The 51,706-nt window shown below is 53.7% G+C and carries 54 protein-coding genes and 3 pseudogenes; 35 read left to right on the top strand and 22 right to left on the bottom strand.

The window, feature by feature from the left end; genetic code table 11:
- The first annotated feature begins 53 nt into the window (after positions 1-53).
- Positions 54-935, top strand: a complete 882-nt coding sequence (locus CG67_RS03965; protein WP_025901692.1) for an SUMF1/EgtB/PvdO family nonheme iron enzyme — start codon at positions 54-56, stop codon at positions 933-935.
- Positions 936-990: 55 nt separating this feature from the next.
- Here the strand turns inward: CG67_RS03965 and CG67_RS18480 are convergent, their stop codons facing one another.
- Together CG67_RS18480 and CG67_RS18475 are read right to left on the bottom strand one after the other, a co-directional pair.
- On the bottom strand, positions 991-1,179 hold the full coding sequence (locus CG67_RS18480; RefSeq protein WP_235501098.1) for a GNAT family N-acetyltransferase: 189 nt from the start codon (positions 1,177-1,179) through the stop codon (positions 991-993).
- Between the two features lie 26 nt (positions 1,180-1,205).
- Positions 1,206-1,481 carry an acetyltransferase gene (locus tag CG67_RS18475; RefSeq protein ID WP_235501097.1) on the bottom strand — a complete coding sequence of 92 codons (276 nt, stop codon included), beginning with the start codon at positions 1,479-1,481 and terminating at the stop codon, positions 1,206-1,208.
- 619 nt (positions 1,482-2,100) lie between these two features.
- On the opposite strand from CG67_RS18475, the gene CG67_RS03955 reads away from it, so the two are divergent.
- The 13 genes from CG67_RS03955 (at position 2,101) to CG67_RS03895 (ending at position 16,987) form a co-directional block, all read left to right on the top strand.
- Positions 2,101-3,573 carry an aldehyde dehydrogenase gene (locus CG67_RS03955; protein ID WP_025901691.1) on the top strand — a complete coding sequence of 491 codons (1,473 nt, stop codon included), beginning with the start codon at positions 2,101-2,103 and terminating at the stop codon, positions 3,571-3,573.
- A 26-nt stretch (positions 3,574-3,599) separates the two neighbouring features.
- On the top strand, positions 3,600-4,268 hold the full coding sequence (locus CG67_RS03950) for a haloacid dehalogenase type II (RefSeq protein WP_025901690.1): 669 nt from the start codon (positions 3,600-3,602) through the stop codon (positions 4,266-4,268).
- A 15-nt stretch (positions 4,269-4,283) separates the two neighbouring features.
- Positions 4,284-5,561, top strand: coding sequence for an FAD-binding oxidoreductase (locus CG67_RS03945; protein ID WP_025901689.1), 1,278 nt, complete (start codon positions 4,284-4,286; stop codon positions 5,559-5,561).
- Positions 5,562-5,590: 29 nt separating this feature from the next.
- On the top strand, positions 5,591-7,195 hold the full coding sequence (locus CG67_RS03940; RefSeq protein WP_025901688.1) for an ABC transporter substrate-binding protein: 1,605 nt from the start codon (positions 5,591-5,593) through the stop codon (positions 7,193-7,195).
- 17 nt (positions 7,196-7,212) lie between these two features.
- Positions 7,213-8,169 carry an ABC transporter permease gene (locus CG67_RS03935; protein ID WP_025901687.1) on the top strand — a complete coding sequence of 319 codons (957 nt, stop codon included), beginning with the start codon at positions 7,213-7,215 and terminating at the stop codon, positions 8,167-8,169.
- Complete coding sequence (locus tag CG67_RS03930; RefSeq protein ID WP_025901686.1) at positions 8,166-9,023, top strand: ABC transporter permease; 858 nt, start codon at positions 8,166-8,168, stop codon at positions 9,021-9,023. The genes CG67_RS03935 and CG67_RS03930 overlap by 4 nt, the downstream gene beginning before the upstream one ends.
- Complete coding sequence (locus CG67_RS03925) at positions 9,020-10,690, top strand: ABC transporter ATP-binding protein (protein ID WP_025901685.1); 1,671 nt, start codon at positions 9,020-9,022, stop codon at positions 10,688-10,690. Before CG67_RS03930 ends, CG67_RS03925 begins: the two co-directional genes overlap by 4 nt.
- Positions 10,691-10,707: 17 nt before the next feature.
- On the top strand, positions 10,708-12,039 hold the full coding sequence (locus tag CG67_RS03920; RefSeq protein ID WP_025901684.1) for an FAD-binding oxidoreductase: 1,332 nt from the start codon (positions 10,708-10,710) through the stop codon (positions 12,037-12,039).
- Between the two features lie 9 nt (positions 12,040-12,048).
- Entirely contained in the window at positions 12,049-12,894 is an 846-nt protein-coding gene (locus CG67_RS03915) for a GNAT family N-acetyltransferase (RefSeq protein ID WP_025901683.1), read from the top strand.
- Entirely contained in the window at positions 12,894-13,820 is a 927-nt protein-coding gene (locus CG67_RS03910; protein WP_025901682.1) for a glyoxylate/hydroxypyruvate reductase A, read from the top strand. Before CG67_RS03915 ends, CG67_RS03910 begins: the two co-directional genes overlap by 1 nt.
- 4 nt (positions 13,821-13,824) lie before the next feature.
- The gene (locus CG67_RS03905; protein ID WP_025901681.1) at positions 13,825-14,955 is read left to right on the top strand and encodes a M20 aminoacylase family protein; all 1,131 of its coding nucleotides are present in this window, start codon (positions 13,825-13,827) and stop codon (positions 14,953-14,955) included.
- Positions 14,956-15,067: 112 nt separating this feature from the next.
- Positions 15,068-16,363: an aspartate aminotransferase family protein gene (locus CG67_RS03900; protein ID WP_025901680.1), complete on the top strand. Its 1,296-nt coding sequence runs from the start codon at positions 15,068-15,070 to the stop codon at positions 16,361-16,363.
- A 96-nt stretch (positions 16,364-16,459) separates the two neighbouring features.
- Positions 16,460-16,987 carry an Lrp/AsnC family transcriptional regulator gene (locus CG67_RS03895; RefSeq protein ID WP_025901679.1) on the top strand — a complete coding sequence of 176 codons (528 nt, stop codon included), beginning with the start codon at positions 16,460-16,462 and terminating at the stop codon, positions 16,985-16,987.
- Between the two features lie 51 nt (positions 16,988-17,038).
- On the opposite strand, the gene CG67_RS03890 is transcribed toward CG67_RS03895, so the two are convergent.
- From CG67_RS03890 to CG67_RS03875, 4 genes are all read right to left on the bottom strand, one after another.
- Positions 17,039-17,329: a DUF1330 domain-containing protein gene (locus CG67_RS03890; protein ID WP_025901678.1), complete on the bottom strand. Its 291-nt coding sequence runs from the start codon at positions 17,327-17,329 to the stop codon at positions 17,039-17,041.
- 4 nt (positions 17,330-17,333) lie between these two features.
- A complete protein-coding gene (locus tag CG67_RS03885) occupies positions 17,334-18,014 on the bottom strand; it encodes a type 1 glutamine amidotransferase domain-containing protein (protein WP_025901677.1) in 681 nt (226 codons plus the stop codon).
- A gap of 39 nt (positions 18,015-18,053) precedes the next feature.
- Positions 18,054-19,088 carry an NADP-dependent oxidoreductase gene (locus tag CG67_RS03880; RefSeq protein ID WP_025901676.1) on the bottom strand — a complete coding sequence of 345 codons (1,035 nt, stop codon included), beginning with the start codon at positions 19,086-19,088 and terminating at the stop codon, positions 18,054-18,056.
- A 192-nt stretch (positions 19,089-19,280) separates the two neighbouring features.
- Positions 19,281-19,877: a TetR/AcrR family transcriptional regulator gene (locus CG67_RS03875; protein WP_025901675.1), complete on the bottom strand. Its 597-nt coding sequence runs from the start codon at positions 19,875-19,877 to the stop codon at positions 19,281-19,283.
- A 491-nt stretch (positions 19,878-20,368) separates the two neighbouring features.
- On the opposite strand from CG67_RS03875, the gene CG67_RS18690 reads away from it, so the two are divergent.
- From CG67_RS18690 to CG67_RS03830, 10 genes are all read left to right on the top strand, one after another.
- The gene (locus CG67_RS18690; RefSeq protein WP_305809600.1) at positions 20,369-20,647 is read left to right on the top strand and encodes a hypothetical protein; all 279 of its coding nucleotides are present in this window, start codon (positions 20,369-20,371) and stop codon (positions 20,645-20,647) included.
- A gap of 162 nt (positions 20,648-20,809) precedes the next feature.
- A complete protein-coding gene (locus CG67_RS03870; RefSeq protein ID WP_371190666.1) occupies positions 20,810-22,057 on the top strand; it encodes a phospholipase effector Tle1 domain-containing protein in 1,248 nt (415 codons plus the stop codon).
- A 10-nt stretch (positions 22,058-22,067) separates the two neighbouring features.
- Positions 22,068-22,754, top strand: coding sequence for a DUF2931 family protein (locus CG67_RS03865; RefSeq protein WP_038024676.1), 687 nt, complete (start codon positions 22,068-22,070; stop codon positions 22,752-22,754).
- Positions 22,755-22,793: 39 nt separating this feature from the next.
- Positions 22,794-23,498 carry a DUF2931 family protein gene (locus tag CG67_RS03860; RefSeq protein ID WP_025901673.1) on the top strand — a complete coding sequence of 235 codons (705 nt, stop codon included), beginning with the start codon at positions 22,794-22,796 and terminating at the stop codon, positions 23,496-23,498.
- A gap of 38 nt (positions 23,499-23,536) precedes the next feature.
- Positions 23,537-24,238, top strand: a complete 702-nt coding sequence (locus CG67_RS03855; protein ID WP_025901672.1) for a DUF2931 family protein — start codon at positions 23,537-23,539, stop codon at positions 24,236-24,238.
- Between the two features lie 38 nt (positions 24,239-24,276).
- Entirely contained in the window at positions 24,277-24,966 is a 690-nt protein-coding gene (locus CG67_RS03850) for a DUF2931 family protein (RefSeq protein ID WP_038024664.1), read from the top strand.
- Between the two features lie 38 nt (positions 24,967-25,004).
- Positions 25,005-25,694, top strand: a complete 690-nt coding sequence (locus CG67_RS03845) for a DUF2931 family protein (RefSeq protein ID WP_038024661.1) — start codon at positions 25,005-25,007, stop codon at positions 25,692-25,694.
- Between the two features lie 39 nt (positions 25,695-25,733).
- Positions 25,734-26,423 (top strand): DUF2931 family protein, encoded by a 690-nt coding sequence (locus CG67_RS03840; protein ID WP_025901669.1) that lies wholly within the window; start codon positions 25,734-25,736, stop codon positions 26,421-26,423.
- 38 nt (positions 26,424-26,461) lie between these two features.
- Positions 26,462-27,166: a DUF2931 family protein gene (locus tag CG67_RS03835; protein WP_038024660.1), complete on the top strand. Its 705-nt coding sequence runs from the start codon at positions 26,462-26,464 to the stop codon at positions 27,164-27,166.
- Positions 27,167-27,204: 38 nt separating this feature from the next.
- Positions 27,205-27,894 (top strand): DUF2931 family protein, encoded by a 690-nt coding sequence (locus tag CG67_RS03830; RefSeq protein ID WP_025901667.1) that lies wholly within the window; start codon positions 27,205-27,207, stop codon positions 27,892-27,894.
- Between the two features lie 245 nt (positions 27,895-28,139).
- Here CG67_RS03830 and CG67_RS03825 read toward each other — a convergent pair whose 3' ends face one another.
- The 5 genes from CG67_RS03825 to CG67_RS03805 form a co-directional block, all read right to left on the bottom strand.
- On the bottom strand, positions 28,140-29,927 hold the full coding sequence (locus tag CG67_RS03825; RefSeq protein WP_025901666.1) for an ABC transporter permease subunit: 1,788 nt from the start codon (positions 29,925-29,927) through the stop codon (positions 28,140-28,142).
- 15 nt (positions 29,928-29,942) lie between these two features.
- Entirely contained in the window at positions 29,943-31,469 is a 1,527-nt protein-coding gene (locus CG67_RS03820) for an ABC transporter substrate-binding protein (protein WP_025901665.1), read from the bottom strand.
- Entirely contained in the window at positions 31,456-32,364 is a 909-nt protein-coding gene (locus tag CG67_RS03815; protein ID WP_025901664.1) for an ABC transporter ATP-binding protein, read from the bottom strand. The genes CG67_RS03820 and CG67_RS03815 overlap by 14 nt, the downstream gene beginning before the upstream one ends.
- Positions 32,361-33,170 (bottom strand): ABC transporter ATP-binding protein, encoded by an 810-nt coding sequence (locus tag CG67_RS03810; protein WP_084764907.1) that lies wholly within the window; start codon positions 33,168-33,170, stop codon positions 32,361-32,363. The genes CG67_RS03815 and CG67_RS03810 overlap by 4 nt, the downstream gene beginning before the upstream one ends.
- Before the next feature lie 268 nt (positions 33,171-33,438).
- On the bottom strand, positions 33,439-33,831 hold the full coding sequence (locus CG67_RS03805) for a VOC family protein (RefSeq protein WP_025901662.1): 393 nt from the start codon (positions 33,829-33,831) through the stop codon (positions 33,439-33,441).
- Positions 33,832-34,482: 651 nt separating this feature from the next.
- Here CG67_RS03805 and CG67_RS03800 point away from each other — a divergent pair.
- Positions 34,483-35,736: an MFS transporter gene (locus CG67_RS03800; RefSeq protein WP_025901661.1), complete on the top strand. Its 1,254-nt coding sequence runs from the start codon at positions 34,483-34,485 to the stop codon at positions 35,734-35,736.
- 38 nt (positions 35,737-35,774) lie between these two features.
- Here the strand turns inward: CG67_RS03800 and CG67_RS03795 are convergent, their stop codons facing one another.
- Entirely contained in the window at positions 35,775-36,695 is a 921-nt protein-coding gene (locus CG67_RS03795; RefSeq protein WP_025901660.1) for an AraC family transcriptional regulator, read from the bottom strand.
- A gap of 102 nt (positions 36,696-36,797) precedes the next feature.
- Between CG67_RS03795 and CG67_RS03790 the strand changes: the two genes are divergently transcribed.
- From CG67_RS03790 to CG67_RS03775, 4 genes and pseudogenes are all read left to right on the top strand, one after another.
- A complete protein-coding gene (locus CG67_RS03790) occupies positions 36,798-37,628 on the top strand; it encodes an oxidoreductase (RefSeq protein WP_025901659.1) in 831 nt (276 codons plus the stop codon).
- Positions 37,629-37,853: 225 nt separating this feature from the next.
- Positions 37,854-38,003 (top strand): annotated as a pseudogene (locus tag CG67_RS18730) (glutathione transferase); the annotation flags it as partial.
- Positions 38,004-38,125: 122 nt separating this feature from the next.
- Positions 38,126-38,575, top strand: a complete 450-nt coding sequence (locus CG67_RS03780; RefSeq protein WP_025901658.1) for a GNAT family N-acetyltransferase — start codon at positions 38,126-38,128, stop codon at positions 38,573-38,575.
- 110 nt (positions 38,576-38,685) lie between these two features.
- Positions 38,686-39,216, top strand: a pseudogene (locus tag CG67_RS03775) (recombinase family protein); the annotation flags it as partial.
- A gap of 5 nt (positions 39,217-39,221) precedes the next feature.
- Here the strand turns inward: CG67_RS03775 and CG67_RS03770 are convergent.
- The 6 genes from CG67_RS03770 to CG67_RS03745 form a co-directional block, all read right to left on the bottom strand.
- Positions 39,222-39,428 (bottom strand): DUF6500 family protein, encoded by a 207-nt coding sequence (locus CG67_RS03770; RefSeq protein WP_025901656.1) that lies wholly within the window; start codon positions 39,426-39,428, stop codon positions 39,222-39,224.
- 126 nt (positions 39,429-39,554) lie between these two features.
- Entirely contained in the window at positions 39,555-40,442 is an 888-nt protein-coding gene (locus tag CG67_RS03765; protein WP_025901655.1) for a DMT family transporter, read from the bottom strand.
- A complete protein-coding gene (locus CG67_RS03760; RefSeq protein ID WP_025901654.1) occupies positions 40,439-41,311 on the bottom strand; it encodes a DUF6024 family protein in 873 nt (290 codons plus the stop codon). The genes CG67_RS03765 and CG67_RS03760 overlap by 4 nt, the downstream gene beginning before the upstream one ends.
- Complete coding sequence (locus tag CG67_RS03755) at positions 41,308-41,697, bottom strand: NUDIX domain-containing protein (protein WP_025901653.1); 390 nt, start codon at positions 41,695-41,697, stop codon at positions 41,308-41,310. The genes CG67_RS03760 and CG67_RS03755 overlap by 4 nt, the downstream gene beginning before the upstream one ends.
- A gap of 259 nt (positions 41,698-41,956) precedes the next feature.
- On the bottom strand, positions 41,957-42,592 hold the full coding sequence (locus tag CG67_RS03750) for a hypothetical protein (RefSeq protein WP_038024670.1): 636 nt from the start codon (positions 42,590-42,592) through the stop codon (positions 41,957-41,959).
- Entirely contained in the window at positions 42,582-43,184 is a 603-nt protein-coding gene (locus tag CG67_RS03745) for a TIGR00730 family Rossman fold protein (RefSeq protein ID WP_025901652.1), read from the bottom strand. Before CG67_RS03745 ends, CG67_RS03750 begins: the two co-directional genes overlap by 11 nt.
- Positions 43,185-43,284: 100 nt before the next feature.
- Between CG67_RS03745 and CG67_RS03740 the strand changes: the two genes are divergently transcribed.
- Positions 43,285-44,184, top strand: a complete 900-nt coding sequence (locus CG67_RS03740; protein ID WP_025901651.1) for a LysR family transcriptional regulator — start codon at positions 43,285-43,287, stop codon at positions 44,182-44,184.
- 57 nt (positions 44,185-44,241) lie between these two features.
- Positions 44,242-44,418, top strand: a pseudogene (locus CG67_RS18010) (Tn3 family transposase); the annotation flags it as partial.
- Positions 44,419-44,528: 110 nt separating this feature from the next.
- Here CG67_RS18010 and CG67_RS03735 read toward each other — a convergent pair.
- Entirely contained in the window at positions 44,529-45,464 is a 936-nt protein-coding gene (locus tag CG67_RS03735; RefSeq protein ID WP_025901650.1) for a LysR family transcriptional regulator, read from the bottom strand.
- Positions 45,465-45,652: 188 nt separating this feature from the next.
- Between CG67_RS03735 and CG67_RS03730 the strand changes: the two genes are divergently transcribed.
- Both CG67_RS03730 and CG67_RS03725 read left to right on the top strand, forming a co-directional pair.
- Positions 45,653-46,654 (top strand): zinc-binding alcohol dehydrogenase family protein, encoded by a 1,002-nt coding sequence (locus tag CG67_RS03730; protein WP_025901649.1) that lies wholly within the window; start codon positions 45,653-45,655, stop codon positions 46,652-46,654.
- Positions 46,655-47,236: 582 nt separating this feature from the next.
- Positions 47,237-47,851, top strand: coding sequence for an alpha/beta hydrolase (locus CG67_RS03725; protein WP_025901648.1), 615 nt, complete (start codon positions 47,237-47,239; stop codon positions 47,849-47,851).
- A gap of 239 nt (positions 47,852-48,090) precedes the next feature.
- Here CG67_RS03725 and CG67_RS03720 read toward each other — a convergent pair whose 3' ends face one another.
- Entirely contained in the window at positions 48,091-48,735 is a 645-nt protein-coding gene (locus CG67_RS03720; protein WP_025901647.1) for a LysE family translocator, read from the bottom strand.
- A gap of 318 nt (positions 48,736-49,053) precedes the next feature.
- Between CG67_RS03720 and CG67_RS03715 the strand changes: the two genes are divergently transcribed.
- Positions 49,054-49,233 carry a hypothetical protein gene (locus tag CG67_RS03715; protein ID WP_025901646.1) on the top strand — a complete coding sequence of 60 codons (180 nt, stop codon included), beginning with the start codon at positions 49,054-49,056 and terminating at the stop codon, positions 49,231-49,233.
- A 91-nt stretch (positions 49,234-49,324) separates the two neighbouring features.
- Here CG67_RS03715 and CG67_RS03710 read toward each other — a convergent pair whose 3' ends face one another.
- Both CG67_RS03710 and CG67_RS03700 read right to left on the bottom strand, forming a co-directional pair.
- Complete coding sequence (locus CG67_RS03710) at positions 49,325-49,915, bottom strand: malonic semialdehyde reductase (RefSeq protein ID WP_025901645.1); 591 nt, start codon at positions 49,913-49,915, stop codon at positions 49,325-49,327.
- A 338-nt stretch (positions 49,916-50,253) separates the two neighbouring features.
- The gene (locus CG67_RS03700) at positions 50,254-50,850 is read right to left on the bottom strand and encodes a carbonic anhydrase (RefSeq protein ID WP_025901643.1); all 597 of its coding nucleotides are present in this window, start codon (positions 50,848-50,850) and stop codon (positions 50,254-50,256) included.
- Between the two features lie 349 nt (positions 50,851-51,199).
- Between CG67_RS03700 and CG67_RS03695 the strand changes: the two genes are divergently transcribed.
- On the top strand, positions 51,200-51,706 hold a 507-nt coding region (locus CG67_RS03695; protein ID WP_038024667.1), incomplete at its 3' end, for a glutamine amidotransferase.

Raw genomic sequence — 51,706 nt, 5'->3', positions numbered from 1 at the left:
CACTCCTGCACAGCTGTACCACCTACATCATTACCCAACACGGACGATAAACCATGACCGGACAGACTCTTTCACGCCTTAGCCTGACAGCACTGGTTCTGGTCGTCATCACCGGCTGTCGTGATGAACAAAAAAATAAAGCCGACCAGGACGCACTGGTCCGTACTTCACTGGATAATCTGGTGACAGTGAAAGGCGGTGAGTTTCAGATGGGAGATTTTGGCCCTCTGGTGGCTGAAAAACTGCCCTACAACTTCGACCTGGACACTCCCCTTCATCCGGTTACGCTGTCCGACTTTCGTATAGGGAAATATCGCATCACCTGGGGAGAGTTTAACCGCTGGTTATCAATACAGGGACGAGATAAAACAAACTATTACAGATCGATAATGGATCTAAAATCCCGGGATTTTCAGACCGATAAAATTTCTATCAGCAACTCTTATCCAGCAAAGTCTAATTGGCAGGATGCCCGCAACTACTGTCAGTGGCTGGGTAAAATAAGCGGCCGCAATATGGATCTCCCCACCGAAGCACAGTGGGAATATGCAGCACGCAGTCGGGGACAATTTATTATTTACGCGAACAGTGACAACAAATGGCATGATCACTCTGATAAATCCCGAAATTTTGCCGACGACTTTCGTACTGATAACTCATTTAAAAAACCGGTAGGCAGCTATCCCCCAACCCCCCTGGGTTTGTACGACATGATGGGGAATGGCGCTGACTGGATAAAAGATTGGTATGCGAAAGACTACTACCTCCATTCTCCTAAAAAAGACCCACAAGGTCCTGAAAATGGTACGAGAAAAGTAACAAGAGGAGAGAATCGTAACGAAGACAACTCTTACACTATAACTCGTGGAAGTTGGGATCCCGATAATGAGTGGCTTTCCGGTATCCGCTGCGTGGAGAACAGTCCGCTGAAGTGATGCCATTTACCACAACATCCCGACAGTGACCTGACGTGCGCAGCCGGAATGGACTTCAGGAATGTGCGTCCTGAATAGCAAAGGCAGCTAAACGCTGATTATCTAATCGGAAATACTGCTTTTCTTCGACCATAACAGCCCCAAGTGACAAGTAAAAGTCGGCAGCTTTCGGGTTGCTTGTTTCAGCGGTCCAATCAAAACGAGTGCAGCCATGTTCAACTGCGAAAGCCGCAATAAATCGCATGAGTGATTTACCGAACCCTTGGCCCCTCACGCTGCTGATGTGAAGAGATCTTTCATGTATGCCTGCCCGGAACACTTTGGCGCAGGGAACATCAGCGTGAACGTGGCAAATCCGACGAGCGCACCCTCTTTCCATGCTCCCGGAACGTTTACACCTGAATAGGCGGAGAAAACGCTGTTGGTCAGATAAGGCAGCATTTCGTCATAACTGGCAGCTTCATTCCCGAAGTAATAAGATTCCATTTCGACAAAAAGTCTCGCCAGATCTGGAATATCCGAATCCCGGCAGATCTCGATTTTCATACGCATCCTTTATTTTTTGCAGTCAGTACGTCACCCAAATCTTCTGGCTCTGCCACCGCAGAATGCCCCAGCTAACTTTGCAACAGTACCGTTAAAATGCCGCTCAAATTTATTAAGGTTCGTCAGACGCGGAACTCATCGGGGCGCGGGTGAAGGGTCTCAATAAATATGTACAGCGATAGTAAATTCTTATCAGTAAATATTCTTATTATCTGTTTTCTGCGGGAGGAACAATCCGGGCAGGGTGCGATTCGGTGCCCGATAGGAATGGTTTATTACTCCGGAGAGGAAAAGGAAAATACAGATGATTTTCTTATTTATAAATCCCCGGGATCAACGTATTTCTCTGCCGGCAAGCCACACTGCACTCTGCCGGTGCAGTGCTGCACAATGGATAAGCGGAAGAAGATTTTTATAAGCCTATGTAAATCATGAGGTTACAAATAACCAAAAATTTACCGTTAACTGACTTCGGGATTCGGCATTAAATTTTTTTTTGCCCTTCATGAAACGCATTAAATTTTTTAAATATCTGGCACGCCTTCTGCATTAATCACAGGGAAGACAGCGGCGTAATGAATTCTCACTTTCATCTCCTGTTTAAAATAAAGGTAAATATATGCTGAGTTTTGATCCGGATAAAATTGATATCCCTGAAGGGAATTTTATTGGCGGCGAATACCTCAAAATGAAAGAGGGCAGTCTCGCGGTCAATCGTCCTTCAGATGGCAAAACTTATGCCTCACTGTCAGAAGCCGGAATTAATGACGTCGATGATGCGGTGAATATTGCGGAAAACGCCCGTCAGGAAAGTGGCTGGTCTGCCTGTTCTCCGCGTGAACGCGGGGCGGTGATGCGCCGCTGGGCCGATCTGATTGAGCAGGACAGCGACTATTTAGGGCGGCTCGAAGCGGCAGGCTCCACCCGACCGGTGACGGAGGTGATGCAGCATGAAATTCCGTTTACGGCGGCGGCTATCCGTTTCTACGGTGAATGTGCCGACAAATACAGTGGCGACCTGCTGCCGACCGCCAGCCACAGCCTTGGCATGGTGATCCCTGAGCCTTACGGGGTGGTCGGGGCGATCACCCCCTGGAACTTTCCGCTATCAATGGCCTCCTGGAAATGCGGGCCGGCCCTGGCGGCGGGCAACGCCGTGGTACTGAAACCGTCTGAACTGACCCCTTTTTCGACCGCACGCATGGCAGAACTGGCGGTCAGGGCAGGGTTACCGGCCGGGGTGCTGAATATCGTCCAGGGCCGCGGTCAGCTCACCGGCAGTGCACTGGTGAAGCATCCGCTGGTCAGGAAAGTCTCCTTCACCGGGTCAACCGCCACAGGCGCCGGAATAATGAGCGATGCGGCGGTCCATGGTATGAAACCCGTTACCCTCGAACTCGGCGGTAAAAGTCCGCAACTGGTGTTCGATGATGCCGGTGACCCGCAAGCCATCGCCTTACGTATCTTCCGCGGCTTTACCGCCAACGGCGGCCAGGCCTGCGTTGCCGGGACCCGGCTGGTCATTCAGCGCGGCATCGCCCCGGCGGTGACGGAACATCTTATCAGGCTGTGCAGTCAGGTGACGCCGGGCAATACCTGGCTTGAAAGCAGCCGCTACTCCCCGCTAATCGATCACCGTCAGGGCGAAAAAGTCGCCGGGATTGTGGCGCTTGCCCGTGAGCAGGGGGCCGAAGTGTTGACCGGGGGTGAACGTTTTGCAGGTACCGGCGAAGGCTGGTTTTACCGGCCGACGTTGCTCAGCGGGGTCAGTCGCGAGAATTGTGCGGTGCGCGAAGAAATCTTCGGCCCGGTGCTCACTCTCCAGTTATTTGACGATGAAGAAGAGGGGCTTGCGCTGTGCCGGCATGAGACCTATGGCCTCTGTGCCGGAGTACATACCTCAACGCTGGCGGTCGCGCTGCGCGCCATAAAGTCACTGGATGCCGGCACCGTGTGGGTCAATCGCTACGGCCGGAGCGGAGACTTTATTATTCCGACCGGCGGTTTTATGGGGTCAGGGATAGGTAAGGACCTGGGTAAGCAGGCTTTCCAGGCCTGTCAGCGGCAAAAAAGCGTTTTAATCGATTTCTAACTCACTACCTCAAGCAGGAGAATATCATGGGCGTTTTCAAACCTAAATTTATCACGTTTGATTGTTATGGCACGCTGATTAATTTCGATATGGCGGGGGCCGCCTCGCGGCGTTTCGCCGACCGTGTACCCGCGGATGTGATGCCTGCCTTTATCCGCGATTTCTCCTCCTACCGGTTGGATGAAGTTCTCGGGGCGTGGAAGCCCTACTACGACGTGGTCAGCCAGGCCCTGCAGCGTGCCTGCAGGAAGTGGGGAGTCGACTGGCAACCGGCAGATACCGATTACATCTACAGCGACTGTGCTACCTGGGGGCCGCATCCGGATGTGCCGGAAGGGTTGGCTGTACTGGCGAAAGAATTTCCGTTAGTCCTGCTGACCAACTCCATGAAAGACCTGATCCCGCACCATATTCCGCGGCTGGGCGCACCTATCCATATGGCGATCACCGCGGAAGAGACCGGTGCCTATAAGCCGCATATGCAGGGCTTTGAATACATGCTGAATAAACTGGGCTGTGGTCCGGAAGAGATCCTGCATGTCTCCTCCAGCTTACGTTACGACCTGATGACGGCGGATGACCTGGGGATCACCCACAAAGTCTTTGTAAACCGCGGACATGAGCCAGGTAACCCGGGCTACCGTTACACAGAAATCAATGGCATCAACGAACTGCCTGCGGTTGTTGGCATGTAACCCGGGAGCAGACTGATGAAACTGGAATCTTTCTGGCAGGCCAATGCCCCGGTGTTTAAGGGGGCAGCACAAACGCCATTACCTGAACGGGCAGATGTCGTGATCATCGGCGGAGGATTCAGCGGGATCTCTGCGGCCCGCAGTCTGGCTAAGCAGGGGATTGATGTCGTGGTTCTGGAAAAAAACGGCATTATGAGCGAAGCCTCGGCCAGAAACGGGGGCCATTGCAACAGTGGCATTGCCAAAAGCTTCGCCGACCTGGTGGCCAGAAAAGGACTGGAAAAAGCCTCTGAAATGTACCGCGCCTACGATTCTGCGGTGAATTATGTCAGCGGGATCGTCAAAGAGGAAGACATTGCCTGTGACTTCCGGTTCTGCGGAAAACTCAAGCTGGCCAGTAAACCGGCCCATTTCGACGGATTGCGGGCAGCCTGTGAGCTGATGCGTAAAACGGTGGACCCGGAGGTCGAGCTTATCTCCGCGGCAGACATTGGCCGAGAAATTGACAGTCAGGCCTTCCACGGTGGATTACTGCAACAGCGCGGTGCCAGTATGCATATGGGGAAATTCGGGGTCGGTCTGGCAGAGGCCGCGGTACGCCACGGTGCCCGTATTTATGAACATCACGCGGTCACGGCGATGACCCGCCTCTCCGGTCAGCGCCACCGGATATCTACCGCCAAAGGGGACATCATCGCCGATAAAGTCTTACTGGCGACCGGTTGTTCATCTGACGGGCCTTTCCCCTGGGTTCAGCGGCGCATTGTACCGGTGGGTAGTTTTATTATCGTGACCGCACCGCTGGCCCCGGATCTGTTGCACCGGTTACTGCCTCATGACCGAACCTACGTTAACTCAATGAATATCGGTAATTATTTCCGTACCACTGCCGATCACCGGCTGGTATTCGGCGGCCGGGCACGTTTTGCCATCAGCAATCCTGCCTCAGACAGCCGTAGCGGAGAAATACTGCGCAGTGCCATGGGCAAGGTCTTTCCGGCACTGGCCTCTGCACCGGTGGATTACTGCTGGGGAGGGATGGTGGATATGAGTGCCGACAGGCTGCCCCATGCCGGAGAAGAAAATGGCGTGTATTACACCATGGGGTACAGCGGTCACGGTACCCAGATGTCGGTATGGATGGGGAATGTCATGGCAGACCTTATCAGTGGCCGGGCAGACAACAACCCCTGGAATGATAAACCCTGGGCACCGGTGCCTGGCTATTTCGGCAAGCCCTGGTTTCTGCCACTGACCGGGTTGTATTACAAAGCGAAAGATCGCCTGTTCTAACTGAATCGTTCCAATTGCGGAGAGCGTCGATGAGCAAAGATGATAAAGATTTTCCGAACCAGCACACGTTAACCCGTTCCCTGAACCGGGGATCCCTTTCCCGGCGTGACCTGATTAAGCTCCTCTCTGTCGGGGCCGTGATCGGCAGCGGCCTGCCCGGTTTCTCTGCCAGTGTCCTGGCCGCGGAAGTGCCGGTAAAAGGCGGAAAAATGCGGGCGGCTATGTCGAACTCGTCAGCCACCGATACCCTGGACCCGGCAAAAGCCAACAACAGCGCAGACTATACCCGCCAGTATATGTTCTATAACGGGTTAACCGAAATTAACCAGACATTAGTCGCCACCCCAGCACTGGCGACCGCACTGCAGTCGGATGACGGCATCCGCTGGCAGATCACGCTCCGCAAAGGGGTCACCTTCCATAACGGTAAAAGCCTGACGGCTGACGATGTTGTCTGGTCTTTGTCCCGGCATAAGGATCCTTCCGTCGCCTCCAGTGTGTTTAGCCTGGCGCAACAGTTTAAAACGCTGACCGCCGTCAGCCCGCAGCAGGTCGAGATTGTTCTGCAGGGGCCGAATTTTGACCTGCCGCTGATGCTGGCGATGCCTGCGTTCCTGATTGTGCCGGCAGACACCACCGATTTTAACAAAGGGATCGGCACCGGGCCGTTTGTCTGTCAGGCCTTCGTCCCCGGGTTGCATACCCTCGGAAAACGTAACACCGCTTACTGGAAGCCCGGACTGCCTCATCTTGACGACATTGAACTGCTGGGCGTCCCGGATCAGGCCGCCCGCGTTAACGGACTGATGTCCGGTGATTTACATATCTGCTCGGCGATCAGCCCGGATTATGCGCAGCGGTTAAAAAACAGTGGCGGGCAGTTTGGCGTTCTGGAAAGTAAATCGGGAATGTATACCGACCTGATTATCCGCACAGATATCACCCCGGGCAAAAATGAAGATTTCGTGATGGCGATGAAATATCTCCAGCCCCGGGAGATGATGGTCAATACCGCGTTACTGGGCTACGGCACCCCCGGCAATGATACCCCGGTGCCCCCCTGGCATCCGCTGTACAATGCGGATCTCAAACCCCGGCCGATCGATACCGATAAAGCCCGTTTCTATCTGAAGAAAGCAGGGATGAGCGGAGCCAGTGTTGAAGTGGTCACCGCACCGACCCTGGACGCCGCCGAGGAAGGGGCGCTGATGATGCAGAATATTGCCCGTAACGCCGGGCTGAATATTAATGTGCGCCGTGTTCCTTATGAAGGCTACTGGTCGACACACTGGATGAAAGATCCTATCGGGTACGGATCGGTTAATCCACGGCCGACGGTCGACCTGTTGTTTTCTCAGTTCTATCTCTCCACGGCGGCAAACAACGAATCAAAATGGCATAACCCGCAGTTTGATCAGCTGGTGGTGGCCGCGCGCGGCGTTCGTGATGAGGCTAAACGCAAACAGATGTACGGGGACATGCAGACGCTGATCTACAACCATTGCGGCACACTGGTGCCTGTTTTTGTCAGCTCGCTGGATGGTTACAGCCACCGGGTGAAAGGGCTGGCGTCCAGCCCGTCAGGCATGATGATGGGGTACCGTTTCCACGAAAATGTGTGGCTGACCGCCTGATTAACAAGGAGAAGCCCATGAACCGTTTTATGATGTTGCTGATCGCCCGACGGATCGGGTCGGGCATTCTGACGCTGCTCATCGTTTCCATGGTGGTGTTTTTTATCACCAGTTTATTACCCGGTGATGCCGCACAAATGATCCTCGGACAAAATGCGACACCTGAAACGGTGACGGCTTTACGCCACCAGCTGGGGCTGGATCAGCCCTTGCCGGTGCGCTATTACCACTGGTTTACCGGCCTGATACAGGGGAACTTCGGGGTTTCTTACGCCAGCCGGTTACCGGTCTCTGAGCTGATCTCCCCGAGGATCCCGGCCACGCTCGAACTGGCCGCGGTCACGACCCTGGTGTCTGTCCCGCTGGCGCTGTTTATCGGTTTTTCTGCTGCCATGCAGCGTGATAAATGGGTCGATAAGGCTCTGGTGACCTGCACTATGGCTACGGTTGCAGTGCCTGAGTTTCTGATAGCGACCGTCGCGGTAATGGTGTTTGCCGTCAGGCTGCATTGGGTTTCTGCGATGTCATTTGGCAGCCCGAATGTGGATCTGATGAGTTTTATTCAGGCTTACGCACTGCCGGTGCTGACCTTATGTTGTGTACTGACGGCGCAAATGGCCAGAATGACACGTTCGGCGATCATCAGTCAGCTCGACAGCCCCTATGTGGAAATGGCACTGCTCAAAGGCGTGTCACCGGCCCGGGCCGTGCTTCGTCATGCCTTACCCAATGCTGCCGGGGCTATCGCCAATGCCATCTCGCTCAGCCTGTCTTATCTGTTTGGCGGCGTCATCATTATTGAAACGATCTTTAATTACCCCGGACTGGCCAGCCAGTTGGTGGATGCGGTCAGTAACCGGGATCTGCCGGTAGTACAGATTTGCGTCATGCTGTTCGCCGCCTGTTATCTGCTGTTATTGCTGGTCGCGGATATCATCACTATCGCTTTTAACCCGAAGTGGAGGAGCTCATGAGATACCTTTCCACCGCATGGTCTTTTTTTCAGTCGCTCAGGTTTTCCGGAAAGCTGGGGTTACTGATCACGCTGTTCTGGGTAGTGATGGCGATCCTGGGCAGCAAAATCGCCCCGTATCCGGTGAATGATATCGGCAGCGGGCCTCTGTTCAGTGGATTTTCTGCCAGGTTCTGGCTGGGAACCGATTATCTGGGGCGCGATATCCTGACCCGCATCCTGTATGGCAGTCGCTATACGCTCGGGCTTGCCCTGACGGCGGCCGTGCTGGCCAGTGTGGTGGGTACCTTGCTGGCTCTGCTGGCGGCGGTCAGTGGCCGCTGGCTGGAAGAAATTCTCGGGCGAGTCAATGACGCTTTACTGGTTCTGCCCGGCAAAGTCCTGTCACTGATGATTGTCGCCGTTTTTGGTTCGTCGTTGCCGATGCTGATCGTTACGGCGGTATTTACCTACTGGCCCGGTGCCTATCGGATAGCCTTTGCCCTGGCCAGCCAGTTACGGAACATGGACTACGTCAGGGTGTCGCAACTACGCGGAGAAAGCCGGGCCTATATCGCGCTTTTTGAAATTCTGCCGAATATGATCCATCCGATGCTGGCAGATTTTGGCCTCAGATTTATTTATATCGTCCTGCTGCTGAGCGGGCTCAGCTTCCTGGGACTGGGCGTACAGCCCCCCCAGGCTGACTGGGGAACGCTGGTCCGCGAAAACATGCAGGGATTATTTAACGGTTCACCGGCGGTCCTGATGCCGGCGCTGGCGATAGCCAGCCTGACCATCGGGGTTAACCTGTTTATTGACAGTCTGCAAAGTCTGCGTCCGACGACGCTGGCGCTGGCGAAGGAGGAGGTATGACAGTGTCTTTCTATCCTGATAATGCGGTGGTGTCGGTCGATAACCTGCAGGTCTGTGCCATCAATCACGGAGTGGAAACTGAGCTGGTTAGCGGTATCAGTTTCTCGGTCAGAAAAGGGGAAGTGCTGGCATTGATTGGTGAGTCCGGGTCGGGAAAAACGACTATCGCAATGGCGCTGATGGGCTATGCCCGTCAAGGTTGCCGGGTGACCGCGGGGAAAGTCCAGGTCGCCGGCAGCGATGTTAGTGCGCTGTCGCCGGCACAGTTGCGGGCATTTCGCGGGGATAACGTCGCTTATATCGCGCAAAGCGCCGCCGCGTCGTTCAACCCGGGCATGAAAATTATCGATCAGGTCACCGAACCGGTACTGATCCACGGAAAAATGAGTAAAGCACAAGCGCGGGAAAAAGCGATCGGCCTGTTCAAAGAACTGGCCTTGCCGGACCCGGAGACTATCGGTCAGCGCTATCCGCACCAGGTGTCCGGCGGGCAGTTACAGCGTTTAATGACGGCTATGGCTTTGATGGCAGACCCGCAGGTCATTATTCTCGATGAGCCGACCACCGCACTGGACGTGACCACCCAGGTGGAAGTCCTGAAACTGTTTCGTAAGATTGTCTCAACACGCAAAATGACGGCCATTTATGTCAGCCATGACCTCGCGGTTGTCGCGCAGATGGCAGACCAGATTATGGTTTTGCAACGCGGAAAAATCGTCGAATACGGCCCGGCCGCGCAACTGCTCAGCCACGCCCGCCAGCCTTATACGCTCCAGCTCATGGACGCGGCACGCCAGGTGATGCGGCCCGGCGGCTGGAGCAGGGATCATGGAGATGTGCATCCGTTACTGGAAGTGCGTGATTTGTGTGCCGGTTACGGGCCACGTAATAGCGAAGGCATCCCGAAAATCCGCATCAGTGAGAATATTCAGCTCAGGCTGTGGAAAGGTCAGGCCGTGGGGATCATCGGCGAATCCGGGTCCGGTAAAACAACGCTGGCACAGGCCATCGCCGGCATCAATCCGGCCTGGTCGGGGCATTTACTTTTTAATCATCATTATATTTCCCGTGACCTCGGACAGCGCAGTGTCCGGGAATTACAGCAAATACAGTATGTTTTTCAGATGGCGGACACGGCACTGAATCCGGCACACACTGTGGCCGCGATCCTCAGTCGTCCGTTGCAGTACTTTTTTAAGCTGCGCGGAGCCGCGCTGGAACAGCGGATTTCAGAATTACTGGATCTGGTCAGGTTACCGGACACCGTTCGCCATCGTAAACCTGCCTCATTGTCCGGCGGTCAGAAACAACGGGTCAATCTTGCCCGCGCACTGGCCGCCAACCCGGAAATTATCATCTGCGATGAAGTGACGTCAGCGCTGGATACCGTGGTCGCGGCGGCGATCCTGGACCTGATAGCCGACCTCAGACGCCGGTTTAATCTTTCGGTGTTGTTTATCAGCCATGATATGCATGCCATCCGGGCTGTGTGCGATGACATTGTAGTGATGCAGCAAGGGCGGATTGTGACGCAGATTGCACGTGAGGACTACGCAAAACCGTCGAGTGAACTCTACTTTGAACGGTTAAAACGGGCGGTGCCGGAACTGCGCCAGGGCTGGCTGGATGAACATCAGGATGTCGTTAAAACCGGTGTCACTGCTTAACAGAGGATAATTTTTTTATGCCGGCATTGATAAGATATGTACAGGACAGCCCCCATTTCCCGGATGCCGCCGATGTGGTGATTATCGGGGCCGGGCTCTCCGGTTCGGCCGCGGCCTGGGAATTAACCCGCAAGGGACTCAGGGTGGTGATTATCGAAAAAGGGCTGGTCGGTGCGGAACAATCCAGCCGTAACTGGGGCTGGTGTCGCCAGCAGAATCGTGATGAACGGGAATTACCGTTGATTATTCACGCCTTGCAGCGCTGGCAGGAACTGAATGAAGAAACCGGCGAAGAACTCGGCTTTCGCCGATCCGGGCTGGTGTACGCCACCCGCGACCCGGCGGAAATTGCAGCCTGGGAAAACTGGGGGAAAATGGCCCGCCATTATGATGTCCGCAGTCACATCCTCAATGCTGCCGGGGCAAAAGCCCTGACCCCGGGCAGTACCACCGACTGGCTGGGGGGTGTCCATTCACCCGATGATGGCTATGCAGACCCGTCGCAGGCCGCCCCGGGGCTGGTGGCGGCGGCACAGCGGCAGGGCGCTTTGGTGTTTCAGCAATGTGCGGTACGCGGTCTGGATATTTCTGCCGGCAAAGTCAGCGGTGTGATCACCGAGCGGGGACTGATCAAAACCTCCGGGGTGATCTGTGCCGCCGGGGTCTGGACCTCCCTGTTTTGCCGCCGGCATGGTCTCGAATTGCCTCTGGGAAATGTGATCGGCACAGCCTTTCGTACCCATCCCATCGACCAGGTGGTGACCGCGCCGTTTTATACCGGCAGTTTTGCCTGCCGCCCGCAGGCCGATGGTGGTTATACCGTTTCTGTCTCCGGAAAAGGGCGGCTGGAACCGGGCTTCCAGGGGCTGAAATACAGCCGGCATTTTTATCAGACGTTCCGCGCACGTCGTAAAAATTTAACCGTCGCGCCGGGGCTGTCCGCGTTTATCCGTGGCCCGGAAACCCTGGCACGCTGGTCGATGGACGGCGTTTCACCGTTTGAAAAGGTCAGGATCCTGGATCCGCAAGCCGACCACGACATGGTCAGGCAGGGGCTTGCAGCGATGGTAAAAGAATTTCCTGCCTTACAGGGGCTGCGTGTGTCACAGTCCTGGGGCGGGATGATAGACAGTACCCCGGATGCTATCCCGGTGATCTCAACTGTCCGGCAGATCCCGGGGCTGGTACTTTCCGCCGGGTACAGTGGTCACGGGTTCGGGATCGGCCCGGGCGCGGGCCGTCTGGCGGCCGATTTAGTGACCGGGGATACCCCGATTGTTGACCCCGCACCTTATCGCTACGCACGTCTGGTTGATGGCAGTGATCTTGATGCACCTGGAATGATGTAAGGAGAAAGAATGAGCATTGTATTGCGTCAGATGAATGAAAACGATACGGAAACCGGCTACCAACTCAGTCAGCAGGTGAAATGGCCACACCGCCGGGAAGACTGGCTGCAGGCGTACCGGTTGGGGGAAGGGCTGGTGGCCACAGAGGCCGGTAAAACGGTCGGCTGTGCCCTGATCTGGCACTGGGGGGGATCTCATACCCTTGGGCTGGTGATTGTCGACCCTCAGTGTCAGGGACGCGGCATCGGTAAACTATTAATGGAAGGGCTGCTGGAAAAAGCGCCGGAGGGCATGGTCCGGTTACATGCTACCGAAATGGGCAAAGGTCTGTACGAAAAATACGGGTTCAGGCAGCAGTCCCCCATGCATCAGCATCAGTCAGCGTCTCTGCCGCCTTTCCCGGCCGCGGAACCTGCACCCGGTCAGCGGTTACGGGCAGCCACCACCGATGACTTACCCCGTCTGATTGACTATGACTACAGTGCTCACGGATTACGGCGGGCAGCCCTGTATGAAGATTTAGCCGGGTCAGCAGAGTTTATCACCGTGCTGGAGACCGGAGATGAGATCACAGGCTTTGCTGTTGTCAGAAAGTTTGGCCGGGGTTACGTGGTCGGGCCATTACTGGCTCGTGACGAAGCCGCCGCCAGAACCCTGTTCTGTGACTGTGCCGCCAGATTACAGGATGAATTTGTGCGTATCGACACGCAGGGCGAATGGCCGTTCTCCGTCTGGCTGAAAGCTCAGGGTATGCCGGTGGTGGATGCCCCGGTGATGATGGTCCGTGGCACCCCCTGGCAGAAGCGTCCGGAGGCATTTCTCGACTTTGGTCTGTTTTCACAGGCGTTGGGCTAATGAGTATTGTCTATGATTCCGATCAGCATCGCGGCCTGATCTGGCAAGCGTGGCTTGCAGAGCACGCGCCGGATCTGCCGTTTTATCTGTGGCCTGAAACCGGCGACCCGCAACAGGTTAACTATCTGGTGACCTGGTCGGTGCCGGACAACCTGAGCGAGTGTTTCCCGAACCTGAAAGTGATTTTCTCGGTGGGCGCGGGGGCGGATCAGTTTGATTATTCCCGTCTGCCGCCGGGCGTGCGCGTCGTCAGGATGATTGAACCCGGCATTGCACAGAGCATGACGGCGTACATCACTTTTTCGGTACTGGCGCTGCACCGTGAGATACCGATGTATCTCCGCCAGCAGCAAAAAAGAGAATGGAAAAAAGGGCGGATCCTTCCGACAGAAACCCGCCGGGTCGGGATTATGGGGCTGGGGACGCTGGGGGAGGCCGCCGCGCTGCAACTGCTTTCTCTGGGTTTTCGTTGTTCAGGGTGGAGCCGGACGCCGAAGTCGGTCTCCGGGGTGACTTGCTGGTCGGGTGATGAGGAGCTGCAGCCGTTCCTGGCAGAAAGTGACATTCTGGTTTGTCTGTTACCACTGACTTCCCGTACCCGCGGTATTCTGAACCGCGATGTCTTTCAGCAGTTACCCGCGGGGGCCGGCCTTATCCATGCCGGCCGTGGTCAGCAACTAAACCATGACGATTTGCTGACGGCACTGGACAGCGGCCAGCTGAGTCAGGCCATTGTTGATGTGACCGACCCGGAACCCTTACCGGAAGACCACCCTTTCTGGGCGCATCCGTCCCTCTGGTTAACCCCGCATATCGCCAGTGAGACACAGCCGGAAACCTCGGTCAGGGTATTGCTGGAGAATATTCGCTGTCATCAGCGGGGAGCGCCGATAGCAGGTCTGGTGGAACCGGAACGAGGATATTAATGAAATGATCACGGATAAATGGATACAACTGCGGCACAGGCTGCATCAGCACCCTGAAACAGGTTTTAAAGAGTTTCAGACGTCAGAGATTATTGCAGACGAGCTGAACCGCCTGGGGATAGAAGTTCACCGGAATATCGGTAAGACCGGCGTCGTTGGTCTGCTGAAGGGCCGTGACGGGCCGCGGATGATAGGTCTGCGCGCCGATATGGATGCCTTACCAATGAATGACCTGGGGAAACAGCCCTGGGCCAGCCAGCAACCGGGGATTGCCCATGCCTGCGGGCATGACGGTCACACGGTCATGCTGCTGGCCGCCGCGGAAGCCCTGGCGGCGGAACGTGACTTTACCGGTACCGTCTGCTTTATTTTTCAGCCGGCAGAAGAGGGGCTGGCCGGGGCCAGGGCGATGATCGAAGACGCGCTGTTTGAACGATTCCCGTGTGATGCTGTTTACGCTATCCACAACTGGCCGGAATTACCGGCCGGGGAGTTCCGTAGCCGGGCAGGCCCGATCATGGCTGCCGGGGACCGGTTCGATATCACCCTGACCGGGACGGGGGGGCATGCGGCGCAGCCTCATCTGACCCATGATACGTTGCTGGCGGTCAGCGAACTGGTGGTGGCACTGAATACCCTGGTGTCCCGGGCACTGGCACCGTATGAACCGGCGGTATTAACGGTGACCCGCATTCAGGGGGGGCATTCACATAATATGATCCCCTCCGACGCATCCGTCACCGGGACGGTGCGTACTTTCACCCCCGGGGCACAGGACATTATCGAACGGCAGTTACGGCATATGGCGGGTCATATCAGCGCGGCCCACGGGCTGACGGCAGAAGTCAGTTACCACCGGTATTATCCTGCTACCTGCAACAGTGCCCGGGAAACCGGGATTGCTCTGCAGGCCGCTCAGGCCGCGGGCCTGTCCGCACAAACGGCGGAACATCCGGCGCTCACCTCTGAAGACTTCTCCTTTATGCTGCAGCAGAAACCGGGAGCGTATGTCTGGCTGGGTTCCGGCCCCGGTGCGGCCTTACACCAGGCGGAATACGATTTTAATGATGAGGTTATCCCTTACGGCGTGCGCTGGTGGCGTCAGCTGGTCGCACTCGAGCTGGGCGGAGAGTAACGTACCGGCCACGTATTTTCAGGCACAGGGTCTCTGCCGCATGCAGGGCAGCGCAGATTTCTGGGGAGACAGTCTTTTTATCATGTGACTCATCAGTCGCGGGGAAAAGTGTATGAGCGAAGTAATGACGGCCTTTCCGGCCAGTAATGACCACTGGCTTGACGCGCGTAACAGAGAAATCCCCGCCGGACTTGTGACAGTCCATCCGTTGGTTATCGGGAAAGGGCGCGGCGCAGAGGTGTGGGATGTCGAAGGTACCCGTTATCTTGATTTTGCGGGCGGTAGCGGCGGACTGAATATCGGGCATAATCACCCGGCCGTCGTCTCTGCCATCACCCGGCAATTGAACCAATTCACCGGCGACTGCTTCCGCGTGGCTGCCAGCCCCTTGTATATCCGGCTGGCCTGCCGGCTTAATCAACTGGTGGGCGGCGACGAAGCCTTTCAGACGGTGTTCTTCAATACCGGGGCAGACGCGGTGGCACAGGCAGTTAACAGTGCCCGGGCATTTACCGGACGCCCCGGTATTATCACCTTCGAGGGGGCATTTCATCACTCTTCTCTGGCAGACTGCCGGCTGACCGGCCATAGTCCGGTCGGGCAGGCGGACTCAGCACACGGGGCCAGCGACGTTTGCTCACTGCCGTATCCCGACAGCTCGCGTGGGATTTCTGAAGCAGACTGCCGGGCGGCCCTGTGGCACTGTCTGGCAGGCGGAGAGCGTGCGGGGCAGGTCGCTGCCATTCTTCTGGAGCCCATTCAGGGTGAGAGTGGGATCATCCCGGCTCCGGCTTCATTTATGCAGTATCTGCAGCGGATTTGCCGGCAGTACGATATGTTACTGATTTGCGATGAACTGCAGAGTGGCTTCGGCCGCACCGGCGAGATGTTTGCCTATGAACAGTCAGGGGTCATGCCGGATCTGGTGATCACCGGCAACCCGGGTACAGGCTTACCGATGTCGGCAGTCACGGGCCGTCGTGCGGTAATGAATGCCTCCCGGCCGGTCAGTCCTCAGGGGGGGAACGCCTTAGCCTGCGCTGCCGCGCTGGCAGTCCTTGAAGTGCTCGGAGAGGAAGACCTGCTGAACCGCAGTCTGCTACTGGGTGAGCGATTGTCTCAGCGGTTAGTACAAATGCGCGAAAAATATGCCTGCCTGCGGTATGTGCGTGGTCGTGGTCTGATGCTCGCGGTCGAAATTGTCGACCCCGATACGGGTAAACGCGATGCCGCTCTGGCGCAGGCTATCCTGGATGCGGCCTGTATCGAAGGATTATTGCTGGTCCGCTGCGGATTATACCGGAATGTTATCCGGTTTCTGGCACCGCTGGTCACCACAAACGCCCAGCTGGAAGAGGCATTTCATCTGTTCGAACTCGCCCTCGCCCGGGCAACAGGGAGGTTATAACATCATGATTTTCATATTTAAACAGTAGCCCTCCTGCATTAATGCGTGGTATATCAATAGTTACAGACCACGCCTTAAGGACACTCAGGGGACTTTATGAACGGCTTACTGAAACTGGATCGTCTGGATATTGCTATTCTTTCGCACCTGCAAAAAGACGGGCGTATCAGTAATGTTCATCTGGCCGACGCGGTAGGGTTATCCCCCAGTCCCTGCCTGCAACGGGTAAAGCGGCTGGAAGCCGCCGGATTTATTACCGGCTATGAGGCACATATCAATCTGGCGAAAATTACCGAGTCGGTCAGTGTTTTTACCGAAGTCACACTGGCCGGACACCGTCGGGAAGACTTCCGGCGTTTTGAACAGCGTTTAGCACAGGTCAGTGAAATCATGGAATGCCATGTGATCACCGGAGGATACGACTACCTGCTACGCTTTATGACCCGCAGTATTGAGCATTATCAGCAAGTGATTGAGGGATTACTGGATGACGATATTGGTATCGAAAAATACTTCAGCTATATCGTGATCAAATCACCGATACTTAAAAGCAGTATGCCGTTGCAAAATCTGCTGGGACATCAGGAAAGGGCGGGTGACGAGGAAAGCACGGTCGGCCGCTAAACAACCGGACTGACGGAGACCGGCCAGCGACTGACCGGTTTCCGCCAGGTTTCAGGCAATACCGTCCGTGAGAACGACCCGGTATTTTGCCCCTTTCAGACGATGCTGTTTAGCCGCCTGATAAGCCGGGCTGTGATACCAGGCGCGGGCGGCTGCCATATCCGGGAAGCTCAGCAGCACGACCCCCTCTGCCGCGGGGCCTTCCAGACCTTCAGCCTGACCATAGAAGGCCAGAGGGGTTATCGGATGCTCGCCTCGCGCGTCTGCGGCTTTCTGCGCATATATTTCCATCTCGTCCTGATCCAGTGTTTCGTCGCGGATAAAAATAATATAAGCGCTCATGATATTACCCTTTCAGTGCCTGTAGCAGGGCCTGGGCAGTTGCGGCAGAAGACCCCGGGTTCTGGCCGGTGATCAGCAGACCATCGGTCACCACATAAGATCCCCAGTCCGGGCCTTTACTGTAATCAGAGCCGTTTTCTTTCAGCATATCTTCCACCAGGAAAGGCACGATATCCGTCAGTTGCACGGCAGCTTCTTCACTGTTGCTGAACCCGGTCGTCCGCAGACCACGGACCAGAGGTTCGCCGGAGGGTTTTTTGACACCGCGCAGTACGCCCGGGGCATGGCAGACGGCAGCCACCGGACGTCCCTTCGCCAGGGTCTGTTCGATAGCGGTAATGGAGTCTTTATCGGTGGCCAGGTCCCATAACGGGCCATGGCCGCCCGGGTAGAAAATGGCGTCGAACTGGTCGACGTTGACCGATTTAAGCGCAACAGTGTTGGCCAGTTCGTTTTTCGCGGCCTCGTCTTTTTCGAAACGACGGGTCTCATCGGTCTGAAAATCAGGCAGATTACTTTTCGGGTCCAGAGGCGGCTGCCCGCCGAGAGGTGAGGCCAGAGTCAGCTCCGCCCCGGCATCTTTAAAGACATAATAAGGGGCAGCCAGCTCTTCCAGCCAGAATCCCGTTTTTTCGCCAGTGTTACCCAGTGTGTCGTGCGATGTCAGTACAATCAGAATTTTCATTGTTTATCCTTGTAGCGGGTTCAGTCATCGTGTGCAGGTTTAATCATCCGCCAGCCGGATCACCAGCTTACCGAAGTTGTGACCCTGTAACATTCCGCTGAGTGCCCCGGGGGCGTACTCCAGGCCATCGATCACCTGTTCGCGATAATGAATTTTTCCCTGACGGATCCAGTCCGTCATCAGCGTACGGAACGCCGGGAAATGCGGGGCATAGTCATCAAAAATAATAAAACCCTGCAGACGAATACGTTTTTTCAGCAGCGTACCGATAAACGCCGGCAGGCGATCACCCCCGGAGGCCGCACCGGTGTCATTATAATGAGCGACCGTGCCGCACAGGGGAATACGTGCTTTCGGGTTGAGCAGCGGCACGACAGCCTCAAAGACCGCACCGCCAACGTTTTCAAAGTAAATATCAATCCCGTCCGGGCAGGCGGCTTTCAGTTGCTCTGCAAAGCCGGCATCTTTGTGATTCAGGCAAAGATCGAAGCCGGCGTGTTCAACAGCATCCCGGCATTTTTCATCACTGCCGGCCACGCCGACCACACGACAGCCTTTCAGCTTCGCTATCTGACCGACGGTGCTGCCGACAGGGCCTGTCGCCGCCGCAACAACCAGCGTTTCACCGGCGACAGGCTGGCCGATATCGGTCAGTCCCATATACGCGGTGAAACCCGGCATTCCGGTGACACCCAGAGACAGTGACGGCTGCTGCGGATTCGCCCCGAGATTAACCACGCCTTTACCGTCGGACAGGGCATAGTCCTGCCATCCGCCGTAGGCCAGTACCCAGTCATCTTTTTTAAATTCCGGATGCAGGGAGCTGACCACACGACTGATAGTGGCACCGACCATCACATCACCGATAGCGACAGGGGCGGCATAAGAAGGTGCATCACTCATGCGGCCACGCATATAAGGGTCGAGAGACAGATACACCGTACGCAGCAGCATTTGTCCTTCTGCCGGCTCCGGCAGTCCGGCATTTTCGAGGCGGAAGTTTTCCGCCGTCGGAAGCCCGACAGGGCGTGAGGCCAGTACCCAGCGGCGGTTTATGTGAGCTGTTTGTTGCATATCTGTCTCCGGAGATTTAATCAGACCAGTCGTCTGGATATTAAAAAAGGCAGCCGTCATTAGCGGGGAAAGCCGGGATACAGTTAAACAGTTTTCCACCAGGTCTGAAATTAGACCAGTCGTCTAGATAGTAAAAGAAAACTGAGTGACTGATAAGAGCAGCGTCCCTGAAACGCACATATTAATAAATGATTATAGCTGCAATAAGCGTTTTGTCAGGGGCATTGCAGAAGCCAGGGGAGAAAGGCTGCCGGTCATTTTCCCCATCAGACTGGCCCCCAGCCATAATTGATAGAGCGCGCCGGCAAACACCAGGCACCCTTCCGGCGGGGGAACAAAGCTGTTTTCCGCCACCATCCGTTCAAGCTGTACGGCCAGTCGCCGGACTATACGGGTGGTCCCCTGTTCAAGAGCCAGGCGCATCGGCTCGGATAAATCACTGACCTCCGCACCCAGCTTTACCGCCAGACACTGATACCCTTTGGGAATATTGTCTTCGTTTGTGGCGGTCCAGCTCTGCCAGTAGTTCATCATGGCCTGTGCGGCATCCTGTCCGGCGCCGAGCAGCTCCTCCATCGTCTCCAGATAGCGTGTGAAATAGTCTTCCAGCATCAGGGTGCCGAACTCTTCTTTGGAAGCAAAGTAATAGTAAAACGATCCTTTGGGAACGCCGGCAGCGGTCAGGATCTCATTCAGGCCAACGGCGGAAAATCCTTTGCGGCTGAATATGTTCTTAGCGACCTCAACTACCCGCTGGCGATTATCGTTAATTGTATTGGATGATTTCATGGCAGGAGGTACCCCGTCTGAGCAGTGGGCAAATCACCGTCTGCCGGCGGGCAGGCGGTAATGAGAGTGCTCAGTATAAAGAGCGGCCCCGAAATCATCCACCCCCGCGCCGATCCGCCACTGATCCCATCGTCGTCTTTGGCGACCCTGACCGGAATACGATTGTGGTCACTCCTGAGCTATGCGTCACACTTGCGGCATGACTCACTGTTATGAGCTCTGCACTCGTGGCAGCATACGCGGGTTAACAGACGCTTAGCGCTCAGCCCTTCACTCTCAGGAAACTGAGCTGATGAACGGAAGAATATTTCCCCCCAAAGTGAAATGCGAATACGCCGAATGCTCTCCCGATCATGGCATTCGCGTTTTTCAGACCCGTCAGGCAACGGTTTTCCGGCCCATGTCAATGCGAGGCCGGTTTATATAACCTCATGCAGAATGTGCGGGAGCAGGGTATACCCGCGATCACCTTTCGGATGAAAAGGATTTTTATGGCCGAAAATGAAAAAGACAGACCCGGCAAGAGTGATTATTACCGGTATGAAATTATCGGGGAAAGTACACACTTTACCGACGTTCATTGCAGTGAAAAAATTATCCTGTGCCGACGGAAGCCGGTCAGGGGGATTACGCTGACCGTGGGGTTGTTCTTTGATGGCACGGGAAATAACCGAACGAACTCAAATGATCTGCGGCTGGCGTATGCCCACTGCGCCAACCTGGTAGGCGAGGCGCGAGCCGAGGCGTGCGCGAAATATGAAAAGCGGTAAAAAAAGAAGCTGGGAAACGCCAGCTGGCAGGGCGGTCCGACCAATATTTCACGGCTGTTTGACCTTTATCATTGGAACGATGAACTCAAAGGCAGCGAAACAGAGGCGCAGATTAGAGCTTATATCAGTGGCATCGGGACGGCGGACGGGGAAAGCGACTCTATGATGGGGAAAGCGCTGGGAAGCAGCCTTATAAGGCAGTTTGGTGGCGTGGTAACCCGGACCGATGATGCACTTGAGGCACTCACTTCGGCACTGAATGCTTTCATCAATCGTAACCGTGACAACGTAGCGATCATAAAGGTGCAGTTTGATATCTTCGGGTTTAGCCGTGGGGCGGCGGCAGCCCGCCATTTTGCTAACCGGGTGATGAATCAGGATACCGCAATAGCTGCGGCAATTAACAAAGGGTTAGGCGCGACCGGGCATTACGGTAAAGCGGCGGGAGAGGTACGTTTTCTGGGGCTGTTTGATACGGTGGCGGCCATCGGCAGTCTGCTGAACTTCTACGGCCTTAACGGGCGCAGCAATCCCGGGGTGAACCTCGAGCTTCGGCCTTCGGTGGCACAGAAGGTGTTTCAGATAAGCGCGATGCACGAATGCCGGCATAACTTCAGCCTGAACAGCATTGCGGGTATGTGGCCGGAGCTGGCACTGCCGGGAGCGCACTCGGATATCGGAGGGGGCTATAACGCGGGGGAGGATGAAATCTCCCTGCTGACGATGCCGGACTTTGAGGTGATACGCACCAGCGCCGACGAGAGGCAGACGACGGTGTACCGGCAAGCGGAGAAGATGCGCCAGGCGCTGTATTCACTACCGGCACTGAAGTACCTGATGCCGCACGGTGAGGTGGAGACGAAAATGATTTCGTGGCCGCTGGTCAATCATGATAAGGCGCGTGCGTTTGTTTTTGAGAAGAATGTGGGGGCTGCGGTATTTATGACGCGGAAGGCAGTACCGAATGACTGGGAAAAGGTGTGCCTGCGGGTGATGCTGGATGCGGCACAGGACGCCGGGGTTATTTTCGGGGATATTGACCCCGAAAACCCGGACACTGTACTGCCCGCTGAACTGGTTCCCCTATGTGATAAAGCAATAGCGCAGGGGCGGGCGGTACGTCGCGGCGCAGAGCCAAAAGGCTTCACGGCGGAGGAGATGCGGATCATCGGGCATTATCTGCATTGTTCGGCTAACTGGAACATCGACTCGGACCTGGATCTGTGGGTGAATCCATCCACAGGAGAAGTTTTTCTGCGAAACCACTATTCACCGACGGATAAGACTTCTTTTGTCTGGCCGATGGCTCCGGGATTGGGGTGGGTACGGACAGTGTGGCGAATGGATGATCAGCAGCAGTGGGAAGACAGGGTACGGGCGAACGCAAATGCGCTGGAAGGACTTTTCTGAGGAGGCAGGGATGAAACGATTAGCGCTGATAGCGGGGGTACTGGGGATTATGGTGCTGGCCGGCTGCCACGATCGGCGGGCCGGGGTAAAGTCGCTATTAGGAGATGGCGTGGAGCAATGGGGGCAGAAGCTGCCTTACGATCACTGGGAATTCAATTTTATCTACCCCGTCAATCTGCCGGCGCTGGTAACGCTGGTGTACCTGGAGGACGGAGATATCCGGGAAAGCATCTTCCGGCGACCCGACTCGGCCCGGCCGAGTCAGAGCAGCGTGGGGAGGTGGGGCCATAAGATGGGCGGTTTTTTAGCCTACGCTAATATCGGTAAAGCGTTACCGGTCAGGATGACGGTGTGCTGGGACTCGGTGATCGATAAAAAGGAATATGAGACGGAGCTCTGGTTCAGCCGGGAGACCTGGCAGCAGATGCTTACGGCCTATCCTGATACCTATCGCCCAGGGGAAACGTATTACCGGAACAGAATGATTATTGGTCTGCCTCCCGGAGGGAAAGTCAGAGTATGGTTGAAAGACAATAGTAATCCTTCCGTACTTCAGGCTCCCGCGCGGCAGTTTACTCTGACGGGGGAGGATAGGCTGATCTGCAAAGGGATCACAAAGCATCCCAACGGATATGTGTATTACGGAAAGACACCCGACTTCATCAAAGGGAAAAGTTATCCGTATGGCGAGTGGTAGGACATAACCTGCCGGAAGGACTTTTCTGAGGAGACAGGGATGAAACGATTAGCGCTGATGGTGGGTGTTGTACTGGGGGGCATGGTGCTGGCAGGCTGCCATGACCGGCGGGCCGGGGTAAAGTCGCTGTTAGGGGATGGCGTGGATCAGTGGGGGCAGAAACTGCCTTACGATCACTGGGAATTCAATTTTATCTACCCCGTCAATCTGCCGGCGCTGGTAACGCTGGTGTATCTGGAGGACGGCGATATCCGGGAAAGCATCTTCCGGCGACCCGACTCGGCCCAGCCGAGTCAGAGCAGCGTGGGGAGGTGGAGCCATAAGATGGGCGGTTTTTTAGCCTACGCTAATACCGGTAAAGCGTTACCGGTCAGGATGACGGTATGCTGGGACTCGGTGATCGATAAAAAGGCGTATGAGACGGAGATCTGGTTCAGCCGGGAGACATGGCAGCAGATGCTTGCGGCCTATCCTGATACCTATCGTCCGGGGGAAACGTATTACCGTAACAGAATGATTATTGGTCTGCCTCCCGGAGGGAAAGTCAGAGTATGGTTGAAAGACAATAGTAATCCTTCCGTACTTCAGGCTCCCGCCCGGCAGTTTACTCTGACGGGGGATGATAGGCTGATCTGTAAGCACGTTCCCGACCGGATTAATTTTAAGTCTATCGATGTTAACGGTTACGATCCCTTTATCCGTGATTTTATCAAAGGGAAAAGTTATCCGTATGGCGAATGGTAGGACATAACCTGCCGGAAGGACTTTCTGAGGAGGCAGGGATGAAACGATTAGTACTGATGGCGGGTGTACTGGGAGCTATGGTGCTGGCCGGCTGCCATGATCGGCGGGCCGGGGTAAAGTCGCTGTTAGGGGACGGCGTGGAGCAGTGGGGGCAGAAGCTGCCTTACGATCACTGGCAGTTTAATTTTATCTACCCCGTCAACCTGCCGGCGCTGGTGACGATGGTGTATCTGGAAGACGGAGATATCCGGGAAAGCATTCTCCGGCGACCCGACTCGGCCGGGCAGAGTCAGAGCAGCGTAGGGAGATGGGGCCAGCGGGTGGGAGGTCTTTTAGCCTACGCTAATATCGGTAAAGCGTTACCGGTCAGGATGACGGTGTGCTGGGACTCGGTGATCGATAAAAAGGCGTATGAGACGGAGATCTGGTTCAGCCGGGAAACATGGCAGCAGATGCTTGCGACCTATCCTGATACCTATCGTCCGGGGGAAACGTATTACCGTAACAGAATGGCGATTGGTCTGGCGCCGGGCGGAACCGTGCGGGTCTGGCTTGAGGACAACGGTAATCCTTCCGTACTTCAGGCTCCCGCGCGGCAGTTTACTCTGAGGGGGGATGATAGGCTGATCTGTAAGCACGTTCCCGACCGGATTAATTTTAAGTCTATCGATGTTAACGGTTACGATCCCTTCATCCGTGATTTTATCAAAGGGAAAAACTATCCGTATGGCGAATGGTAGGACATAACCCACCGGAAGGACTTTCTGAGGAGACAGGGATGAAGCGATTCGCGCTGATAGCGGGTGTTGTACTGGGGATTATGGTGCTTACCGGCTGCCATGATCGGCGGGCCGGGGTAAAGTCGCTGTTAGGTGACGGCGTGGAGCAGTGGGGGCAGAAGCTGCCTTACGATCACTGGGAATTCAATTTTATCTACCCCGTCAATCTGCCGGCGCTGGTAACGATGGTGTACCTGGAGGACGGCGATATCCGGGAAAGCATCTTCCGGCGACCCGACTCGGCCCGGCCGAGTCAGAGCAGCGTGGGGAGGTGGGGCCATAAGATGGGCGGTTTTTTAGCCTACGCTAATATTGCTAAGGCGTTACCGGTCAGGATGACGGTGTGCTGGGACTCGGTGATCGATAAAAAGGAATATGAGACGGAGCTCTGGTTCAGCCGGGAGACATGGCAGCAGATGCTTACGGCCTATCCTGATACCTATCGTCCGGGAAAAACGTATTACCGTAACAGAATGATTATTGGTCTGCCTCCCGGAGGGAAAGTCAGAGTATGGTTGAAAGATAATCGTAATCCTTCCGTACTTCAGGCTCCCGCGCGGCAGTTTACTCTGACGGGGGAGGATAGGCTGATCTGCAAAGGGATCACAAAGCATCCCAACGGATACGTGTATTACGGAAAGACCCCCGACTTCATCAAAGGGAAAAGTTATCCGTATGGCGAGTGGTAGGACATAACCTGCCGGAAGGACTTTCTGAGGAGACAGGGATGAAACGATTAGCGCTGATGGTGGGTGTTGTACTGGGGGGCATGGTGCTGGCAGGCTGCCATGATCGGCGGGCCGGGGTAAAGTCGCTGTTAGGGGATGGCGTGGAGCACTGGGGGCAGAAGCTGCCTTACGATCACTGGCAGTTTAATTTTGTCTACCCCGTCAATCTGCCGGCGCTGGTAACGATGGTGTACCTGGAGGACGGAGATATCCGGGAAAGCATCTTCCGGCGACCGGATCCGACCGGGGCCAGTCAGAGCAGCGTGGGGAGGTGGGGTCAGCGGGTGGGAGGTCTTTTAGCCTACGCTAATATCGGTAAAGCGTTACCGGTCAGGATGACGGTGTGCTGGGACTCGGTGATCGATAAAAAGGAATATGAGACGGAGCTCTGGTTCAGCCGGGAGACATGGCAGCAGATGCTTGCGACCTATCCTGATACCTATCGTCCGGGGGAAACGTATTACCGTAACAGAATGGCGATTGGTCTGGCTCCGGGCGGAACCGTGCGGGTCTGGCTTGAGGACAACGGTAATCCTTCCGTACTTCAGGCTCCCGCCCGGCAGTTTACTCTGACGGGGGATGATAGGCTGATCTGTAAAGGTATCACAAAGCATCCCAACGGATACGTGTATTACGGAAAGACACCCGACTTCATCAAAGGGAAAAGTTATCCGTATGGCGAGTGGTAGGACATAACCCGCCGGAAGGACTTTTCTGAGGAGGCAGGGATGAAACGATTAGCGCTGATGGCGGGTGTTGTACTGGGGGGCATGGTGCTTACCGGCTGCCATGATCGGCGGGCCGGGGTAAAGTCCCTGTTAGGGGACGGCGTGGAGCAGTGGGGGCAGAAGCTGCCTTACGATCACTGGCAGTTTAACATTTTCTACCCCGTCAATCTGCCGGCGCTGGTAACGATGGTGTATCTGGAGGACGGAGATATCCGGGAAAGTATCTTCAGGCGGCTGGATCCGACCGAACCCAGTCAGAGCAGCGTGGGAAGGTGGAGCCAGCGGGTAGGCGGTTTTTCGGCCAATTTTAATATTGCTAAGGCGCTGCCGGTCAGGATGACGGTGTGCTGGGACTCAGTGATCGATAAAAAGGAATATGAAACGGAGATCTGGTTCAGCCGGGAAACATGGCAGCAGATGCTTGCGACCTATCCTGATACCTATCGTCCGGGGGAAACGTATTACCGGGATAATATGATTATCGGACTGGCACCGGGCGGAACCGTGCGCGTCTGGCTTGAGGACAACGGGGATCCTGTAGTACTTCAGGCTCCCGCGCGGCAGTTCACTCTGACGGGGGAGGATAGGCTGATCTGCAAAGGGATCACAAAGCATCCCAACGGATATGTGTATTACGGAAAAACACCTGACTTTATCAAAGGGAAAAGTTATCCGTATGGCGAGTGGTAGGACATAACCCGCCGGAAGGACTTTCTGAGGAGACAGGGATGAAGCGATTAGCGCTGATAGCGGGTGTTGTACTGGGGGGCATGGTGCTTACCGGCTGCCATGATCGGCGGGCCGGGGTAAAGTCGCTGTTAGGTGACGGCGTGGAGCAGTGGGGGCAGAAGCTGCCTTACGATCACTGGCAGTTTAACATTTTCTACCCCGTCAACCTGCCGGCGCTGGTGACGCTGGTGTATCTGGAGGATGGTGATATCCGGGAAAGTATCTTCCGGCGACCCGACTCGGCCCGGCCGAGTCAGAGCAGCGTGGGGAGATGGAGTCAGCGGGTAGGCGGTTTTTCGGCCTACGCTAATATCGGTAAAGCGTTACCGGTCAGGATGACGGTGTGCTGGGACTCGGCGATCGATAAAAAGGCGTATGAGACGGAGATCTGGTTCAGCCGGGAGACATGGCAGCAGATGCTTACGGCCTATCCTGATACCTATCGTCCGGGGGAAACGTATTACCGGGATAATATGATTATCGGACTGGCACCGGGCGGAACCGTGCGGGTCTGGCTTGAGGACAATGGGGATCCTGTAGTACTTCAGGCACCCGCGCGGCAGTTTACTCTGACGGGGGATGATCGGCTGATCTGTAAGCACGTTCCCGACCGGATTAATTTTAAGTCTATCGATGCTAACGGTTACGATCCCTTTATCCGTGATTTTATCAAAGGGAAAAGTTATCCGTATGGCGAGTGGTAAGGCATAACCCGCCGGAAGGACTTTCTGAGGAGACAGGGATGAAGCGATTCGCGCTGATAGCGGGTGTTGTACTGGGGGGCATGGTGCTGGCAGGCTGCCATGACCGGCGGGCCGGGGTAAAGTCGCTGTTAGGTGACGGCGTGGAGCAATGGGGGCAGAAACTACCTTACGATCACTGGGAATTCAATTTTGTCTACCCCGTCAATCTGCCGGCGCTGGTAACGATGGTGTACCTGGAAGACGGAGATATCCGGGAAAGCATTCTCCGGCGACCCGACTCGGCCGAGCCGAGTCAGAGCAGCGTAGGGAGGTGGGGCCATAAGATGGGCGGTTTTTTAGCCTACGCTAATACCGGTAAAGCGTTACCGGTCAGGATGACGGTATGCTGGGACTCGGTGATCGATAAAAAGGAATATGAGACGGAGCTCTGGTTCAGCCGGGAGACATGGCAGCAGATGCTTACGGCCTATCCTGATACCTATCGTCCGGGAAAAACGTATTACCGGAACAGAATGATTATTGGTCTGCCTCCCGGAGGGAAAGTCAGAGTATGGTTGAAAGATAATCGTAATCCCTCCGTACTTCAGGCTCCCGCGCGGCAGTTCACTCTGACGGGGGATGATAGGCTGATCTGCAAAGGGATCACAAAGCATCCCAACGGATATGTGTATTACGGAAAGACACCCGACTTCATCAAAGGGAAAAGTTATCCGTATGGCGAGTGGTAGGACATAACGCGCCGGGCCGGGGTAAAGTCGCTGTCAGGGGGGCGGCGTGGAGCCAGCAGGCAGGTGGTTTTTTGGCCAAATAACCTCAGAAACCTGAGGTAATCCTGTCAGCGTTCCCGCGCCGGCATCATTCTGGTTGGAAAATATATACCATTATCTCTTAAAGACTCAGAGACTTTTATGGCAGAAAATGACTGAGGGCACCGTTTACGGTGCCTTAATGTGCACACTAACCGGGCGCTAACTCATTGCCTGCGAACGGGTTTCCGGGCGATAAATCCCGCCAGACTTACCCCCATTACTGATAAAACAGCCAGGGCGCTCGCCGGAGCCAGCACAACCCAATATGCGCGTTCAAGATAAGACATACCTTCTGCAAGCACTCTGCCCCATTCAGGCGCAGGGGGGGAAGCCCCCAGACCGAGGAATCCCAGTGAAGCTAATGCCAGTGCGATGCCGGGTAACCGTAACATTGCATGGCGGAAAAGAGGTCCGATAAGGGCAGGAAAAACATAAACAATATTTTGACGCAATCCGCCAACCCCTAAAACGGGCAACATACTGATGTACGATCTGGCCCGGATCTCTGATGCTAGTGCGGCAGTATGTGTCGCCAAAGGTGCCCAGCCGACAGCCGCTATCGCAATAGCCGCGCCCGCACTGCCGGTACCACTGACGGAGACGACAAGCAGGGCTGCAATAACAGGCGGTAATGCATTCGCAATCTCGGTCGGTCCGACAAATACACGCGGAAAAAGGCCTATCACTAAACCCGGAACCAGACAAACGAGCGAAACAATCAGTGCCAGAATGCAGGTATGCACCGTCCCGTGTGCAACTCTCGCCAGTAAATCGCGCCCCATGGCATCGGCACCGAACGGCAGTGAAGAGGAAGGTGGTGCCAGGCGCAGAAAATCAGACGCGTAGGGATCCCGGGGTAAGCCTGTCAGCAGAAGTACCGCCAGCGCGACGGCACAGACCACCGGCAGCACAATTAACCTCCGGCGGTGATTGTTTTCCGGTTCATTTGTGACCGGCAGAGATGACGTCAGTAATGCCCGACCCAGAATGAGGTATCTGATCCCCGTTGCCAGAATGCCGGATATAAATGCCATTATCAGCAGGAAGAGAATGCCGGTTTGCAGTGCGGGAAGATCCTGTGCAACAACCGCTCCAAGCGTGGCTCTGCCCAGCCCGGGGATGGCAAACACCTTCTCGACCGCCACGGCGCTCCCCGTGAGTGATACCAGAATAAGGCCGATGAGCGGCATTACCGTAGATAAGGTTCGCCTGAGTACCGCACAAAGAATATGCCAGCGCGAAATCCCGGAGACGATCCAGGTAATCACCCAGTTTTCGCTGAACGTCGCGGCTAACGCATCCGAAAATATCCGGCCCAGATATCCCCCCGCAGGGATCCCCATGGCCAGCGCGGGCAATACAGCATAGTGCATACCGTTCCAGCCATAAGGAGGAAACCACTCTAGCCAGACCGCGCCGACAACCAGTAAAAAGGAGGCCAGAAGAAAGTCGGGTAATGACGTCAATATGGATGCGAAGAGTCCTGTCGAACGGTATGGCCGGCCCTGAAGTCCGCGCCGGAACGTCGGCAGACAAATCATTGCTGCCAGCATCAGGGCCACCGCAGCAGACATCATCATCAGCGTCAGCGATACCTGGGCTGCCTGCACCATTCCGGGCAGTACCGGACGTCCCGAAATCCAGGAGTTCCCGGTATCGCCCTGCAGAAGACCACTAAGCCAGTTAATGAGCAAGCGGACAGGGCCCTGGTCAAGCCCCAGTGACTGACGGATCGCTGTCAGAGCTTCCGGCGTCGCTTCCTGTTCGGCAGAACGGGCACGCAGTAGTGCCATCGCCGGGTCGGTACCTGAAAGCCACGGTAGCATCCCGATCAGTACAATGATGCCTGTTAACGTCATAAGCCGCGACACTAACGCCATCAGTAAGCCATGTGGCAGGTAGCTCGCCCGTTGAATTCCGGCGCAGGTTCTGCAGTACAGCGATCTTCTCATCGTTAATAGCCTCAATTACAGCGCGATAGTATTCTGGTCGCCGGAGACTAACTGCGTCTTGCCGTCGATGAGCGTACGTTCGCGAGGGTCGCGTTGCACATTTTTCAGTACCGCGCTTTCCCCCTGAATAACCCGCTCATGCAGCATCGGAATGGCGGCATCACTGGCCAGGATAAGATTTTCGGCCTCCATAATGGCCTGGCGACGGGCCTCTCCGGCAGGTATTTCACCGGCTTTGATTAACGCAGCATCAATTTCAGGGCGGCATAACTGAGAAATATTGAATGAACCTTCGCAGGAAAAGTCGCTGTACATATAGGCGACCGGGTCACCGGAATCAAGGACGGTTTCCCTGGAAAGAATAAACGCATCGAACTTTCCAGCCAGCGCGTCCGCTTCAATCTGAGCATACTCACGAACCACTTGTTTCACGGTAAAGCCGGCAGCGGTGAGTTGTTGTGCGAGGTAGACCGCGACTTCCGGTAATTCCGGGCGATCGCTGAACGTTGCCAGCGTGAGGGTGGCTCCAGCGGGCTTACCCGCAACCATCGGGTCTGCAACCGGTTTACGCAGTTCAGCCGCCCAGGGTAACGCCGGGCCCAGCAGTCCCTGAGCAACATCGGCGTGTTTTTCATAGACATTATCGACAAGTTGCTGGCGGTTAACCGCGTTGCGTACCGCGGCACGCATCGCAGGATCTTTCATAACACCCCGTGCCGTGTTGAGATACAGTGTGTTGGTTCTTGGCATGGGCACTTCATGCACCAGTGACGGTTCCAGCAGCGGAGCCTGAGATACCGGGATCGCCTCAACGACATCCGCCGTGCCGGTACGTAATGCGGCCGCGCGCGCGGTCCCGTCCGGGACAAAACTGGCGTCAATCCCGCTTGCCTTCGCCTTTTCACTCCAGTAGCCCTCGAAACGGTCAAGTGATGCACTGCTGGTGCCATCCACGCGACGTAAAATAAACGGCCCTGTCCCGGTATTAACAGGATCCACCACGCCATTTTCTTTGTAGGCATTCAGAGACAGGATCGCCAGCTGAGGGCTGGAAAGACGTTGAGGCAGAAGGGCGTCTTTGGTCTCCGTTGTCACCAGTACTGTGTTATTCCCCTCTGCTTTCGCCGTGAGTTTGACACCATCCAGGATACGGGGTTTTGGTGTGGCGCTCGCCGCAACGTTCAGGGCATTTTCAACCACCTGTGCCGTCAGTCTACTGTCGTCATGAAACCTGACGTCCGGGCGCAGTTCAAAGCGCCAGGTTGTATCGTTCATTTGCTGCCATTTTATCGACAGTGCCGGCTGCGCTTCACCGGCACTATCGAGGACGACCAGCGTCTCTGCTGTGCCCCAGCGCGATAACTTGAACGCATCATCACTGAGCGGCGTCAGGCCGGAACGTGGTGGCTGAAGATGTGCCACTCTGATCCTGCCTTCGTTGCCACTGGCCGATTGATCCTGCGGTTCATTAAAACAGCCGGTAAGTAATAAGGTCGCTGACAAGAGTCCACAAACAGGCCGGAAGGTTTTACCCGTATTCATGTGTATCCTTATTGATATGCAGAGCCGTGGTATTGAAGCTACCGCCAGGTTTTGGTGTGTATTCATCCCTGTCCGCGGGAAGGACCGGAGAAAACAGACCCGGTACCGCGTTCAGGAGCTGGCACGTATGCGGATGATGTGGCAAATGCAGCATTTCCGGAGTTGGCCGATCCTCAATGATTTCACCCGCCTCCATGACCAGCGTTCTGTCACATAACCCGGCCAGCAAAGAAATATCATGGGAAACGACCAGCAGGCCCATGCGGTTCTCTTCAGTCATTCGCAAAAGCAACGATTTGATTTGTTCCCGCAGAGGAAGGTCAAGACCACTGACCGGCTCATCAGCCAGCAGGAAATCAGGCTTAATGATCAGCGCCCTTGCCAGCGCGACCCGCTGGGCCTGGCCCCCTGAAAGAGAGCCTGCATGCTTATCGAGGATCTTCGGGCTGAGCTCCACCTGTTCAAGAGATGCGGCAAGATCGGAAGACGCGTGACGGTGATGGCCTAAATGTCTCAGCGGCTCGTTGAGGATATCCCGGACGCGCATTGCCGGAGGCAACGTGCTGGCGGGTTCCTGGGGAAGGTACTGAACCTGCCGGCGATACCAGCGTAATGTGCGGGCCGGACCCGGCCTGACCCGCTTCCCGTTGCAATATACCGCTCCGCTATCGACCACATCGAGCGCCATGATAGCTCTGAGTAGCGTCGATTTTCCGCATCCCGAACACCCGAGAAGACCCACACGTTCATGCGGGTGCAACGTTAATGAAAAATCATCAAGAATAGCGTTTGCAGATGTGGCCTTCTGCCAGGGGAATGCGTGCCGGTTGCGGTAACGGGAAATCCTGTCGACCTCAATGAAAGCATGAGAGGCAGTCTGTAAAGTCGTGCTCATCCGGCGAGTGCCTCACCGGGATGTACCCTCAACACCCGTTCAGCCGCGCGTGCTGCCTGTACCAGTTTGCGGGTATACGGATGTTGCGGCGCATTCAGGAGCTGAGCCATTGTGCCACGTTCCACAATCTGCCCCTTTTCCATCACGATACCCCGCTCGCACAACTGAGTAGCCACGGCGATATCGTGAGTAATAAAGAGCAGAGCAGGGGGATCAACCAGGGCTGAACGGTGACTCAGTACCTGCAGAACGTGCTGCTGGTTGATCACATCCAGCGCCGTCGTCGGTTCATCAGCAATCAGTAAACGGTTATTTGCCATCAGAGCCATGGCGATGCAGATGCGCTGACGCTGTCCCCCGGAGAGCTCCGCAGGATAACGGGAGAGTAACTGCGGAATATCGCCCAGCTGTAGCGCATCCAGTAATGCTGGCAGCTTTGCGTTACACTCCGCGTTCAGCACCAACTTAAGCTGGGAACCCACGGGCATCAACGGATTCAGCGCGGCAGAAGAGTCCTGAAAGACGGCTGAAACCCGTGCGTGTTGAGGTCTTCGGGAAGGGTGAACTCCGCCGACACAGGTTCCGTTAATACGGATACTTCCCTGAAAGGTTAGTTCTGCTGACAGGATGCCGATGATAGCCTTTGCAGTCAGCGACTTACCCGAGCCGGATGAACCAATGATACATACGCGTTCGCCCCCGTACAGGCAAAAACTGCATTCGTTGACCAGCACATCATGACCGCTGGAGACTTTGACGTTTTTGACGTCAAGAACGGGAATCGAATCCGGGGAACGGTTATTCATCAAAAACCCTGGGTTATGTTTTGTTATGTAATAACATAACACTACGGCGCACCTTATTGCAAATAGTGACTTGCTGTAAGTTTTTGTATATATCGGGTCTCCGGTGAGTCACTCAGTACGGTTATAGTGGGGGCCATTGAACCGACAGACAGGCAGAGTCAGCGGTGAAAGGAAGGGAGCCGGGCTGGGTGACCCAGGGAAGGGCCACCGTTAATCACAGACAGTAAACCCTGAATCCCTGGCAGGATGCTGCGCAGAGACCGGTAAATCACTCCGCACAATAAAACTCGATACGTATCCCGCCGGGTTCATAGCACATCATATGCATTGATGGCCCTTCACCACAGAGTGTGGGTTCAAATTCTATTTCGATATTATTTTCTTTTAATCGCGCATAAACCCGCAACAGTTCCTCCCTGCTGTTAACCTTTAAGGCCAGGTGATGCAATCCGATATTTGTTTTGCGGTTAAAGTTAACGGGCGCTTCAGTCTGCGTTTTCCACAGCGTAATCATTATCTGCTTATCTTTTACAAAGATGGCCGGATAATCGTCGAGTCTTTTCACTACCTCCCAGCCAAGCAGGCGGGTGAAAAACTCAGCGCTTTCTTCGGGGTTTGATACCGTTAAACCAATGTGATGTACGCCGGTGGTCAATGTCATGACTATTACTCTCCTTCAGAGGCTGATTCAGCGAATCATCACTATGGGCTAAACCCTTTTTACTCTGCAACAGAAAATAGTGCCCGCATGGAAAAACGTATCAGGTAACAACTGCGCGGGCAGATCTTTATGTGCATGGTGCAGACTTTTTCCCGGATCCTCGCCGGGAGTGATAACCGGCTGACTGATGCAGATAACGTTATCTCGCCGGTATCAGTTACCGCCTGATACCGGTATTCGCCGGTTTCAACAGAAACACCGGCGGTTAAATGATTAGCCTGACGTTATCGGCTGGCAGCAATATTTTTTCCGCAACCCGCAACCCGCAATCCGCAACCCACAGGCGAGTCACCCGGGCTGGCACCGGAGAGATTTTCGGCGTACAGACGTTCAGAGGGGGGGTAAGTCTCCCCGTCAGCCCCTCCCCGGTAGCGGACTACTGTTTATAACAGCAGTAATCACCGAATTGTATTCACGACTCAATGGCTTCCCGTACATTGCTCTTCCATCAGTGATCTTTACCTTATTATCGTGTGAATCAAACCGGGCACTCATATTTATATTGCGGGTGATGGGGAATAATCTTATTAATATTGAGTGAGTTAATTGTGACCGCACTCTGACAAATTAAAATTATAAAAAGGATAGATTATGACAACCAGTTCTGCTGCTGAAGAGGGGCCCGCCCCTGGATTATTCCGTACGCTGAAAACGTTTCCGGTAGCTGTTCACTCGCTGCTCTTTTTTACGCTGGTGATCCGTTTCAGTTATTTTATGGCCTGGCCGTTTATCGCCGTCATCATGACACGGAATTATCATATGTCGCCGATCGCCATCGGCCTGGCAATGACCAGCAGCGCAGTGTTTTCGGCGGTGCTCGGTATGTATGGTGGACATATTTCGGACCGGCTCGGGCGGCGGGTTATCCTGATGCTGGGCTGCGGGTTTTCTGCGCTGGGATATATCCTTCTTGCGCAGGCAACCGGCATCATACTGTTTATCATCGGCCTGATGATCATAGGTGTTTCCTTTGCATGGGTCGATCCCCCGTTGCGTGCACTGATGAGTGATTTACTGGGAGATCGTCGTCGCCGTGCACTTGCTCTGCAACTGCGCTATTACCTTATCAACATCGCGGCGGTATTTGGTCCGCTGGTCGGGATAGCCTTTGGGCTGACCTCTCAGAAAGGGACATTCCTGATCACCGGGCTGTCGTATGTTCCGTTTTTCGTCTATGTGCTGTTGTTTATTCCTGCGGGTAAATTACAGAAGGACCCACAGCAGGGCAGCGACGTGACGATTAAAATCCACACCGTCACCGGGATTATTGCCAGGGATAAAATCTACATTGCGGCGCTGCTATGCAGTATTCTGTGCAGTATCGTTTTTATGCACTACGAAGCCATACTGCCACAGTATATCCTGCGGTTTAACAGTAATGCCGCGGTCAGGCTGATCACCCTGATACTGGTCACAAACGCCTGTACGGTGCTGTTTTTCCAGACCTTTATGACGCGATTTCTGACAAATGTTCCGCTGCCAAAACGTATTCTTTTGGGCGGGGCCATATTTGCGGTGTCACAACTTTGTTTCTTTTGTGTACGTACGCCGGATATCTGGCCCTGGCTGATGGTGACCGCGGTGTTCAGTGTCGGAGAAGCGATCCTGATGCCGAATCTGAACATTTTGCTCGATCAACTGGCGCCTGCAGAATATCGGGGGGCTTATCTTGGCGCGTCAATGCTGTCGACACTAGGGATTGCTGCCGGGCCATTAATCGGCGGGGTCATGCTGGCGTTAACCGGTGCAGGGGTCTTTATCTGTACGATGCTGCTCAGTCTGTTATTGTGCGCGATTATTTACGTTTGCAGGGTCAGTATGCTGGCGCGGCTGCAGGAGCCCTGAGCACAGGGAGTATCAGGCAGGGGAGATCAACCTCTGCCTTAATGCGAAGAAACAAATATCGATGCTGGTTGCTCAGGCGGCACGGCGAAGTGCTGCTTCATGCGTTTAATCTCCTTTGCCGGGGGCAGACCAAACAAGCGTTTGAACTCACGATTAAATTGTGACGGACTTTCATAGCCGACCGCATAACTTGCGGCCGCGGCCGTGATTTTCTGACGCACCATCAGCATCCGGGCCTGGTGAAGCCGGACCGATTTCACATACTGCATCGGCGGCATTTGGGTGATGGCTTTGAAGTGACTGTGAAACGTCGGCACACTCATCCCGGCATCCAGCGCCAGTTGAGTGAGAGTCAGCGCCCCGGCGTAGGACGTGTGGATCTGCTGCAGCACTTTACCGATTTTACCGAATTGCCCCTGCAGGGTCAGTGCGGCACGCATGGCATTGCCCTGTGCCCCGGTCAGCACCCGGAAATAGAGTTCCCGCACCCGGCCCGGCCCGAGGATCGCCGCTTCAGCAGGATTGTTCAGCACCTCCAGTAAACGCTGAACGGCAGTGTTTACCGTTGCGTCCATCGGGCTTGATATCATGCTTTGCGGTGCGGCGGCGGCAGGGTATGCGCCATGCTGTTGAATCTGCAATATCAGTTCAGCGGCCAGCTGAAAATCCAGATGCATATACATTGCCAGTAACGGATGTTCTGCAGATGCCCGGGTTTCCATCTCAAACGGGACCGGCACCGAAACCGCCAGGTAGTGCAGTTCATCATACACATAGGTCTGTCGGCCAAAATAGCCGCGTTTACTGCCCTGACAGACAATCACTATCCCCGGGTCGTAGAGCACCGGTGTTTTTGAAAGAGGGCGGTCGGCACGTAAAATTCGTACGTCAGGTAACGCCGTGAGGTTATAACCCTCCAGCGGCGCGAGAGCTTTAGCAAGGGGAATGATGCCGGACATGACAGTCCCTCATAAAATCAGGCAAGAAAAAGAGAAGATACGGTCTGATAATCTCGCAGAACGCAGAATATCCTGCAACCTGTACTGTTCATGGGGGGCATTATGACAATTGCAAAAACGATTTTAATTACCGGCGTCAGCAGTGGCTTTGGGCGGGCACTGGCACAGGAAGCCCTTGCGGCAGGCCATCGGGTCATTGGCACCGTGCGCAGCCAGCAGGCACTGGAGGCTTTCGAAGCACAGCATACACACGCCTACGGCAGGCTGCTGGACATCACAGATTTCGGGCGTATTGATGAGGTGGTGGCGGAGGTGGAATCTGCCATCGGTCCGGTGGATGTGCTGGTCAATAATGCCGGTTACGGTCATGAAGGCATCATGGAAGAATCTTCGCTCGCTGAGATGCGCCACCAGTTTGACGTTAATGTGTTCGGTGCCGTGGCGATGATCAAAGCCGTACTGGCAGGCATGCGCCAGCGACGCCGCGGTCATATTATCAATATCACTTCAATGGGCAGCTTTATTACCATGCCCGGGATCAGCTTCTACTGCGGCAGTAAATTTGCTCTGGAAGGGATCTCAGAGACCTTAAGCAAAGAACTTGCGCCGTTCAACATCCATGTGACGGCGGTCGCGCCAGGCTCGTTCCGTACCGACTGGGCAGGCCGATCGATGGTACGCAGTGCCCGCAGACTCCCGGACTATGACGCGTCATTTGATCCTATTCGTCAGGCACGTGAGGAAAAAAGCGGTAAGCAGTTGGGCGACCCTGTGAAAGCGGCGCATGCCATACTGACATTAATCGACAGCCAGACGCCGCCTACGCATCTGTTATTAGGCAGTGATGCCCTAAGCTTAGTTCGTCAGAAACTGGCGGCATTAGGCCAGGAAATCGATGACTGGGAATCACTGACCCGCTCGACCGATTATTGAACAGTCTGGCAGATAAACGGCCCCTGACCCGGGGGAAGCTGGGGGTACTAAAGGGTTACCCCGGCAGGAGGCTGATACGGTTGCCGTTCGCTGCTTTCTGGCGTGCGGCCCGGACAGAAGGAGTGGCGATAAGGTGTGTGACTCTGCGGAATGACACACCTTACCCCTCTGTTTTAGCCTACACTCTGAATTTACAAACAGAGCTATCGCCATCACAGGGAACGCGTAACCGAGTGGAAGATAAATAAGAGTGAAGGAAAGTCCGTCTATTTTTTGGACCCTGACGGGCACAAGCTCGAAATCCACGATGGTGATCTGAAAAGCCGTCTGAGTGCCTGCCTGGCTGAACCGTATGAAGGTATGGAGTTTTATTAATTTGCAGTGATCTGTAGGCTATCACTGAAGAAAATCAGGCTGGAAAGCCGTGGCACCTGTTATCTGTGATGCTTATAAGAACAAATATCAATTACTCCCGGAGTTGAGTGAGGACCCGCGTAATGGCTGTAAAATATCAGAAAGTGGATCCGCAAATGGATCTGTTTGAGGTCTATAAAGAGCATATGCAGCCTTTTATACAGGACCTTTTTGGCTGGGATGAACAATTTCAGAAGCAGGGGTTTAGCCGTGCTCTCCGGCGTGAAGACTTTCGCTGGGTTATCATTGATGACGTAAAAGCAGGCATCATTCACCGGCAGGCAGAAAACGAAAACATAAAAATTTCGCTGTTAGTTATCTTCAGGCAATTTCAGAGGAGGGGGTATGGTTACCGGTTAATGACCTCTTTAATTGACAGTACCGGGGCCGGAAAAACACTGAGCTGGAACTGCTTAAAAAATAATACTCCAGCCCTGGCTTTGTACGACAAAATTGAAGCTACAGAGCGCACAGAAACTGACTATTTTTACTGTTACAGATATCAGAGTCCCCGCCTGGTACGCTCTCAGTGAGCCGGGCCTCGCTTCCCCGCCCGTCGCAGGGGCGGGGAAGGGCTAAGAGAACACAGTAAACGTCCGGATTATCCGTGTGGGTACCGGGCATAGAAATCGGACAGGGAACGGACGATATCAGCGGGACAAAACTTGACAGCCCGGAGCTGGGACGCTTGCTAATGGACAGTCACCGTAATGATATTTTGCTGGTTGAGCAGATAGACCGTCTGACCCGCCTGAGCAACACCGACTGGATGACGCTGAAAAAGCAGATCGAACAACACGAACTGCGAATTGTCAGCCTGGATGTCCCCACTTCATGGCAGGCGCTGTCAGAAAAAGAGCCCTCACAGGCTGATCCGATCACCCGCGCTGTGATAACCGCCATCAATAACATGCTTATCGATCTGATGGCCGCGATGTCGCACAAAGACTGGCTAAGCCGCCGACAGAGGCAAAAACAGGGAATTGAACGAGCGCATAATTTAGGGAAATATCGGGGGAAACAGGCGGATCAGGAGCGGCACCAGAAAGTGCTCTACTACCGCCAGGTGAAAAAGCTAAGTATCCGTGAAACAGCCGATGCTACGGGCTACAGTCCCTCTCAAATATGTCGAATTCAGGCACTGCACCGAGAAAGCCGATCAAAAGCGGGGTGACAGATCTATACGAGAGATATGATTTTTCTGGCTTTCTCAAAATGGTCCAGTTTCATTTCCATGATCCACCATTGGGCTACTTCCATGAGTAATTCCGGGTCATCATTCTTGTTGGCAAAGAAAGCATAAAATGACACGCCAACATCATCCCCTTTCGCCGCAATCTTAGCTTCACATACTTTCACAATCTTCGCTCGGATACTGGGTCTCATTACCTTCCCTGATGATTGCTGATGGCACATGCTATCTATCACACACAGGTGAATGGGTAGGAGAGGTTAAAATTAGTCTTAACGTGCAATATTTTCCGTTCCCCAAACTGAGCCCTTAATAACTCATCAATTTCCCCTCTTCAACATCCATAAAGAATACACACTGTTCAAAAGGAGAGCTATAAATATTACCGCCCCACCTATCAATGCAGACAATCTTGGAGTTTCACCAAAAGTAAGATAAATCCACAGTGGCCCCAGAATTGTCTCCAGTAGAAGAAATAATCCCAGATGTGATGACGGAATAAATCGCGATGCCTTTGCAATCAGGCTTAAAGCTAGAAAGACCACCACAGAACCTTCAAAAATAACCAACAATAGAGTCCGGGGTGGTAACAGGACCGTAATATCAAATCTGACATACAAAATGAGCGCAGCAATAATCGCCCCCACAGAAGGCGAGAGGGAAAGATCATTCTGACTACTTCTTCCTACAACAAACGCTGCCGCCATCGAAATAGCAGTCAGAAGAGCAGTAAGGTCTCCAATTGATGGAGAGAACGATAATTGCTTGCCGGTTCCAGAGATAACAATAAATACGCCAGTCAGGGAAATAATAAAAGCCAGGCTGGTTACTCTATTAACGGACTCTCGCAGAAAAATCCAACCCAATATTCCAGCCCATAATGGTGCTGTGCTGATGATAAACAGCATATTAGCAATCGAAGTCATCATGGCCGACATAGGAAAAAGCACCGACGACAATCCGTAGAAAAATGCAGACAACAACATGTCTCGACCAAACAAGCTTTCTCGATCAGGGACCTGCCGATAACGGCAGTATCGATAGATAATAAGACAGAGTACAGGCAGTGACAGTGCGATAGCACGCCAGAAAGCAATATCTGTGGCGGGCAGGTTAATTATTCTCAATAACACCGTGTCAAAACTTAAAACAAAACCTCCGATCGAAGCAAAAATATACCCACGGCCATTAGTCGTATCTTTATTCACAATTTACTCCTGAGGACATTGATGAGAAGAGAGGCGCATTCCTTTGGGGGTGAATCCAGTGTTCCCGGAATATAACAACTTATCCGCCAATGGTTAGCATCCAACATTTTCAAACTAAAATTATTCACAAGGTATTCTGGTAGTAGGTGTCCAGAACTAGTTTTGACGACCAGAAAAGGTGTTTGCGAATACAGTTGTGTTACAGGTTCAAAGCCGAGCATAGTCAGGCTCTCTGCCTGCGCAGGCGTGAGACTGAACATGGCAATATTGAACAGTAACGGTTTGGTTGTAAGACGTTCCAGCAATGCCTGTAATACAACATTATTCACCGTCCCTGATTCAGCGATCTGCGCAGTTTTTCGCACCGTTTCGTATTCATATCGCTTTCTGACACAGAGCACACCGACCCCAGTCAGCAAGGCCAAATGTTTATGCAGCGGAAAGAAAACCACATCGGCAGAAAATGCCTCTGAATGATGGCAAACCACTCCAATTGACTGAGCCGCATCCACAACGACAGCTTTTTGATGAATACAAGCTACATTGCCGCTATCAGGGCTAATGTGTGTGATAAGCGGTACAGATTGCCCGTAAGATGGCTGGGGTAACATCCGGTAAGGATGATAGCATCCAGCTTCAATGGATAGCGTCCTACTCTGGGCACTCAGCCCGTGCAATACTGTCAGTAAACAATGTGTAGAGTTGGACAGGAGGAAAATATCTTCGTGAGGAATTGACAGCGCCATCCTGAGTCGTTTTTTTATTTCATTTCTGCAATGCCCGAGCGCCCGGAAATAATGTGTACAGTACGAGCTATCAGAAGGAAATAATGAAGCATTGATAGCTGAATCATCAAGCTCGCTATTCATTCAATTAGATTTCCGGCTTTCAACGCAGGAATAACCGCGTCACGGAAGATGCTTCCGACATGTAAGTTGTCGATATCTTCGAATGACACCCAACGTAGTTCTTCGATCTCTGATGATGGAACGGGCTCACCATTGACCTCGACCAGATAGGATACAATTTTTATTGGTTCCTGCTCAAAAGCAGACACAGAATAATCGGTACGGAACCTAACGGCGTTATGCAAAGTAACGCCAATTTCTTCATGAATCTCTCTGCGGAGACAATCTTCGGCGGCCTCACCAAAATCAGGTTTTCCACCAGGAGAGATAAAAATGTTTGTTTCTTTCTTTCTGACCAACAAAATCTTGCCATTTCTAATAATAATGGCAGCAAATTTAATAATCATAATAGAATTTCTCGTATCAAAAAACATTAAATGACTGCGTATAGCCACACTAGACACTGACTTCATTTGCATAAGACTGAAGGTGTAATTAATCGAGAGGTTAAGAACAATAGTTTTAATTAACTGTGGATCGAAATCTATTAATTACCAGTAACTAAAACCGCATTACACACAGCCATTCAAACCTTTATATGTGCGCAAGCACATTTATCTATTTAATAAATCACGCAGCAACGCCACAAATCCCACCAGTCAAAAACTAAATAATATCTCTGCACTTTTCCTCTTTGCGCTTCAGGTAATTCATAATTACATCATCTGATGCCGGAGTGAAACTATCCGCAAATACGGATAATCCCTCTAGAGATTTAGTGGAAATTCCTGCCTGGAGCAGGCGGTATTTGACTTCATCCTGAGATTTTGCGAACTGATAGATAGGGCTATGATATTCAATCCCATAGGATTTTATAAAGTCGACAAAATATTCTTTGGCAACAAGGCGCTGCTCAGGGAATTCTTTCTGATAATGGGTAATCCCATCGTTGATAACAGAAATGCCATTGCGTTTGCAATAGTCAATAATATGCGCGTGGATGGCGATTTTTTCACCCAATAATACCAGGTTTTTTCGATCTTCGAGAATATCTGATTCCAACGTTTCAATTGCCAGCGAGCGAAAAGTGCCACTGATATCTTCAATGTGGCGGCAAACCACAAGCTGACCAAACCTGTTCCGCAACTCCTCAACGCGATGTGAGAGGATCCCTCGATGTAATGAACACCCGCTACTGGCTGTGTAGAGATGTACAGGGATTCCTTGAAGCATCAGATGGACGGCCACCAGGGTGCTGTCACGCCCCCCTGCAAACATGACCAGTTGTTCATTATTGGTCATTTTTGTTCCTCTCTAGTTTATCTAGTACATCATCGGCTGAATCAGTAATAAAAATGTTATCCAGGTCTGTTGCAGAAATTAACCCTGAATCTCGGAGTTCCCTAAGCCATGCGATTCCATTTCGCCAGAATTCAGAACCAAGCAGGAATACTGGTTTACGGCTCATTTTCCCTGTCTGTATGAGTGTCAGCATTTCAAACAATTCATCTAGAGTCCCAAATCCTCCCGGCATAGCAATAAAAGCATCACAGTATTGCGCAAATGCCAGTTTGCGAGTCATAAAATACTTAAAATCAAGAGATAGTTTTTTCTGAGGGAGAATGTCACTTTCAAAAGGTAAACGTATATTAAGAGCAATTGATTTCATTCCCGCAATTTGAGAACCTTCTATTGCAGCTTTCATGATACCAGGCCCGCCACCTGTGATGACCTGATAACCATGCTCGACCAACCTCCGAGCTACTTCTTTTGCCTGCTGGTAGTAATTATCGCTTTCCTTGATTCTGGCACTACCAAACACCCCAACTGCATTAACTATATTATGTTTAAATGCAGCAATATTTTCAATTTCAGTAGAAATGGCCTCTATCATTGATCCCCCAGATTGATTCTGGGGGTAATTATCTATACTTGATAAATAAACGCAAGCTAGTTATACTTGACGCTATGTTTAGTAAATCTATACGAACAAAATGAAACAAATTCCCCCATTAAATTCACTGAAGATATTTTTTTGGACATCGCAATGTAGTAGTTTTTCTCAGGCAGCAAGTGATAATCATCTAACAAAAGGAGCTATTAGCCTACAAATAAAACAGCTTGAAGATTGGTTGGGTGTGAAATTATTTATTCGGTCACGTGACGGTGTTGAATTAACCAGACATGGTATTGAATTAAAGAAAACCTGTGAAATAGTCTTTTCATTACTTGAAGATCAGGTTCAGACTCTCAAGAAAAACACAAAAGCAGTGACAAAGATAAACATTGGTTGCTCTGGGAGTTTACTTCGCCACCTCTTCCTACAAAATCAAAAAAGAATCAGTGCGGAATTTCCTGAATATCAATTAGTGTATAACACGACGACAACTATAGATTCATTATTCAATAACACGACCGATGTTTATCTCTCACGTGGCATCCCTGCTTTAACTGAAGGGTTAAAAGAAGTCATGTTATTCAGAGATGAAATTGGCCTTGTGGCATCAAGAAACTATCTGGAACGCCATGCTCAGGGTATCACAGTTTGCCATGCCCTGAGCCGAGAAAGTGCCTGGGATGAATGGTGTAGAACTTCTTGTCAAATGCAAATGCTACCCGTAGTTGATGAACTGCGCTTTGAAAGTCTTTCTCTTGCGCTCGATGCCGCCCGGTTTGGCCTGGGGGTTGTCGTGGCGCCCTGGTTTCTGGCTGAACCGGAGATCCGTCAGGGTAATCTGTTCGCTCCGTTTGGGTTTGTAGAATGTGGAACCGGTACCCGCCTTTATCACCGGGATGACGTATCAGACGCAATCCTGCAATTCATTGACAAATTTCAGTCTACAGTTACTGGACTTAAAAAGGCTCCGCATAATGACTTGAACGTACTTCGTTAACGAAGCGCCCTTATTAAGTCACACACCTCCCTGAGCCACTCTCATGTAGGTAACCAGTTGAAAAAGAAGGGACTACCACTCAATGGTCAATTTCTGTCACACCTGTCCCCACTGGGCTGGGAACATATTAATCTGACAGGAGACTATATCTGGCGAACCAACAAAAAACTGGCAGAAGGGAAGTATCGTCATTTGCGGCCAGTTGATGTCAGTCAGTACAAAAAACAACCTTAACGTACAATATTTTCCGTTTCCCAAACGGAGCCCGAAAAGGATCCCCCGGTGACGGTTAATCAACAGACCTTAGGTAAGGATCGTTGGAAGATTAAGGTAATTTAATGATGTCAGGGGGCAGAAGCCCGCTTCAGCGCCTCCGGCAGTCTGCCGGTGATTTCCTGCAGATGGCGGCTCAGTTCGCTGCGTAATAAGCGGATGGCCGGTGAAAATTCTTTACGGTGCGGACAAATCAGATACAGCGGGGCGGGCTCTCCCCGGGTACCGGTAAGCAGCAGCTTAAGTCGTCCGGCAACCACGTCTTCACTGACATCAATCCACGACTTATAGGCGATACCGTGACCCGCTACCGCCCAGCGCCGCACCACATCGGCATCATCACATAGCCACTGACTGGTCAGCGCGATGCGCTGCATGCCTCCGGCCTGCGGAAATGCCCACTTATCATAAATATGGCCATTGAGGCTATAGAGCAGGCACGTGTGCTGAGCCAGTTGTTCAGGGGAGCGGGGCTGACCGCAGCGCGCCAGATAATCCGGCGAGGCCACCAGTACCCGGCGATTCTCTTCTGCCAGGGGTTGTGCGATGTACTGACGATTATCCGGAATACCGTAACGGATGGCGATATCGACCGGGTCGCGGAAAATATCACTCATATGGTCTGACAGGGATAACTGTAATGTCAGTTCGTTGTGTTCGCGGCAAAAATCACTGATCCAGGGCAACAGCAGGTTGCGGCCGCAATCTGAAGGCAGTGCAATACGCAGGGTGCCGCGTATTTCGTTGTCACGGTGATGCAGGATCTCTTCACCTGCCTGCATGACTGACAGAATTTCCTGCGCATAAGGCAGATATTTTTCCCCTTCCGCACTCAGCCGTAAGCTGCGGGTGGAACGTGCAAACAGCCGGGTATTGAGCCGGGTTTCCAGCCGCTGGATAGCCGCACTGACCTGGCCCGGTAAGATGCCAGCCTCACGTGCCGCGCGGGAGAAACTCCCCAGTGCAGCCACGCGCAGAAATAACCCGAGATCTTCAGGGCGAACCATTATTGCCTCCGTTACCGTGCCATGCTGACGGGCCAGATTGTCCCGTTTTCCGGCAGTAATCGTATCTTTTTTCACAAAAATAGTGAAAGTCTTACTCTGCAAAAGCACTGTTTCCGCTGCCGGCCGTCGGCTAGTCTGGTGACAGACAGCAGAGACTGTGACCCGAAGCCAACCCGAGGAGTGTGCAAATGAAAGCTATCGTTTATCAGCAGGCAGGTTTACCGCTAACCGACCCGAAATCGCTGTATGACACTGAACTGGAAAAACCGCAGCCTTCAGGTCATGACCTGCTGGTGAAAATTAAGGCCATCTCGGTAAACCCTATCGATACTAAAGTACGTCAGAGTGATAACCCGTCCTCACCCAAAGTTCTTGGCTGGGATGCCTGCGGTGTGGTGGAAGCCGTAGGTGACAGTGTCACATTATTCAGGCCGGGGGATGAAGTCTTCTATGCGGGGTCGTTAATCCGCCCGGGCACTTATGCAGAGTATCATCTGGTGGATGAACGTATTACCGGTCGCAAACCGGCCACCCTGAGTGCCGCAGAAGCCGCCGCACTTCCGCTGACCTCCCTGACCGCGTGGGAATTACTCTTTGACCGCTTACAGGTCGGAGGGGGCCAGGGGAAAAGCCTGTTGATCGTCGGTGCAGGCGGGGGGGTGGGCTCCATTCTGACACAACTGGCCAGCCGGCTGACCGGCCTGACGGTGATCGGCACCGCCTCACGCCCGGAAACACAGCAGTGGGTTGAATCCCTCGGTGCCGATCATGTTATCGACCACCGTCAGCCGTTCAGTGAACAACTGGCGGCGAAAGGTATCCGTTCTGTCGATTATGTGGCCAGCCTGACTCATACCGACGATTATTATGACCAGCTGATTGAGATAATGACCCCGCAGGGGCGGCTGGGATTAATTGATGACCCAAAAGCGCTGGATGCCATCCCGTTGAAACGTAAAGCGATTTCCCTGCACTGGGAACTGATGTTTACCCGTTCGCTGTATACGACGGAAGATATGAGCCGTCAGCATGAGATCCTGAATGATATTGCGTCTCTGATTGATAACGGGACATTGCGGACCACCCTGGATGAACATGCGGGTAAAATTACTGCCGCCAGCCTGCGCGAAGCGCATCGCAGGATAGAAACCGGACGTTCACGCGGTAAAATTGTGCTGGAAGGATTCTGATGCTGCCACGCCCGTGGCTCTGACCGCGGGCGCTCCGCCGCAAAATAACGGTGTTCAGCTTTAACCCCCAAGGCAGTCCTGCCTCTCTGACCGGAAGGCAGGCTGGATCGCTATGGCCGGGTGGAAACACGTTAAATCTATGACTGTCCCGGTCAGTGGAATCAACCCTTGCACGAACCACAATCACAGACTTTCCACAGCCGTTTCCCCGGAGGACAGGGCAAAGATCCTCTTCGCCGATGCCTGCCGGATAACATTCACTTAAGTTTTTGCTACACTGGCGGATACGGCACAATCATTCCTGGTGAAAGGCGCTTGCCGCCGCCGGCACCGCGACCCAAAACGGTGTTCCGCATTTTCGTGCGGGTCACCGCGAGCCGGGCATCTGAAATGCGCATCGTTGCATCATCTGTATACTTCCCGGATGCCCGTTCTCCGCGTCCGGTCTTACGGAGGGCCGGAGATCTGTCGTCCGGTGCGGCAAAACAGCGACAGCGCGATTATTCGAAGACACGCTTAACCCGGCGGGCAGTGTGCCAGCCGTGTCTGGCTGACCCGGCCCGGGATTGTAAGAGGACAACTATGAGTAAGAAAATTATAATTCTGTTACACGGAGTAGGCAGTAATGGTGCGGATCTGCAGGGGTTAGGTGATTTCTGGGCAGAGACGTTTCCGGAACTGATCTGTATTGCACCGGATGCTCCTTTTCCGTGTGACATGGGTTCCGGTTATCAGTGGTTCAGCGTAAACGGGGTGACGGAAGAAAACCGCCCGGCGCGGATCGCGGAAGCCAGAGCCGGATTCGACGCCACTCTGCAGGAAATATTCCGTCAGTACAAGATTACGTCTGAGGATGAAGTGCTGCTGACCGGCTTCTCGCAGGGCAGTATTATGTCTCTGGACGCTCTGGCAAGGGCGGCATTGCCGCTGGCCGGCGTTATCGCGTTTTCAGGGCGTCTCGCCTCTCCGCCGCCCCTGCATCCGGCCGCGGGTACTAAGGTGTTGTTGATCCACGGTCAGGACGACCAGGTGATCCCGTGGACCGAAAGCCGCCGGGCAGAGCAACAATTGGCGGCGGACGGCGTGGAGGTCACCTCGTTCTATCAGCCTGGTGTACCGCATACGATTTCTGCTGAGGGAGTCGCACAGGCGACAGACTTTATCCAGCACTGTTTCGACCTGCCGGATGATGAATAAGCGATAGTTCAGATCAGGAATGTTTCTGCATTCCTATGTTGTGCTGCGTGGATGTGCATCACTTGCGATGAAAAGACTGCCCCGCGTGCGGGAGGCGGGGGCAGGTCGGGGCAGTACCGCCAGCACGGACTGATACCCGTATCACTCCCTGTCGTGACACGCATTTTTGGTCGCGTAACAACAAGGGAATGCATGGCATTCCCTTGTTAACTTTCCGGCGTCTGCTGCCGGGGATGCCCTTAACGGCGGGTCAGCGCCAGACGGATCCCTAAACCGATAAATGCGGTCCCCACTATCCTGTCCATCATCCGCTGTAAACGCTGATTTCCCGCGAATTTATCAGAAGCCCCGCCTGCCAGCAGTGCGCAGGAGATATCGACCATAAAGGCGACCAGGGCATAGGTCATGCCGAGGATCAGGAAAGACGCGGTCTGATGCGCGCCATGCGGTGTGACAAACTGCGGGAAGAAAGAGATAAAGAAAAGTAATACTTTAGGGTTGGTCAGCGTGGTAATAAATCCCCTACATAGCAAACTCCCGGCAGCGATACCGGTCACCGGAGCGACGGCTTCTGCAGGGGATGAGGTCTGATTCCTGAAGGTCGACAGGATCATCTTTGCCCCGAGGAAGATCAGGTACAAAGCACCAAGGAATTTCACTATCGTAAACATTAGCGGCGAAGCGGCGATCACCGCGGTCAGTCCCAGAGTGCTGGCCAGCGCATGGGTACAGCTCCCCAGCGCAACGCCGCTGGCAGAAAGGCACCCGGCACGTCGGCCATTGACCACACTTTGTCCGATCACATAAGCCATATCCGGGCCGGGGGTGACTGACAGCAGAAAAACAGATAACACAAAAAAGCTATAGCTGGTGATATCGAACATTGTGTCCTCAGTAAAAGGAAAAGGGCCTGTACAGGATACTATCGCAGAAAGTTAACTAAATCTTAATTAACGTCACCGAAAATTTCTTACTGCTCAGGGTAAAACTGCCGATATTCAGGGAAAAATTACCGGCCCCCGGCAACAGCGTCACTGCGACGAGGTTCAGATTGTTATTCCGCCTCAGGTCGATCTGACGCTGTCCCCGGATACGTGCTTCGCTAATGCGATTTTTGTCCCTAATAGCGATAAATTTGATATTTCCCTTTAAGGGATTTTCAGGCTGAACTGTAGGTATCAGAACTCAGCGGGGAAAATATCATGGCATCCGGGTTATGGCAGCAGTTAAAACGACTCTCCGGTCTGGCAACGCGGAGTCCGTCGGCGGAAAGAGCAAGAGACAGTTCTCTGCTGCTCGAATCAATGATCCCGATTATGGGATTATACGGCATCGGTCCGGGGTATATTGACCCGGCATGGACAGATGATGAACAGAAGTAAACAGCAGCGGCTGTTGCGATTATCCTACTGGAATGAGCTGTGCGTATTGTTACAGGAAATCTCCCGGATCGCGGATCCGGGAGGTGTTTTATCAGGCAAAGCGGCAGGCGTCGTCGAAATCCAGACGTGGTAAGCGGCCATGCAGTTTCGAATCATCCCCGTAGCCAATATTGATCAGTAAATTGACCTGCCAGTCACTCCCGTGGAAGAAGACTTCGTTAATTTTCTCTGCATCAAACCCTGACATGGGACCGACATCCAGCCCCAGCGAGCGGGCAGCGACGACCAGATATCCGGCCTGTAAGCTGCTGTTACGGAAAGCGGTTTCCCGTGCCAGACTTTCACTGCCGGTGAACCAGCTGCGGGCGTCTGCATGCGGGAACAAGCCCGGCAACTTTTCATAGAAAGCCATATCAGAGGCCACGATCACGGTGACCGGGGCGGCCATCGTTTTTTCGATATTCCCGGAAGACAGGGCGGGTTTCAGTGCCTCTTTGCCGGCATCCGATTTCACAAAGACAAATCTGGCGGGTGAGCAGTTGGCCGACGTGGGGCCAAGGCGGGTGAGTTCATACAATCTTTGCAGAATATCATCAGTCACGGGCTTATCCTGCCAGTGACTGTGGGTACGTGCCTGATGGAACAGTGTATCAAGAGCCGATCGGTCAACCGGTGTACTCATCGCATTCTCCCTAAATGAACCGCTAATTTTCTCTACCTTAAACTGAGACCGCAAAAAAGGGAAATTATCCCGCAATGCCCCGGTAACCGCGCGCAGAGGATACGGCAACTGTGCTGCCAGCCTCAGGTATAAAAACCGCAGAGTATCCGACCGGGATGTTACCTGGTAATGACGGCGGTAATACGGATAACAGACGGGCTTTCAGGGTGCGCCGCCAGGCGCGGGTGCTTATCACCGGGCAGGAAAGGGGCTGGATAAGGTTGCCGGTAATACGAACGGCGCAGGGGCCGGTGTGAAAGGCGAATAAGGAGAGTGAATCGAGGGATACCCTTACCGGGTCACGGAATAGCTCCCGGGGACTGGCATCGGTTCGGAGGTAAACTGAGATCATACACCCAGCCGTGCAGGCGGATTTTGTTATTACGCAGTGCCACAGCGACTGACGGGTGAGTTTTAATATTATTCAGCTGTGCAATGACGTTTTCACGTACCATCGCACTGACTTTATGTTCTTCGTCCGGATATTCGTTATTATCTGCGACTGCTTTTGCCGCATCGGCATAACGCAGCCAGTGTTCGACGGCCGGCATGCTGTGCATATCCTGACATTTGGCAATAGCACCCATGGCACCGCAATTCGAATGACCACAGATAATGATATCGCGGACACCCAGTGCTACAACGGCATATTCAATGGTGGCAGACACACCGCCCGGTTCCGGACCGAACGACGGCACAATGTTGCCTGCATTACGAATGACAAATAACTGGCCAGGTTCCTGTTGGGTAACCAGTTCAGGAACCAGACGGCTGTCTGAGCAGGAGATGAACAGAGCTTTCGGATTCTGGCTGGATGCCAGGCTATGGAACAGTGCTTTACGCTCCGGATAAACTTCTTTCTGGAAGTTCAGAAACCCTTCAATAATTGTTTTCATAACACGCCCAAATAATAAAAATTCGGCCTAATCATAGAACGATTACCGGTAAGGGGAAAGTCCCCGCAGGAAAATGCCTCCTGAGGCGGTGAATAAATACCCGGTATTCAGAATACTACCGCCGGTACGGCCCTGCACGACGCGGATACAGGAGCCTGTCCGCTAAAACCTGTCTCGCCGGACGTGAAGGTTGCTATTTTCACTGCATAGTTCCGGCGAAATTAAGTGACGGTGTCACTTTTTTTGTTGATCATCGCTGAACACGGCGGCCCGGGTCGAAAGCCGGTTGTGATAATGGCGCTTTCCGGCTATTACTATTCGCAGGGTTAACCGTTACACAGGGAATTTTATGGCACAGTCAGCAGTGATCATTATTCAGACCGGGACACCCCCGGCTGCGATCCGTCAGCAGTACGGGGATTTACCGCAGTGGTTCAGTCAGGCCATTGGCCGGCCGTTATCTACCCTTCAGGTGGTACGGGTATTTGAAGGGGAAGCCTTGCCGGCACCGGATCCCGCGCGGCTGGCCGTGATCACCGGTTCCTGGGATATGGTGACGGATCGGCTGCCGTGGAGTGAGGCCACCGCAGAATGGATACGTCAGGCGATGGCCGCAGAGATGCCGCTGTTGGGTGTCTGTTACGGTCATCAGCTGATGGCTCATGCCCTGGGCGGCGAGGTGGGGTATCTTGACTGCATTCGCGAAACAGGATGTTTACCGGTCAGCCTGACTCCCTCTGCCGCGGCCGATCCTTTGCTGGAGAATTTACCCGCCACTTTCCCGGTGCATTTGACGCATATGCAGTCGGTGACACGGCTGCCAGCGGGGGCAGAGGTGCTTGGCCGGTCGGCTATC

Source organism: Tatumella sp. UCD-D_suzukii (assembly GCF_000611875.2).
In the GTDB taxonomy this organism is placed as follows: domain Bacteria; phylum Pseudomonadota; class Gammaproteobacteria; order Enterobacterales; family Enterobacteriaceae; genus Tatumella; species Tatumella ptyseos.
The sequence above is the reverse complement of the archived record's forward strand: the minus strand, read 5'-3'. Positions and strand labels throughout refer to the sequence as shown.

What these genes read in the sequence shown, in the direction of transcription:
- CG67_RS03810 (WP_084764907.1), bottom strand. Translation starts at nt 33,170, where the DNA reads ATGAATAACCGTTCCCCGGATTCGATTCCCGTTCTTGACGTCAAAAAC.
- CG67_RS03955 (WP_025901691.1), top strand. Translation starts at nt 2,101, where the DNA reads ATGCTGAGTTTTGATCCGGATAAAATTGATATCCCTGAAGGGAATTTT.
- CG67_RS03870 (WP_371190666.1), top strand. Translation starts at nt 20,810, where the DNA reads ATGATGGGGAAAGCGCTGGGAAGCAGCCTTATAAGGCAGTTTGGTGGC.
- CG67_RS03725 (WP_025901648.1), top strand. Translation starts at nt 47,237, where the DNA reads ATGAGTAAGAAAATTATAATTCTGTTACACGGAGTAGGCAGTAATGGT.
- CG67_RS03875 (WP_025901675.1), bottom strand. Translation starts at nt 19,877, where the DNA reads ATGAAATCATCCAATACAATTAACGATAATCGCCAGCGGGTAGTTGAG.
- CG67_RS03795 (WP_025901660.1), bottom strand. Translation starts at nt 36,695, where the DNA reads ATGTCCGGCATCATTCCCCTTGCTAAAGCTCTCGCGCCGCTGGAGGGT.
- CG67_RS03890 (WP_025901678.1), bottom strand. Translation starts at nt 17,329, where the DNA reads ATGAGCGCTTATATTATTTTTATCCGCGACGAAACACTGGATCAGGAC.
- CG67_RS03740 (WP_025901651.1), top strand. Translation starts at nt 43,285, where the DNA reads ATGAAACAAATTCCCCCATTAAATTCACTGAAGATATTTTTTTGGACA.
- CG67_RS03895 (WP_025901679.1), top strand. Translation starts at nt 16,460, where the DNA reads ATGAACGGCTTACTGAAACTGGATCGTCTGGATATTGCTATTCTTTCG.
- CG67_RS18475 (WP_235501097.1), bottom strand. Translation starts at nt 1,481, where the DNA reads ATGAAAATCGAGATCTGCCGGGATTCGGATATTCCAGATCTGGCGAGA.
- CG67_RS03930 (WP_025901686.1), top strand. Translation starts at nt 8,166, where the DNA reads ATGAGATACCTTTCCACCGCATGGTCTTTTTTTCAGTCGCTCAGGTTT.
- CG67_RS03965 (WP_025901692.1), top strand. Translation starts at nt 54, where the DNA reads ATGACCGGACAGACTCTTTCACGCCTTAGCCTGACAGCACTGGTTCTG.
- CG67_RS03910 (WP_025901682.1), top strand. Translation starts at nt 12,894, where the DNA reads ATGAGTATTGTCTATGATTCCGATCAGCATCGCGGCCTGATCTGGCAA.
- CG67_RS03850 (WP_038024664.1), top strand. Translation starts at nt 24,277, where the DNA reads ATGAAGCGATTCGCGCTGATAGCGGGTGTTGTACTGGGGATTATGGTG.
- CG67_RS03900 (WP_025901680.1), top strand. Translation starts at nt 15,068, where the DNA reads ATGAGCGAAGTAATGACGGCCTTTCCGGCCAGTAATGACCACTGGCTT.
- CG67_RS03750 (WP_038024670.1), bottom strand. Translation starts at nt 42,592, where the DNA reads ATGACCAATAATGAACAACTGGTCATGTTTGCAGGGGGGCGTGACAGC.
- CG67_RS03805 (WP_025901662.1), bottom strand. Translation starts at nt 33,831, where the DNA reads ATGACATTGACCACCGGCGTACATCACATTGGTTTAACGGTATCAAAC.
- CG67_RS03800 (WP_025901661.1), top strand. Translation starts at nt 34,483, where the DNA reads ATGACAACCAGTTCTGCTGCTGAAGAGGGGCCCGCCCCTGGATTATTC.
- CG67_RS03905 (WP_025901681.1), top strand. Translation starts at nt 13,825, where the DNA reads ATGATCACGGATAAATGGATACAACTGCGGCACAGGCTGCATCAGCAC.
- CG67_RS03950 (WP_025901690.1), top strand. Translation starts at nt 3,600, where the DNA reads ATGGGCGTTTTCAAACCTAAATTTATCACGTTTGATTGTTATGGCACG.
- CG67_RS03845 (WP_038024661.1), top strand. Translation starts at nt 25,005, where the DNA reads ATGAAACGATTAGCGCTGATGGTGGGTGTTGTACTGGGGGGCATGGTG.
- CG67_RS03945 (WP_025901689.1), top strand. Translation starts at nt 4,284, where the DNA reads ATGAAACTGGAATCTTTCTGGCAGGCCAATGCCCCGGTGTTTAAGGGG.
- CG67_RS18480 (WP_235501098.1), bottom strand. Translation starts at nt 1,179, where the DNA reads ATGCGATTTATTGCGGCTTTCGCAGTTGAACATGGCTGCACTCGTTTT.
- CG67_RS03940 (WP_025901688.1), top strand. Translation starts at nt 5,591, where the DNA reads ATGAGCAAAGATGATAAAGATTTTCCGAACCAGCACACGTTAACCCGT.
- CG67_RS03715 (WP_025901646.1), top strand. Translation starts at nt 49,054, where the DNA reads ATGGCATCCGGGTTATGGCAGCAGTTAAAACGACTCTCCGGTCTGGCA.
- CG67_RS03835 (WP_038024660.1), top strand. Translation starts at nt 26,462, where the DNA reads ATGAAGCGATTAGCGCTGATAGCGGGTGTTGTACTGGGGGGCATGGTG.
- CG67_RS03790 (WP_025901659.1), top strand. Translation starts at nt 36,798, where the DNA reads ATGACAATTGCAAAAACGATTTTAATTACCGGCGTCAGCAGTGGCTTT.
- CG67_RS03700 (WP_025901643.1), bottom strand. Translation starts at nt 50,850, where the DNA reads ATGAAAACAATTATTGAAGGGTTTCTGAACTTCCAGAAAGAAGTTTAT.
- CG67_RS03710 (WP_025901645.1), bottom strand. Translation starts at nt 49,915, where the DNA reads ATGAGTACACCGGTTGACCGATCGGCTCTTGATACACTGTTCCATCAG.
- CG67_RS03720 (WP_025901647.1), bottom strand. Translation starts at nt 48,735, where the DNA reads ATGTTCGATATCACCAGCTATAGCTTTTTTGTGTTATCTGTTTTTCTG.
- CG67_RS03760 (WP_025901654.1), bottom strand. Translation starts at nt 41,311, where the DNA reads ATGAATAGCGAGCTTGATGATTCAGCTATCAATGCTTCATTATTTCCT.
- CG67_RS03840 (WP_025901669.1), top strand. Translation starts at nt 25,734, where the DNA reads ATGAAACGATTAGCGCTGATGGCGGGTGTTGTACTGGGGGGCATGGTG.
- CG67_RS03880 (WP_025901676.1), bottom strand. Translation starts at nt 19,088, where the DNA reads ATGCAACAAACAGCTCACATAAACCGCCGCTGGGTACTGGCCTCACGC.
- CG67_RS03935 (WP_025901687.1), top strand. Translation starts at nt 7,213, where the DNA reads ATGAACCGTTTTATGATGTTGCTGATCGCCCGACGGATCGGGTCGGGC.
- CG67_RS03780 (WP_025901658.1), top strand. Translation starts at nt 38,126, where the DNA reads ATGGCTGTAAAATATCAGAAAGTGGATCCGCAAATGGATCTGTTTGAG.
- CG67_RS03730 (WP_025901649.1), top strand. Translation starts at nt 45,653, where the DNA reads ATGAAAGCTATCGTTTATCAGCAGGCAGGTTTACCGCTAACCGACCCG.
- CG67_RS03855 (WP_025901672.1), top strand. Translation starts at nt 23,537, where the DNA reads ATGAAACGATTAGTACTGATGGCGGGTGTACTGGGAGCTATGGTGCTG.
- CG67_RS03920 (WP_025901684.1), top strand. Translation starts at nt 10,708, where the DNA reads ATGCCGGCATTGATAAGATATGTACAGGACAGCCCCCATTTCCCGGAT.
- CG67_RS03865 (WP_038024676.1), top strand. Translation starts at nt 22,068, where the DNA reads ATGAAACGATTAGCGCTGATAGCGGGGGTACTGGGGATTATGGTGCTG.
- CG67_RS03830 (WP_025901667.1), top strand. Translation starts at nt 27,205, where the DNA reads ATGAAGCGATTCGCGCTGATAGCGGGTGTTGTACTGGGGGGCATGGTG.
- CG67_RS03815 (WP_025901664.1), bottom strand. Translation starts at nt 32,364, where the DNA reads ATGAGCACGACTTTACAGACTGCCTCTCATGCTTTCATTGAGGTCGAC.
- CG67_RS03915 (WP_025901683.1), top strand. Translation starts at nt 12,049, where the DNA reads ATGAGCATTGTATTGCGTCAGATGAATGAAAACGATACGGAAACCGGC.
- CG67_RS03825 (WP_025901666.1), bottom strand. Translation starts at nt 29,927, where the DNA reads ATGAGAAGATCGCTGTACTGCAGAACCTGCGCCGGAATTCAACGGGCG.
- CG67_RS03860 (WP_025901673.1), top strand. Translation starts at nt 22,794, where the DNA reads ATGAAACGATTAGCGCTGATGGTGGGTGTTGTACTGGGGGGCATGGTG.
- CG67_RS03770 (WP_025901656.1), bottom strand. Translation starts at nt 39,428, where the DNA reads ATGAGACCCAGTATCCGAGCGAAGATTGTGAAAGTATGTGAAGCTAAG.
- CG67_RS03745 (WP_025901652.1), bottom strand. Translation starts at nt 43,184, where the DNA reads ATGATAGAGGCCATTTCTACTGAAATTGAAAATATTGCTGCATTTAAA.
- CG67_RS03925 (WP_025901685.1), top strand. Translation starts at nt 9,020, where the DNA reads ATGACAGTGTCTTTCTATCCTGATAATGCGGTGGTGTCGGTCGATAAC.
- CG67_RS03755 (WP_025901653.1), bottom strand. Translation starts at nt 41,697, where the DNA reads ATGATTATTAAATTTGCTGCCATTATTATTAGAAATGGCAAGATTTTG.
- CG67_RS18690 (WP_305809600.1), top strand. Translation starts at nt 20,369, where the DNA reads ATGGCCGAAAATGAAAAAGACAGACCCGGCAAGAGTGATTATTACCGG.
- CG67_RS03885 (WP_025901677.1), bottom strand. Translation starts at nt 18,014, where the DNA reads ATGAAAATTCTGATTGTACTGACATCGCACGACACACTGGGTAACACT.
- CG67_RS03820 (WP_025901665.1), bottom strand. Translation starts at nt 31,469, where the DNA reads ATGAATACGGGTAAAACCTTCCGGCCTGTTTGTGGACTCTTGTCAGCG.
- CG67_RS03735 (WP_025901650.1), bottom strand. Translation starts at nt 45,464, where the DNA reads ATGGTTCGCCCTGAAGATCTCGGGTTATTTCTGCGCGTGGCTGCACTG.